General features: G+C 70.8%; 39 protein-coding genes, 1 tRNA gene, 3 rRNA genes and 1 pseudogene (2 of these 44 cut by a window edge). 34 read left to right on the top strand and 10 right to left on the bottom strand.

Annotated features, from left to right (window positions below; all coding sequences use genetic code 11):
* The 3 genes in view from ELQ39_RS08020 to ELQ39_RS08010 are tightly spaced (at most 34 nt apart) and all read left to right on the top strand, a layout consistent with a single transcriptional unit that may run on beyond the window.
* Window positions 1-259: the 3' portion of a beta-galactosidase gene (locus ELQ39_RS08020; protein ID WP_242591501.1), read on the top strand. 1,712 nt of this gene lie to the left of the window's left edge; 259 of the gene's 1,971 nt are visible here — the last part of the coding sequence; its start codon lies off the left edge, out of view; it ends in the stop codon at window positions 257-259.
* Window positions 256-2,475, top strand: coding sequence for a glycosyl hydrolase family 95 catalytic domain-containing protein (locus ELQ39_RS08015; protein WP_242591500.1), 2,220 nt, complete (start codon window positions 256-258; stop codon window positions 2,473-2,475). The genes ELQ39_RS08020 and ELQ39_RS08015 overlap by 4 nt, the downstream gene beginning before the upstream one ends.
* Before the next feature lie 34 nt (window positions 2,476-2,509).
* The gene (locus tag ELQ39_RS08010; RefSeq protein WP_242591499.1) at window positions 2,510-3,223 is read left to right on the top strand and encodes a glycoside hydrolase family 12 protein; all 714 of its coding nucleotides are present in this window, start codon (window positions 2,510-2,512) and stop codon (window positions 3,221-3,223) included.
* A 48-nt stretch (window positions 3,224-3,271) separates the two neighbouring features.
* Here ELQ39_RS08010 and ELQ39_RS08005 read toward each other — a convergent pair whose 3' ends face one another.
* Window positions 3,272-4,282 (bottom strand): LacI family DNA-binding transcriptional regulator, encoded by a 1,011-nt coding sequence (locus ELQ39_RS08005; RefSeq protein WP_225627608.1) that lies wholly within the window; start codon window positions 4,280-4,282, stop codon window positions 3,272-3,274.
* Window positions 4,283-4,553: 271 nt separating this feature from the next.
* Here ELQ39_RS08005 and ELQ39_RS08000 point away from each other — a divergent pair, with 271 nt between their 5' ends.
* From ELQ39_RS08000 to ELQ39_RS07970, 7 genes are all read left to right on the top strand, one after another.
* Window positions 4,554-6,503, top strand: a complete 1,950-nt coding sequence (locus ELQ39_RS08000; protein WP_242591498.1) for an acyl-CoA dehydrogenase family protein — start codon at window positions 4,554-4,556, stop codon at window positions 6,501-6,503.
* 124 nt (window positions 6,504-6,627) lie between these two features.
* Complete coding sequence (gene dxr / locus ELQ39_RS07995; RefSeq protein WP_190005409.1) at window positions 6,628-7,890, top strand: 1-deoxy-D-xylulose-5-phosphate reductoisomerase; 1,263 nt, start codon at window positions 6,628-6,630, stop codon at window positions 7,888-7,890.
* Window positions 7,891-7,898: 8 nt separating this feature from the next.
* On the top strand, window positions 7,899-9,191 hold the full coding sequence (locus tag ELQ39_RS07990; RefSeq protein WP_242595566.1) for a M50 family metallopeptidase: 1,293 nt from the start codon (window positions 7,899-7,901) through the stop codon (window positions 9,189-9,191).
* A gap of 185 nt (window positions 9,192-9,376) precedes the next feature.
* Window positions 9,377-10,534: a flavodoxin-dependent (E)-4-hydroxy-3-methylbut-2-enyl-diphosphate synthase gene (gene ispG / locus ELQ39_RS07985; RefSeq protein ID WP_228918371.1), complete on the top strand. Its 1,158-nt coding sequence runs from the start codon at window positions 9,377-9,379 to the stop codon at window positions 10,532-10,534.
* Between the two features lie 102 nt (window positions 10,535-10,636).
* Window positions 10,637-11,485 (top strand): GNAT family N-acetyltransferase, encoded by an 849-nt coding sequence (locus tag ELQ39_RS07980; RefSeq protein ID WP_242591497.1) that lies wholly within the window; start codon window positions 10,637-10,639, stop codon window positions 11,483-11,485.
* A 27-nt stretch (window positions 11,486-11,512) separates the two neighbouring features.
* A complete protein-coding gene (locus ELQ39_RS07975) occupies window positions 11,513-12,079 on the top strand; it encodes a GNAT family N-acetyltransferase (RefSeq protein WP_242591496.1) in 567 nt (188 codons plus the stop codon).
* 72 nt (window positions 12,080-12,151) lie between these two features.
* Window positions 12,152-13,855, top strand: a complete 1,704-nt coding sequence (locus ELQ39_RS07970) for a proline--tRNA ligase (protein ID WP_190005854.1) — start codon at window positions 12,152-12,154, stop codon at window positions 13,853-13,855.
* Window positions 13,856-14,083: 228 nt separating this feature from the next.
* Here ELQ39_RS07970 and ELQ39_RS32395 read toward each other — a convergent pair whose 3' ends face one another.
* The 4 genes from ELQ39_RS32395 to ELQ39_RS07955 all read right to left on the bottom strand — a co-directional run bounded on the left by ELQ39_RS32395 (window position 14,084) and on the right by ELQ39_RS07955 (window position 16,504).
* Window positions 14,084-14,215 carry a hypothetical protein gene (locus tag ELQ39_RS32395; protein ID WP_277994651.1) on the bottom strand — a complete coding sequence of 44 codons (132 nt, stop codon included), beginning with the start codon at window positions 14,213-14,215 and terminating at the stop codon, window positions 14,084-14,086.
* A gap of 271 nt (window positions 14,216-14,486) precedes the next feature.
* Complete coding sequence (locus ELQ39_RS07965) at window positions 14,487-15,392, bottom strand: aminoglycoside phosphotransferase family protein (RefSeq protein WP_242591495.1); 906 nt, start codon at window positions 15,390-15,392, stop codon at window positions 14,487-14,489.
* Window positions 15,393-15,443: 51 nt separating this feature from the next.
* On the bottom strand, window positions 15,444-15,908 hold the full coding sequence (locus ELQ39_RS07960) for a ferritin-like domain-containing protein (protein WP_242591494.1): 465 nt from the start codon (window positions 15,906-15,908) through the stop codon (window positions 15,444-15,446).
* Window positions 15,905-16,504: a hypothetical protein gene (locus ELQ39_RS07955; protein WP_242591493.1), complete on the bottom strand. Its 600-nt coding sequence runs from the start codon at window positions 16,502-16,504 to the stop codon at window positions 15,905-15,907. Before ELQ39_RS07955 ends, ELQ39_RS07960 begins: the two co-directional genes overlap by 4 nt.
* Window positions 16,505-16,726: 222 nt before the next feature.
* On the opposite strand from ELQ39_RS07955, the gene rimP reads away from it, so the two are divergent.
* The 9 genes from rimP (at window position 16,727) to ELQ39_RS07910 (ending at window position 28,616) form a co-directional block, all read left to right on the top strand.
* Window positions 16,727-17,245: a ribosome maturation factor RimP gene (rimP, locus tag ELQ39_RS07950; RefSeq protein ID WP_190005862.1), complete on the top strand. Its 519-nt coding sequence runs from the start codon at window positions 16,727-16,729 to the stop codon at window positions 17,243-17,245.
* 2 nt (window positions 17,246-17,247) lie between these two features.
* Window positions 17,248-18,234 (top strand): transcription termination factor NusA, encoded by a 987-nt coding sequence (nusA, locus tag ELQ39_RS07945; RefSeq protein WP_225629521.1) that lies wholly within the window; start codon window positions 17,248-17,250, stop codon window positions 18,232-18,234.
* Window positions 18,235-18,335: 101 nt separating this feature from the next.
* Window positions 18,336-18,656, top strand: a complete 321-nt coding sequence (locus tag ELQ39_RS07940) for a YlxR family protein (protein ID WP_242591492.1) — start codon at window positions 18,336-18,338, stop codon at window positions 18,654-18,656.
* Between the two features lie 148 nt (window positions 18,657-18,804).
* Entirely contained in the window at window positions 18,805-21,861 is a 3,057-nt protein-coding gene (gene infB / locus ELQ39_RS32520; RefSeq protein ID WP_190005865.1) for a translation initiation factor IF-2, read from the top strand.
* A gap of 177 nt (window positions 21,862-22,038) precedes the next feature.
* The gene (locus ELQ39_RS07930; RefSeq protein ID WP_048460752.1) at window positions 22,039-22,332 is read left to right on the top strand and encodes a DUF503 domain-containing protein; all 294 of its coding nucleotides are present in this window, start codon (window positions 22,039-22,041) and stop codon (window positions 22,330-22,332) included.
* A 33-nt stretch (window positions 22,333-22,365) separates the two neighbouring features.
* Window positions 22,366-22,815, top strand: coding sequence for a 30S ribosome-binding factor RbfA (rbfA, locus tag ELQ39_RS07925; protein ID WP_019527009.1), 450 nt, complete (start codon window positions 22,366-22,368; stop codon window positions 22,813-22,815).
* Window positions 22,812-23,720 carry a tRNA pseudouridine(55) synthase TruB gene (truB, locus tag ELQ39_RS07920; protein ID WP_242591491.1) on the top strand — a complete coding sequence of 303 codons (909 nt, stop codon included), beginning with the start codon at window positions 22,812-22,814 and terminating at the stop codon, window positions 23,718-23,720. Before rbfA ends, truB begins: the two co-directional genes overlap by 4 nt.
* A gap of 366 nt (window positions 23,721-24,086) precedes the next feature.
* A complete protein-coding gene (locus ELQ39_RS07915) occupies window positions 24,087-27,488 on the top strand; it encodes a serine protease (protein ID WP_242591490.1) in 3,402 nt (1,133 codons plus the stop codon).
* A gap of 141 nt (window positions 27,489-27,629) precedes the next feature.
* Complete coding sequence (locus ELQ39_RS07910; protein ID WP_242591489.1) at window positions 27,630-28,616, top strand: bifunctional riboflavin kinase/FAD synthetase; 987 nt, start codon at window positions 27,630-27,632, stop codon at window positions 28,614-28,616.
* Between the two features lie 113 nt (window positions 28,617-28,729).
* On the opposite strand, the gene ELQ39_RS07905 is transcribed toward ELQ39_RS07910, so the two are convergent.
* Window positions 28,730-32,086: an SCO5717 family growth-regulating ATPase gene (locus ELQ39_RS07905; protein WP_337662996.1), complete on the bottom strand. Its 3,357-nt coding sequence runs from the start codon at window positions 32,084-32,086 to the stop codon at window positions 28,730-28,732.
* A 258-nt stretch (window positions 32,087-32,344) separates the two neighbouring features.
* Window positions 32,345-32,942, bottom strand: a pseudogene (locus ELQ39_RS07895) (hypothetical protein).
* A gap of 129 nt (window positions 32,943-33,071) precedes the next feature.
* On the opposite strand from ELQ39_RS07895, the gene ELQ39_RS07890 reads away from it, so the two are divergent.
* A complete protein-coding gene (locus ELQ39_RS07890) occupies window positions 33,072-33,380 on the top strand; it encodes a hypothetical protein (RefSeq protein ID WP_443334332.1) in 309 nt (102 codons plus the stop codon).
* Window positions 33,381-33,434: 54 nt separating this feature from the next.
* Here the strand turns inward: ELQ39_RS07890 and ELQ39_RS07885 are convergent, their stop codons facing one another.
* A complete protein-coding gene (locus tag ELQ39_RS07885) occupies window positions 33,435-33,713 on the bottom strand; it encodes a DUF397 domain-containing protein (RefSeq protein WP_190005870.1) in 279 nt (92 codons plus the stop codon).
* 267 nt (window positions 33,714-33,980) lie between these two features.
* Here ELQ39_RS07885 and rpsO point away from each other — a divergent pair, with 267 nt between their 5' ends.
* The 5 genes from rpsO (at window position 33,981) to ELQ39_RS07860 (ending at window position 39,518) form a co-directional block, all read left to right on the top strand.
* Window positions 33,981-34,268, top strand: a complete 288-nt coding sequence (rpsO, locus tag ELQ39_RS07880; protein WP_033277436.1) for a 30S ribosomal protein S15 — start codon at window positions 33,981-33,983, stop codon at window positions 34,266-34,268.
* 412 nt (window positions 34,269-34,680) lie between these two features.
* Window positions 34,681-36,894, top strand: coding sequence for a polyribonucleotide nucleotidyltransferase (locus ELQ39_RS07875; RefSeq protein WP_190005871.1), 2,214 nt, complete (start codon window positions 34,681-34,683; stop codon window positions 36,892-36,894).
* Complete coding sequence (locus ELQ39_RS07870; RefSeq protein WP_242591487.1) at window positions 36,891-38,270, top strand: M16 family metallopeptidase; 1,380 nt, start codon at window positions 36,891-36,893, stop codon at window positions 38,268-38,270. The genes ELQ39_RS07875 and ELQ39_RS07870 overlap by 4 nt, the downstream gene beginning before the upstream one ends.
* Before the next feature lie 38 nt (window positions 38,271-38,308).
* Window positions 38,309-39,061 carry a 4-hydroxy-tetrahydrodipicolinate reductase gene (gene dapB / locus ELQ39_RS07865; RefSeq protein ID WP_048460743.1) on the top strand — a complete coding sequence of 251 codons (753 nt, stop codon included), beginning with the start codon at window positions 38,309-38,311 and terminating at the stop codon, window positions 39,059-39,061.
* A gap of 13 nt (window positions 39,062-39,074) precedes the next feature.
* Window positions 39,075-39,518 (top strand): hypothetical protein, encoded by a 444-nt coding sequence (locus ELQ39_RS07860; RefSeq protein ID WP_190005873.1) that lies wholly within the window; start codon window positions 39,075-39,077, stop codon window positions 39,516-39,518.
* Between the two features lie 15 nt (window positions 39,519-39,533).
* Here the strand turns inward: ELQ39_RS07860 and ELQ39_RS07855 are convergent, their stop codons facing one another.
* Window positions 39,534-40,091, bottom strand: coding sequence for a hypothetical protein (locus tag ELQ39_RS07855; RefSeq protein ID WP_190005878.1), 558 nt, complete (start codon window positions 40,089-40,091; stop codon window positions 39,534-39,536).
* 148 nt (window positions 40,092-40,239) lie between these two features.
* On the opposite strand from ELQ39_RS07855, the gene thyX reads away from it, so the two are divergent.
* The 8 genes from thyX (at window position 40,240) to ELQ39_RS07815 (ending at window position 50,531) form a co-directional block, all read left to right on the top strand.
* Window positions 40,240-40,980, top strand: coding sequence for an FAD-dependent thymidylate synthase (thyX, locus tag ELQ39_RS07850; RefSeq protein WP_242591486.1), 741 nt, complete (start codon window positions 40,240-40,242; stop codon window positions 40,978-40,980).
* 223 nt (window positions 40,981-41,203) lie between these two features.
* Window positions 41,204-42,106, top strand: coding sequence for a 4-hydroxy-tetrahydrodipicolinate synthase (gene dapA / locus ELQ39_RS07845; protein ID WP_190005875.1), 903 nt, complete (start codon window positions 41,204-41,206; stop codon window positions 42,104-42,106).
* 154 nt (window positions 42,107-42,260) lie between these two features.
* A complete protein-coding gene (locus tag ELQ39_RS07840; protein WP_190005876.1) occupies window positions 42,261-43,946 on the top strand; it encodes a ribonuclease J in 1,686 nt (561 codons plus the stop codon).
* A gap of 503 nt (window positions 43,947-44,449) precedes the next feature.
* Window positions 44,450-45,977: ribosomal RNA gene (locus ELQ39_RS07835) — 16S ribosomal RNA — on the top strand.
* A gap of 305 nt (window positions 45,978-46,282) precedes the next feature.
* Window positions 46,283-49,406: ribosomal RNA gene (locus tag ELQ39_RS07830) — 23S ribosomal RNA — on the top strand.
* 84 nt (window positions 49,407-49,490) lie between these two features.
* Window positions 49,491-49,607: ribosomal RNA gene (rrf, locus tag ELQ39_RS07825) — 5S ribosomal RNA — on the top strand.
* The 16S, 23S and 5S rRNA genes sit together here, the layout of an rRNA operon.
* Window positions 49,608-49,706: 99 nt before the next feature.
* Entirely contained in the window at window positions 49,707-50,384 is a 678-nt protein-coding gene (locus ELQ39_RS07820; RefSeq protein ID WP_391686252.1) for a DegT/DnrJ/EryC1/StrS family aminotransferase, read from the top strand.
* 74 nt (window positions 50,385-50,458) lie between these two features.
* Window positions 50,459-50,531: transfer RNA gene (locus tag ELQ39_RS07815), tRNA-Thr, on the top strand.
* Window positions 50,532-50,592: 61 nt separating this feature from the next.
* Here ELQ39_RS07815 and ELQ39_RS07810 read toward each other — a convergent pair.
* A complete protein-coding gene (locus ELQ39_RS07810; protein WP_242591485.1) occupies window positions 50,593-53,346 on the bottom strand; it encodes a SpoIIE family protein phosphatase in 2,754 nt (917 codons plus the stop codon).
* A gap of 417 nt (window positions 53,347-53,763) precedes the next feature.
* Here ELQ39_RS07810 and ELQ39_RS07805 point away from each other — a divergent pair, with 417 nt between their 5' ends.
* On the top strand, window positions 53,764-57,671 hold the 5' portion of the coding sequence (locus ELQ39_RS07805) for a HAMP domain-containing protein (RefSeq protein WP_242591484.1). 1,570 nt of this gene lie beyond the right edge of the window; only the first 3,908 of its 5,478 coding nucleotides appear in the window; its start codon is at window positions 53,764-53,766; its stop codon lies off the right edge, out of view.

Below are 57,671 nucleotides of genomic sequence, written 5' to 3'. Positions count from 1 at the left end.
CTCCACCCTGCCCGAGCCGGACGCGCTGCGGGACCTGCTCACCCGTGTCGCCGCCGGGGCGGGAGTGCGGCCGGTGCTGGACGGGCTCCCGGACACGGTGGAGGCGGTGCGCCGGGGCGGGCTGCTGTTCCTGCTGCACCACGGCCGGGGTGAGGTCGCCGTGGACGTCCCCGGCACCCACCGCGACCTGCTCACCGGAGCCACCGTCACCGGCCGGATCACCCTCGGCCGCTACGGAGCGGCGGTGCTGGAGCCATGAACGGCGGACCCGTGCACGGCACCTGGGAGCCCCGGCCCGCCGCCCGCTGGGAGGACGCCTTCCTGTGCGGCAACGGCCGGCACGGCGCGCTCGTGCTCGGCGACCCGGCCGACGACCGGACCGTCGTCACCCACCACACCCTCGTCCGCCCGGACGACGACGCGGGCGGCCGGCACCGGCTGCCGCCCCTGCTGGCCGACGCGCTCACCGATGTCCAGGACCGGCTGCTGTCCGGCGACCTCACCGCCGCCGAGGACTTCACCGACGGACGCCCGCTCCAGTGGGTGCGGCCCTTCCACCCGGCCTTCCAGGTCCGTCTGCGCCACCACGAGGGCGCCGCCGACCTGACCGGCCACCGCCGCGAGGTGGACTTCGCCACCGGCGAGGCCACCGCCCGCCACGACGGCCGCACCAGCCGTGTGTTCGTCTCCCGCGCCGACGACGTGATCGTCCAGCACGTCACCGGCGGCGACCTCACCCTCCGCCTCACCCTGGACCACCGGCTGCCGAACGCGCCCGGCACCCTGCGCGTCGGACACGGCGCCGTCCTCACCCCCGAGGGCGCCCTGCTCAGCCTGCGCGCCCGCTACCCCGGCAGCGACCTCGCGTACACCGGTGTGACCGTCGCCGCGGTCACCGGCGGACGCACCGACCTCGCCCCGCCCGGCCTGCTGGTCACCGGCGCCCGCTCGATCCTGTTGCTCACCCGGGTGCTGCGGCACACCGGCGAGGCGGACGTGGTCGCCGAGGGCCGCGCCCTGCGCGATCTGCTCACCACGGACGGGCCGGCGTACGACACGCTCCTCGACCGGCATGTCGCCCTGCACCGCACCGCGTACGAACGGGTCACCCTCGACCTGGACGCCGATCCCGCCGAACGGGCGCTGCCCGGCTCGGCGTTGCTCGCCCGGCCCCGGAGCACCGCCCTGCTGGAGCGGCTGTTCGCGGCCGGACGCTACCACCTGCTGTCCGCCAGCGGGGTGTTCCCGCCCCGGCTCACCGGACTGTGGACCGGTGACTGGGACACCGCCTGGTCGGGCGCCTTCACCCTGGACGCCAACCTCAACCTCCAGACCGCGTCCGCCGCCGCGGCCGCCCTCCCGGAGGTCACCGAGGCCCTGGCGGCGCTGGTCCGGCGGCAGTTGCCGCACTGGCGGGACAACGCCCGCGCGGTCTTCGGCACCCGGGGCGTGGTCACGCCCGCGCACACCGACGGCGAATCCGGGCACAGTTACCACTTCAGCCGCGAGTACCCCCTGCACCTGTGGACGGCCGGAGCCGACTGGCTGCTCAAGCCGCTCGTCGACCACGACGAGACCTACGGCACCCGGGACCCGCGCACCGCCGCCGCGCTCGCCGAGGTCGCCGACTTCTACGAGGACTTCCTCACCCGCACCGGCCCCGACGGCCGGCTGGTCGTCGTCCCCTCCTACTCGCCCGAGAACCGTCCGGCGAACGGCAGCTGGGGCGTGCTGAACGCGGCCATGGACCTTTCCGCCGCCCGCCATGCCCTGCACACCGCCGCCGCGTACCACCCGGACCGCGCCGACCGGCTGCGCGCCCTCGCCGACCGGCTGCCCCCGCACCGCGTCAACGCCGACGGGGCGCTCGCCGAATGGGCCTGGCCCGGCCTGGACGACACCTACGACCACCGCCACCTCAGCCACCTCTACGGCGTCTGGCCCCTGGACGAGATCACTCCCTACGACACCCCGGAGCTCGCGGCGGCCGCCCACCGCGCCCTGGAAAGGCGCGGCCCGGAGAACGACTCCGCGCACGGTCATCTGCACCACGCTCTGGTCGCCGCCCGGCTCCGGGACGGCAGACGGGTCGCAGGCGCGCTCGGTCGGGTGCTCGACGGCGACTTCTTCCACGACTCCCTGATGAGCGCCCACTATCCGCACCGGAACGTCTACAACGCCGACGCCGCGCACACCCTGCCCGCCGTGCTGATCGAGGCGCTCGTGCAGTCCACCCCCGACCGGCTGGTGCTGCTGCCCGCCCCCCTTCCGGCGCTCCCGAGCGGCCGGCTGACCGGGATCCGCACCCGCTTCGGCGCCGCACTCGACCTCACCTGGACGCCGGACGGCGGCACCGCCGTGCTCCGGCCCGACCGCACCGCCCGCATCACCCTGTGGACCTCCGCGGGCGCCGAGCCGCTCGACCTGGCCGCCGGCGAGGAACGCGTCGTCCCTCTGCCGGCGGCGACGCGATGACCAGGCACGTCCCCCCACCCATGGAAGGAACACCATGGCACCGAAAACCCTCCGCGGGATCGCCCGGGCGCTGATCGCCCCCGCCCTCGCGCTCGGCGCTACGGTCGGACTGGCCTCCGCGCCCGCGCACGCCGCCGTCTGGAACTCCTGCGACCAGTGGGGCAACACCACCCTGGACGGCTACATCCTCTACAACAACATCTGGGGCTCCGGCGCCGGTTCGCAGTGCGTCTGGGCGAACTCCGGCACCAACTGGGGCGTCTGGGCCGACCACCCGAACACCGGCGGCATCAAGTCCTACCCGAACAGCAAGAAGGTGATCAACAAGCCGGTCTCCTCGCTGAGTTCGCTCACCAGCACCTACCGGGTCACCGTCCCGTCCGCGGGGGCGTACAACACCTCGTACGACATCTGGGACACGGACTACGACTACGAGATCATGCTCTGGGTCAACTACAACGGCGCTGTCGGTCCGCTCGGCACCGCGCAGGGCACGGTGAGTCTCGGCGGCCACACCTGGAACGTGTACAAGGGGAACAACGGCGCCAACGAGGTCTTCTCGTTCCTGCGGACCTCGGACTCGACGTCCGGCACCGTGAACATCCTCCCCGTCCTGAAGTGGATCAAGGACACCAAGGGCTGGATGGGCAACGAGACCATCGGCGACGTGCAGTTCGGCTACGAGATCACCTCGTCCGCCGGCGGCCTCGACTTCCGCACCGACAGCCTGACCGTCTCGGGCGGCTGACGCGCGCACCCTGTGCCGTCCGCACCGGTGCGGACGGCACAGGGCCGGTCAGCGGACCGGCGCGGGACCCGAACTCGCCCGGACCGTCAGCTCGGGCGGCAGCAGCACGACCTCGTCGCCGCCGCGACCGTCGAGCTTGGCGACCAGCTGCTCCACGGCGTGCCGGCCCATCTCCTGCGCGGGCAGGGACACCGACGTCAGCCGCACCGACGCCTGCACGGCGACCTGCTCGGGGCAGACCGCGATCACCGAGACGTCCTCCGGCACGGCGCGCCCCTGCTGCCGCAGCAGGGCGAGGAGCGGTTCGACCGCCGCCTCGTTCTGCACCACGAACCCCGTGGTGTCCGGGCGTTCGTCGAGGATGCGGGCGACCGTGACGGCCGTCGCGTCGTACCCGCCCTCGCAGGGGCGGTGCAGCAGCCGCAGCCCGGTCTCGCGGGCGCGGGAGCGCAGCCCGTCCAGGGTGCGCTCGGCGAAGCCGGTGTGCCGCTCGTAGACCGCGGGGGCCTCTCCGATGACGGCGACGTCGCGGTGGCCCAGCCCGGCCAGGTGCTCCACGCACAGCGCGCCGGTCGCCTTGAAGTCGAGGTCCACGCAGGTCAGCCCGGTGGTGTCGGCGGGCAGTCCGATCAGCACGGCCGGCTGGGCGGACTCCCGCAGCAGCGGCAGGCGCTCGTCGTCCAGCTCGACGTCCATGAGGATCATGCCGTCGGCGAGACCGCTGCCGGCGACCCGGCGGACCGCGTCCGGGCCCTCCTCGCCGGTCAGCAGCAGTACGTCGTACCCGTGGGTGCGGGCGGTGGTGGCGACCGCTATGGCGATCTCCATCATCACCGGCACGTACATGTCGGTCCGCAGCGGCACCATCAGAGCGATGATGTTGGACCTGCTGCTGGCGAGGGCGCGGGCGCCCGCGTTGGGGTGGTAGCCGAGCTCGCGGATGGAGCGCTCGACCCGCTGCCGGGTGGTCGCGGAGATCGACCGCTTGCCGCTGAGGACATAGCTCACCGTGCTCGCCGAGACTCCGGCGTGCTGGGCGACCTCGGCGAGGGTGACCATCCGGTATCTCCAGGGATGTGAAGCGCTTCGACAGTGCGCGAGAACGATAAAAGAGCTTATGAAAGTCGGTTTGACCCTAGCGGCAGCAGGGTCAGGATGTCCAGCCAGTCGAAGCGCTTCGACAGAGAATTCCCCGTCGTCGCCGCCCCGCGGGGATCGGCCGGACGGCGGCACGCAGGGTGGTGGGGTCGCTACGAATCGGGTACATACGATCGAGTAGCACCGGTCCGTACCGCAATGACTCCATCCTATTCGCGGCGAGGTGAGCCTCATGTCCGCAGTACCCGAGACCCCCGCGGCCCCGTCCCGGCCGACCGTCACCGAACGGGAGGCCCGGCAGGTCGCCGAGGCGGCGAGGGAGCAGGACTGGCGCAAGCCCAGCTTCGCCAAGGAACTGTTCCTCGGACGCTTCCAGCTCGACCTCATCCACCCCCACCCGCTGCCCGCCGACGAGGACGTCCGGCGCGGCGAGGAGTTCCTCGCCAGGCTGCGCGACTTCTGCGGGACGAAGGTCGACGGCGCCCTGATCGAGCGCGAGGCGCGCATCCCCGACGAGGTGATCAACGGGCTCAAGGAGCTCGGCGCCCTCGGCATGAAGATCGACACCAAGTACGGCGGCCTCGGCCTCACCCAGGTGTACTACAACAAGGCCCTCGCCCTGGTCGGCTCCGCCAGCCCCGCCATCGGCGCGCTGCTCTCCGCGCACCAGTCGATCGGCGTCCCCCAGCCGCTGAAGATCTTCGGCACGCGCGAGCAGAAGGAGACCTTCCTGCCGCGCTGCGCCCGCACCGACATCTCCGCCTTCCTCCTCACCGAGCCCGACGTCGGCTCCGACCCGGCCCGCCTCGCCACCACCGCCGTGCCGGACGGTGACGACTACGTCCTCGACGGCGTGAAGCTGTGGACCACCAACGGCGTGGTCGCCGACCTGCTCGTCGTCATGGCCCGCGTCCCGAGGTCCGAGGGACACCGGGGCGGCATCACCGCCTTCGTCGTGGAGGCGGACTCCGAGGGCGTCACCGTGGAGAACCGCAACGCCTTCATGGGCCTGCGCGGCCTGGAGAACGGCGTCACCCGCTTCCACCAGGTCCGCGTCCCCGCCTCCCACCGCATCGGCGAGGAGGGCCAGGGTCTGAAGATCGCCCTCACCACGCTCAACACCGGACGGCTCTCCCTGCCCGCGATGTGCGTCGGCGCCGGAAAGTGGTGCCTGAAGATCGCCCGCGAGTGGTCCGCCGAGCGAGAGCAGTGGGGCAAGCCGGTGGCCCTGCACGAGGCCGTCGGCTCGAAGATCGCGTTCATCGCGGCGACCACCTTCGCCCTGGAGGCCGTGGTCGACCTCTCCTCGCAGATGGCCGACGAGGACCGCAACGACATCCGCATCGAAGCCGCCCTCGCCAAGCTCTACGGCTCCGAGATGGCCTGGCTGATGGCCGACGAACTGGTCCAGATCCGCGGCGGCCGCGGCTTCGAGACCGCCGACTCGCTGCGCGCCCGCGGCGAACGCGCCGTTCCCGCCGAGCAGATGCTGCGCGACCTGCGCATCAACCGCATCTTCGAGGGCTCCACCGAGATCATGCACCTGCTGATCGCGCGCGAGGCCGTCGACGCCCACCTGTCCGTCGCCGGCGACCTCATCGACCCCGACAAGACCCTCGGCGACAAGGCGAGGGCGGGAGCGAGCGCGGGCGCCTTCTACGCCAGGTGGCTGCCGAAGCTGGTCGCCGGACCCGGACAGCTCCCGGGCACCTACGGCGAGTTCAAGCACGGCATCGACCTGTCCCCGCACCTGCGCTACGTGGAGCGCGCCTCCCGCAAGCTGGCCCGCTCCACCTTCTACGCCATGTCCCGCTGGCAGGGACGGATGGAGACCAAGCAGGGCTTCCTCGGCCGGATCGTCGACATCGGCGCCGAACTGTTCGCCATGAGCGCCGCCTGCGTCCGCGCGGAGCTGCTGCGCAGCCGCGGCGACCACGGCCGCGAGGCCTACCAGCTCGCCGACGCCTTCTGCCGTCAGGCCCGGCTGCGCGTCGAGGAACTGTTCGGCCGGCTCTGGAGCAACACCGACGACCTCGACCGCAAGGTCGTGAAGAACGTCCTCGGCGGCTCCTACACCTGGCTGGAGGACGGCGTGATCGACCCCTCCGGCGACGGCCCCTGGATCGCCGACGCCACCCCGGGCGAGAGCACCCGGGAGAACGTCCGCCGTCCGATCCGCTGAGCGGCCCGGGGAGGGGCCGGCCACGGCGCGCGTCCCCTCCCTCCGCTCCCCGCGCACCGCGGACACGCCCCCGGGGTACCGGGGCGGGGGCCCGACGGTCGCCCCGACCGGACACAATGGGCCCATGACCGACGCTCCAGCCCCCCTCGCCGACCCGCACCTGGTGTACGACCCCGTCGCGGGAGACGGCCCCAAGGACGTGGTGATCCTCGGCTCCACCGGGTCGATCGGCACCCAGGCCATCGACCTCGTGCTGCGCAACCCCGACCGCTTCCGGGTCACCGCCCTGTCCGCCAACGGCGGCCGGGTCGCCCTCCTCGCCGAGCAGGCGCACCGCCTGCGGGTGCGCACGGTCGCCGTCGCCCGCGAGGACGTCGTGCCGGAGCTGCGCGAGGCGCTGTCCGCGCGGTACGGCGCGGGGGAGCCGCTGCCGGAAATCCTCGCCGGACCCGACGCGGCCACCCAGGCCGCCGCCTCCGACTGCCACACCGTCCTGAACGGCATCACCGGCTCCATCGGGCTCGCCCCGACCCTCGCCGCCCTGGAGGCCGGCCGCACCCTCGCCCTCGCCAACAAGGAGTCGCTCATCGTCGGCGGCCCCCTGGTGAAGGCGCTGGCCAAGCCCGGTCAGATCATCCCGGTGGACTCCGAGCACGCGGCGCTGTTCCAGGCGCTGGCCGCCGGCACCCGCGCCGACGTCCGCAAGCTGGTCGTCACCGCCTCCGGCGGGCCCTTCCGTGGCCGCACCCGGCGGGAACTGGCGGCGGTCACCGTCCAGGACGCCCTCGCCCACCCCACCTGGGCCATGGGCCCGGTCATCACGATCAACTCCGCGACCCTCGTCAACAAGGGCCTGGAGGTCATCGAGGCGCACCTCCTCTACGACATTCCCTTCGACCGCATTGAGGTGGTCGTGCATCCCCAGTCGTATGTCCACTCGATGGTTGAGTTCACGGACGGATCGACACTGGCCCAGGCGACGCCCCCCGACATGCGGGGCCCCATCGCCATCGGCCTCGGCTGGCCCGAACGGGTCCCCGACGCGGCCCCGGTCTTCGACTGGAGCAAGGCGTCCACCTGGGAGTTCTTCCCCCTCGACAACGAGGCCTTCCCCTCGGTGAACCTCGCCCGGCACGTCGGCGAACTCGCGGGGACCGCCCCCGCGGTGTTCAATGCCGCGAACGAGGAGTGCGTCGAGGCCTTCCGCACCGGCGCGCTGCCGTTCCTCGGCATCATCGACACGGTCACCCGGGTGGTCGAGGAACACGGAACGCCCGCCACGGGAACCTCACTGACCGTGCCGGACGTCCTCGAAGCGGAGACCTGGGCCCGCGCGCGGGCCCGCGAACTGACAGCCCGGACGGCGAGCGCGGAGGCGCGTGCATGACGACCCTGATGTTCATCCTCGGCATAGTCGTCTTCGCGGCCGGCCTGCTGTTCTCCATCGCCTGGCACGAACTGGGGCACCTGTCCACGGCCAAGATGTTCGGCATCCGCGTGCCGCAGTACATGGTCGGCTTCGGCCCGACCATCTGGTCGCGGCAGAAGGGCGAGACCGAGTACGGCGTCAAGGCGATCCCGTTCGGCGGTTACATCCGCATGATCGGCATGTTCCCGCCGGGCCCGGACGGGAAGCTGGAGGCCCGCTCCACCTCACCGTGGCGCGGCATGATCGAGGACGCCCGCTCCGCCGCCTTCGAGGAACTGCGGCCCGGCGACGAGAAGCGCCTGTTCTACACGCGCAAGCCGTGGAAGCGGGTCGTCGTCATGTTCGCCGGCCCGTTCATGAACCTGGTCCTCGCGGTCGTACTGTTCCTCATCGTGCTGATGGGCTTCGGCATCCAGCAGCAGACCACCACCGTCAGCTCGGTCTCCCAGTGCGTGATCTCGCAGAGCGAGAAGCGCGACGACTGCCGGACGTCCGACCCGCGGTCGCCGGCCGCCGCGGCCGGCATGAAGGCCAAGGACAAGATCGTCGCCTTCGACGGGGTCCGCACCGACGACTGGGGCAAGCTGTCCGACCTCATCCGCGACAGCGCCGGCAAGAGCGTGCCGATCGTCGTGGAGCGCGACGGCAAGGAGGTGACGCTGCAGGCCACCATCGCCACCAACATGGTCGCGAAGAAGGACGGCGACGGCGCCTACGTCGAAGGCGAGTACGTGAAGGCCGGCTTCCTCGGCTTCAGCGCCGCCACCGGCGTCGTCAAGCAGGACTTCGGCGAGTCCGTGACCTGGATGACCGACCGGGTCGGCGACGCCGTCGACTCCCTGGCCGCCCTGCCGTCGAAGGTCCCCGCCCTGTGGGACGCGGCCTTCGGCGACGGACCGCGCGAACCCGACTCCCCGATGGGCGTCGTCGGCGCCGCCCGCGTCGGAGGGGAGATCGCCACCCTCGACATCCCGGCCTCGCAGCAGCTCGCGATGTTCGTGATGCTCCTCGCGGGCTTCAACCTGTCTCTGTTCCTGTTCAACATGCTCCCCCTGCTGCCGCTGGACGGCGGACACATCGCGGGCGCCCTGTGGGAGTCGCTGCGCCGCAACCTCGCGAGGCTGCTGCGCCGCCCCGACCCGGGCCCCTTCGACGTGGCGAAGCTGATGCCCGTCGCCTACGTCGTGGCGGGGATCTTCGTCTGCTTCACGATCCTCGTCCTGATCGCGGACGTGGTGAACCCGGTGCGCATCTCCTGACCCGCCCGCACCACGACACCCGTCCTCCACGACGGCCCGAACCCCGGCGTTCCAGGCCGTCGCCCTTTGGGTGGGTTTAAGGGAGCGATGTGCTCGAGCCTTGGCCATTGCCGTAATCTCGGAGCCCGGAGCCCGCTGCTCACGGGGAGCCGGACCTTGATCCACGACTTGGGGTTGCACAGCAGATGACTGCGATTTCTCTCGGCATGCCGTCCGTCCCGACCACGCTCGCCGTGCGCCGGAAGAGCCGGCAGATCCAGGTCGGCTCCGTGGCGGTGGGCGGGAACGCCCCGGTGTCGGTGCAGTCGATGACGACCACGCGCACGTCGGACATCGGCGCGACGCTGCAGCAGATCGCGGAGCTGACCGCGTCGGGCTGCCAGATCGTGCGGGTGGCGTGCCCGACGCAGGACGACGCGGACGCGCTGGCGGTGATCGCGAGGAAGTCGCAGATCCCGGTGATCGCGGACATCCACTTCCAGCCGAAGTACGTGTTCGCCGCGATCGAGGCGGGCTGCGCGGCGGTGCGGGTGAACCCGGGCAACATCAAGAAGTTCGACGACCAGGTCAAGGAGATCGCCAGGGCGGCGAAGGACCACGGCACCCCGATCCGTATCGGCGTGAACGCGGGCTCGCTGGACAGGCGGCTGCTGCAGAAGTACGGCAGGGCCACCCCGGAGGCGCTGGTGGAGTCCGCGCTGTGGGAGGCGTCGCTGTTCGAGGAGCACGACTTCCGTGACATCAAGATCTCGGTGAAGCACAACGACCCGGTCGTCATGGTCGAGGCCTACCGCCAGCTCGCCGAGCAGTGCGACTACCCGCTGCACCTGGGTGTGACCGAGGCGGGTCCGGCGTTCCAGGGCACGATCAAGTCGGCCGTCGCGTTCGGGGCGCTGCTGTCGCAGGGCATCGGCGACACCATCCGTGTCTCCCTCTCCGCCCCGCCGGTGGAGGAGATCAAGGTCGGCATCCAGATCCTCGAGTCCCTCAACCTGCGCCAGCGGGGGCTGGAGATCGTGTCCTGCCCGTCGTGCGGGCGGGCGCAGGTGGACGTGTACAAGCTGGCGGAGGAGGTCACCGCGGGTCTGACCGGCATGGAGGTGCCGCTGCGCGTGGCGGTCATGGGCTGTGTGGTGAACGGTCCGGGTGAGGCGCGCGAGGCGGACCTGGGTGTGGCGTCCGGCAACGGCAAGGGGCAGATCTTCGTGAAGGGCGAGGTCATCAAGACCGTGCCGGAGTCGAAGATCGTGGAGACGCTGATCGAGGAGGCGATGAAGATCGCCGAGCAGATGGAGAAGGACGGTGTGGCCTCCGGCGAGCCGCAGGTCGCGGTGGCCGGCTGACCGGGCCCTCCCGGCGCCCGCGGGGTCCGGGGGCAGCGGCCCCCGGCATCCGCGGGTACAGTGCGGAAATCAGGCAGAACCCTTTTGTGTGAGGCCCCGCACGTGTTGACGCAGACCACCTCCCGGGTCCTCGAACCGAGCGACCTGGACGCCGCACTCGCCGTACTCGACCGCGACCCGGTGGCCAACGCCTTCGTGGCCGCGCGCGTCCAGATCGCCGGCCTCGACCCGTGGCGGCTCGGCGGCGAGATGTGGGGCTGGTACGAGGACGGCATCCTCACGTCGATGTGCTACGCGGGCGCCAACCTCGTCCCCATCTGCGCCACCCCCCGCGCGGTCCGCGCCTTCGCGGACCGCGCCCGCCGGGCCGGCCGCCGCTGCTCCTCCATCGTCGGCCCGGCCGAACCCACCGCCACCCTCTGGCAACTGCTCGAACCGCAGTGGGGTCCCGCCCGCGAGGTCCGCGCCCACCAGCCGCTGCTGGTCACCGAGCGCATGCCCGACACGGTGACGCCCGACCCGTACGTCCGCCGCGTCCGCAAGCACGAACTCGACACGATCATGCCGGCGTGCGTGGCCATGTTCACCGAGGAGGTCGGCGTCTCCCCGCTGGCCGGCGACGGCGGACTCCTCTACCAGGCGCGGGTCGCCGAACTGGTCGGCTCCGGCCGCTCCTTCGCCCGCTTCGACGCCGACGGCAAGGTGATGTTCAAGGCGGAGATCGGCGCCGCCACCGACCGCGCCTGCCAGATCCAGGGCGTCTGGGTCGCCCCCGAACACCGCGGGAAGGGCGTCGCCGCCCCCGGCATGGCCGCCGTCCTGCGCTACGCCCTCGCCGACGTCGCCCCCGTGGTGAGCCTCTACGTCAACGATTTCAACACCCCGGCCCGCCGCACGTACGCCACGGTGGGCTTCCGCGAGGTCGGCGCCTTCATGAGCGTGCTGTTCTGACGGGCGCGTCCCTGTAGTCTCCCCGGCATGCTGCGCTTTCCCGGTCACGGCCGCCCCGAGCCCGACGACATCGTGATCGGCCCCCTCGACCTCCCCGGCCACGTCGACGAGGCGCTGGCCGTCCAGGCCGTGGCGTTCGGACTCGGCCCCGACGAGGTGGCCGTACGCCGGCAGATCGTGCTGCGCCACATGACCTTCCCCGGTGCGCGGGCCTTCGGCGCCACCGTCGGGGGACGCCTCGTCGGCTTCGTCTACGGCATGCCCAACGACCGCTCCCACTGGTGGTCCACCGTCGTCGAGCCCTACCTGCGCGCCCGCGGCCACGACGACTGGCTCGACGACTCCTTCGTCATCACCGAGCTGCACGTCCACCCCCGGCACCAGAAGCACGGCATCGGCCGCGCCCTGATCACCACGATCACCGACGGCGCCGAACAGCCCCGGTCGATCCTCTCCGCGCTCGACATCGACAGCCCCGCCCGCCATCTGTACCGCTCGCTGGGCTACCGGGACCTCGCCCGGCAGGTCCGCTTCCCGAGCGCGCCCACCCCGTACGCCGTCATGGGCGCCCCGCTGCCGCTTCCGCGCGCATAACCGATTTCCGCCGTCCCGTCCCGCCCGGCTAACCTCGCCTCATCACCTAGACGCAGCAGGAGTACGAGAACCATGGCGAACGCACCGGTCCAGCGCATGTCCCAGTTGATGGCGAAGACGCTGCGCGACGACCCGGCCGACGCCGAGGTCCTCAGCCACAAGCTGCTGGTCCGCGCGGGCTACGTACGCCGCACCGCCGCCGGCATCTGGACGTGGCTGCCCCTCGGCAAGAAGGTGCTCGCCAACGTCGAACGGATCGTGCGCGAGGAGATGGACGCCATCGGCGCCCAGGAAGTGCTGCTCCCCGCCCTCCTGCCGCGCGAGCCCTACGACGCCACCGGCCGCTGGGACGAGTACGGCGCCGAGCTGTTCCGCCTCCAGGACCGCAAGGGCGGCGACTACCTCCTCGGACCCACCCACGAGGAGATCTTCACGCTGATGGTGAAGGACCAGGCGTCCTCCTACAAGGACCTGCCGGTCATCCTCTACCAGATCCAGTCGAAGTTCCGCGACGAGGCCCGCCCCCGCGCCGGCATCCTGCGCGGCCGCGAGTTCCTGATGAAGGACTCGTACTCCTTCGACCTCGACGACGACGGCCTTGCGCAGTCCTACGCCCTGCACCGCGAGGCGTACCAGCGGATCTTCGAGCGCCTCGGCCTCGACTACCGCATCTGCGCGGCGACCGCCGGCGCCATGGGCGGCTCCAAGTCGGAGGAGTTCCTCGCGCCCGCCGAGGCCGGCGAGGACACCTTCGCCGACTGCCCCAACTGCGACTTCGCCGCCAACACCGAGGCCGTCTCGTACGCACTGAAGCCGGTGGACGCCGCCGGGGTGCCGGCCGCCGAGGACATCCCCACGCCCGACACCCCCACCATCGAGACCCTCGCCGCGCAGCTCGGTGTCCCCGCCTCGGCCACGCTGAAGAACCTGCTGGTCAAGGTGGACGGCGAGATCGTCGCCGTGGGCGTGCCCGGTGACCGCGAGGTCGACATGGGCAAGGTCGAGGCGCACTTCGCCCCGGCCGAGGTCGAGATGGTCACCGAGGCCGACTTCATCGCCCGCCCCGACCTGGTGCGCGGCTACGTCGGCCCGCAGGGCCTGGGCAAGGTGAAGTACATCGCCGACCCGCGCGTCGCGCCCGGCACCGCCTGGATCACGGGCGCCAACAAGGCCGACACCCACGCGAAGAACGTCGTCGCCGGCCGTGACTTCGAGGTCGACGAGTACGTGGACGTCGTGGTCGTCGAGGAGGGCGACCCCTGCCCCAAGTGCGGTACCGGTCTCAAGCTGGACCGCGCCATCGAGATCGGCCACATCTTCCAGCTGGGCCGCAAGTACGCTGATGCCCTCAAGCTCGACGTCCTCGGCCAGAACGGCAAGCCGGTCCGCGTGACCATGGGCTCCTACGGCGTCGGCGTCTCCCGAGCGGTGGCCGCCCTCGCCGAGCAGACCGCCGACGACAAGGGCCTGTGCTGGCCCGCCGAGGTCGCCCCCGCCGACGTCCACGTGGTCGCCGCCGGCAAGGCGCTCCAGACGGAGCTGGCCCTCGAGGTCTCCGAGAAGCTCGCCGCCGCGGGCGTCCGCGTCCTGGTCGACGACCGTGCGGGCGTCTCCCCGGGCGTGAAGTTCACCGACTCCGAGCTGATCGGCGTCCCGCAGATCCTGGTGGCGGGCCGCCGCTCCGCCGACCGCGTCCTGGAACTGAAGGACCGCCGCACGGGCGAACGCGAGGAACTGACCGTCGACGAGGCCATCGCCCGCCTGACCGCGCGCTGACCCTCACGGGTTCCGTCCCGGCCACGGACGCCACCACCGTCCGCGGCCGGGACGACGCACGTCCGGACGGTGTCCCCACGGCGCGGACGCACTTCGTCCGGCAGCGGCCGGCGGCGTGCGTTCGTACCAGCCGGGCCGGGACGTTCCGCGGCGGGCGGCGCTGTCGACCGCGCGGGGTGCCGTCCGCAGGGTCGGGCGCCGTTGCCGTTCGCGGGCCGGGTGGCCGGGTCAGGCCGCGCCGACGCCGGGTGCGACCGGAGCGTCCCGGTGCAGACGGCTGTCGACCGCGCGGGGTGCCGTCCCCAGCACCCGGCGCCGTCCGCTGCTGCGGGCAGGGGTGGCCTGGGGCAGGGCGTGCATGGGGGCGCCGTCCCCGGACCCGGGCGTTCCGTAGCGACGGCCGGGGCGGCGTCCGCAGGCAGTGAGGGCTGGGCGCGCAGTTCCCCGCGCCCCTGACGCGGCGTTACCACCCGCTGCGGGCAGTCGTGCCGCGTGGGGCGGCACGGGTGGGCGCAGCGGCACCCTCGTGGCGCGGCAGTTTCGTCATGGTGCTCAGCCCGGTCGGCCGCGGGCAGTGGAGCGCTGAGCGCGCAGTTGCCCACGCCCCTGGAGGGGCGCGGCCGCCTCGCGTCTACAGCCAGCTCGCGAACTCCAGCAGAAGTTCCGCGTCCCGCTCGCGCCCCACTCGACGCGCGCGGACGCCCGATTCGACCGCTCGGAACAGCGTCCAGCCGCGCAGCCGCTCGCGGTCGACCTCCAGCGACTCCGCGAGGCGCCGCACGCGGCGGCGGGTCGTCGTCGCGCCCGAGGGCTGGGCGATCAGGTCCTCCACACGGTCGCGGACCAGCCGCGCCAGATCGAAGGCGTGCTCGCCGACCACCGGGTCGGGACCCACCGCCAGCCACGGCATCCGGTCCCCGGAGAGCACCTTGCTCTGCCGGAACGTGCCGTGGAGCAGACGGTGTTCGGGCGGCGAGTCCAGCAGTTCCTCGCGGGCCGCCAGCGCCGCGTCCACCAGCGGGGCCAGCTCGGGAGCCGCGCCCGCCCCGGCGCGCATCGCCTTGGCCTGCCGCCCGGTGCGCTCGGCCACGGTCTCGAAGACGTGGCCCTCGGGCGGGTCCACCCACAGCCTGCGCAGGGTGCCCGCCGCCTCCAGCAGCGCCTTCGCCTCCGGGAGCGTCCGCACGGAGACGTCCGGGTGCAGCCGTTCGAGCAGCAGCACCCCCTCGGTGCCCTCGGACACCGGCTCCAGCAACTGCACCGCCCCCCGGCCGCCCCAGTGGGCCAGCGCCACGCGCTCGCTCTCCGGACGCGCACGGGGCGGAGCCAGCTTCAGCACGGCGGGCGTGCCGCCGGCCGTGCGGACGAGCACCACCAGGCTGCTGCGTCCGCCCGGCAGCTGCACCCGCTCCACCGTCAACTCGCGCCGGTCCACGGCCTCACGCGCCAGCTCGGGCAGCCTCTCCAGCCAGTCGTCACCCTCGGGCGCCGTCTCACCGAGCGCCCTCACCAGACGCCGCGGCGGTTCGAATGCCATGCGCGAGTCGTTCCTTCCTGCTGTCACACGGTGCCGGAGCCCCCCGTCATGTCACGGCGCCGGCGCCGGGCCGCCCGCAGCCGTTCCGCTCCGCTCGGCGAGCCCAGGGAAGGCTACGCTCTCCCCGCTCCAGCGCACCGACCGCACCGCCGCCTCACGCATCGCCTCGGCCGCCGACCTGCGCCGTTCGCCGCCGCTCGACCGCACCAGGTCGGCGTAGACACCCGCCACACGCATCTCCAGCTCCGCCGCCAGCCGCACCGCCGCGGCCGCGTCCGGCACCGGGAACGGCAGCACGTACCCGGCCGCCGCGGCCACCGGCGTACCCCCTACGTCCTTCACGTCCCGCATCAGCGCGTCCCTGCGCGCCCGATGGGCGTCGTACGCCGTGCGCGCCTCCGTGCGCCGCTGCTCACCGATCCGTCCGCCGACGACGCCGTAGCCGTACACCGCCGCGTGCTCAGCGGCGAGCGCCGCCTGCAGCGCCCGCAGCTCCTCGTCCTGCGCGTCACTCACCGTCGGGCCTCCGTCAGCAGATACACGTGCGCGGCGCCGGACGCGGACACCGACGCCAGCAGCCGGGCCAGCTCGGCCGGCGCGGTCAGCAGTTCCTCGGCCCGCCGGTCGGCGATCTCCCGCTCGGCGGCGGCCAGTTGGGCGAGCGCGTCCTTCTGGTTCGCGGGCACCGCGGACGAGGCGGAGGCCGACGGGACCGACGAGGGCGCGGCCGCCGCGGTCGCCCCGGCCGAAGGAGCCGAAGAAGCCGAAGAGGCGGACGAGGCGGAGACCGACGGTGTCGGCGACGCCGAGCCGTCCGCGCCCGCCTCGAACGCCTCCGCGTGCCGCACCACGTCCGCCCGCAGCGGACGCAGACGGTCCGCCAGCTTCGGATGCGCGGCGGCGACCGCGTCGTACCGCTCGGCCAGCGCCCGGCTGTCCCGGGCCGCGCGCGCCCGGGTCCGCTCGGCGGCCGAGGGCCGAGCGGCCGTGGGGCCGCCCGGGTCGTCGGACCCGGCGGAACAGCCCGCCACCAGCAGGGCCGCCGGGGCGGCGGCGAGCAGACTCCTTCTGCGCGGCCCCGAACGGGCGCGCGGAGACAGGGGGAACGACACGGCAGACGTCCTCGGGGGGCTCGTGACGAACGGGGCTGGAACAGGGATTCGGGCGGGGCCCGCGATCACGGTACCCGCAGGTCCGCCCGGCGCCCCTCAGCGGCACCCTCGCCGACCGGGTGGACGGCAAGGGTGGACGGCAACACCCCTTGCGACCGGATACCCTTTGTGCAGACACGCGCACCGTCCCACAACAGCACACGCGGCCGAGGAGTCACCCGGATGAGCACCACCCAGAGCGAGAGGCTTCGAGAACTTCTGGAGCCGCTCGTCAGCTCCCAGGGCCTGGATCTCGAGGAGATCGCCGTGGACACGGTCGGCCGCAAGCGTGTGCTGCGCGTCGTCGTCGACTCCGACACCGGGGCCGACCTCGACCGGATCGCCGATGTGAGCCGCGCGCTCTCGGCGAAGCTCGACGAGACCGACGCGATGGGGGACGCGGAGTACACCCTCGAGGTCGGCACCCCCGGCGCGGAGCGCCCGCTGACCGAGCAGCGTCACTACGTGCGCGCCACCGGCCGCCTGGCGCGGTTCCAGCTCGCCGAGGGCGGCGAGCTGGTCGCCCGCATCCTCGCGGCCGACGACGAGGGCGTCGACCTCGAGGTGCCCGGCGTCAAGGGCCGCAAGGCCACCGCGCGACGACTCGCCTTCGACGACATCGCCAGGGCGCGCGTCCAGGTCGAGTTCAACCGCAAGGACGACGCGTCCGACAAGAACAACAAGAAGGAAGAGGAGGCGTAGCCGTGGACATCGACATGAGCGCCCTGCGGGGCTTGGTACGGGAGAAGGAGATCTCCTTCGACCTGCTGGTCGAGGCGATCGAGTCGGCCCTCCTCATCGCCTATCACCGCACCGAGGGAAGCCGCCGGCACGCGCGCGTGGAGCTCAACCGGGAGACCGGACATGTGACCGTGTGGGCGAAGGAGGACCCCGAGGACCTCGAGGAGGGCCAGGAGCCCCGCGAGTTCGACGACACCCCGTCCGGTTTCGGCCGTATCGCCGCCACCACGGCCAAGCAGGTCATCCTGCAGCGCCTGCGCGACGCCGAGGACGACGCGACGCTCGGCGAGTACGCCGGCCGCGAGGGCGACATCGTCACCGGCGTGGTCCAGCAGGGCCGCGACCCGAAGAACGTGCTGGTGGACATCGGCAAGCTGGAGGCGATCCTGCCGGTGCAGGAGCAGGTCCCCGGCGAGACCTACCCGCACGGCACGCGCCTGCGGTCGTACGTCGTCCGGGTCGCCAAGGGAGTGCGCGGTCCGTCCGTCACTCTTTCGCGTACGCATCCCCATCTGGTGAAGAAGCTGTTCGCCCTCGAGGTGCCGGAGATCGCCGACGGCTCCGTGGAGATCGCGGCGATCGCCCGTGAGGCGGGTCACCGCACCAAGATCGCCGTGCGCTCCACCCGCTCCGGGCTCAACGCCAAGGGCGCCTGCATCGGCCCCATGGGCGGCCGTGTGCGCAACGTCATGGCGGAGCTGAACGGCGAGAAGATCGACATCGTCGACTGGTCCGACGACCCGGCCGACATGGTGGCGAACGCCCTGTCTCCGGCCCGCGTCTCCAAGGTGGAGATCGTCGACCTGGCGGCCCGGTCCGCCCGGGTCACCGTGCCGGACTACCAGCTGTCGCTCGCCATCGGCAAGGAGGGGCAGAACGCCCGTCTGGCCGCCCGGCTCACGGGCTGGAGGATCGACATCCGGCCGGACACGGAGCAGGCCGGGGAATAGATCCAAGCCGCGATTGGCTGAGATCACGACAGCTTTGCTCGTGGCGGTGTTCGATTCTTGCCCCGGAGGGGTGAGGTCGGTCCGGGGAGGTAGACTGAGGAGTGTCTGGCCGGACACAGGCTGGCGTGTGCCCCGAACGCACGTGCGTGGGGTGCCGCGAGCGAGCGGTCAAGGGCGAGCTGCTGCGGATCGTGGCGATCGAGGACGCATGCGTCCCGGATCCACGCGGTACGCTGCCCGGCCGGGGTGCGTATGTGCATCCCGTACCGGCTTGTCTCGACCAAGCGGTGCGCCGCAGGGCGTTCCCGCGGGCGTTCCGCGTCCCGGGACCGCTCGACGTAAAGGCGTTGCGCCACTACGTCGAGCAGGCACAAGGTTGCCGACAAGCGGCTGACACGTCAGCCGAACAGGCGACACGGTAAGAACTCGCCGCACGGAAACCCCCGTGCGGCCTGGTACCTCGCGAGTCGAAAGCAGGTCGAGATTGCGATGAGCACTCGATGAGTACGCGATGAGTACGCCCATGAACTAGCGACGGTCCGGACGCAACCCGGACCTCAAAGGAGCGAAGTGGCTAAGGTCCGGGTCTACGAACTCGCCAAGGAGTTCGGTGTGGAGAGCAAGGTCGTCATGGCCAAGCTCCAGGAACTCGGTGAATTCGTCCGTTCGGCGTCTTCGACCATCGAAGCGCCCGTAGTACGCAAGCTGACAGACGCCTTCCAGCAGGGCGGGGGCAACGGCAAGTCCGCCGCGAAGCCCGGCGCGCCCAAGAAGGCCGCCCCCAGGCCCGCAGCGCCCTCTCCGGCGCAGGCTGGGGGCCCCTCCCGCGCCGTTGGGGCAGCGGGGGACCGTCCGGCTGCCCCGAAGCCGCCGGCAGCCCCCAAGCCCGCCGCGGCCCAGCCGCCGGCGGCTCCGTCGGCGCCCTCCGCGCCGGCTTCCGGTCCGCGTCCGACCCCGGGCCCGCGCCCCGCGCCGCGTCCGGCGCCGGCCGCCCCGGAGTTCCAGGCCCCGCCCGCGGCGTCCCCCGCGCAGTCCGGTCCGAAGCCCGGCGGCGCGCGTCCCGGCGCTCCCAAGCCCGGCGGCCGTCCCGCCGGTCCCGGTCAGGGACAGGGCGGCCAGGGCCGTCCGGCAGGCCAGGGCCAGCGTCCCGGCGGCGGCGCGCCGCGTCCGGGCGCCCGTCCGGCCGGTCCGCGCCCGGGCAACAACCCGTTCACCTCGGGTGGCTCCACCGGTATGGCCCGTCCGCAGGCTCCGCGCCCGCAGGGCCAGCGTCCCGGTCCCGGCGCCCCCGGCGCGGGTCCCCGTCCCCAGGCCCCCGGCCAGGGCGGCGGTCCCCGCCCGCAGGCTCCCGGCGGTCCGCGTCCCACTCCGGGCGGCATGCCGCGTCCGCAGGGCGGTCCCCGTCCCGGCGGCGGCCCCGGCGGACCGCGTCCGAACCCCGGCATGATGCCGCAGCGCCCCGCTGCCGGTCCGCGTCCCGGCCCCGGCGGCCGTGGTCCGGGCGGTGCGGGTCGTCCCGGCGGCGGCGCCGGTCGTCCCGGTGGCGGCGGCTTCGCCGGCCGTCCCGGCGGCGGTGGCGGTGCCGGTCGTCCCGGTGGCGGCGGCGGTTTCGCCGGTCGTCCCGGCGGCGGCGGCTTCGGCGGCGGCGGTGGCCGTCCCGGCTTCGGCGGCCGTCCCGGCGGTCCCGGTGGCCGTGGTGGCACGCAGGGCGCCTTCGGCCGTCCCGGCGGTCCCGCGCGCCGTGGCCGCAAGTCGAAGCGGCAGAGGCGCCAGGAGTACGAGGCCATGCAGGCCCCGTCGGTCGGCGGCGTGATGCTGCCTCGCGGCAACGGCGAGACCATTCGCCTGTCGCGCGGTGCGTCGCTCACCGACTTCGCGGAGAAGATCAACGCCAACCCGGCGTCGCTCGTCGCGGTCATGATGAACCTCGGCGAGATGGTCACCGCGACCCAGTCCGTCTCCGACGAGACGCTCCAGCTCCTCGCGGACGAGATGAACTACACCGTTCAGATCGTCAGCCCGGAGGAGGAGGACCGCGAGCTGCTCGAGTCCTTCGACCTGGAGTTCGGCGAGGACGAGGGCTCCGAGGACGACCTGGTCGTCCGCCCGCCGGTCGTGACCGTCATGGGTCACGTCGACCACGGTAAGACCCGGCTCCTCGACGCCATCCGCAAGACGAACGTCATCGCGGGCGAGGCCGGCGGCATCACCCAGCACATCGGTGCCTACCAGGTCACGACCGAGGTCAACGAAGAGGATCGCAAGATCACCTTCATCGACACCCCGGGTCACGAGGCGTTCACCGCCATGCGTGCCCGTGGTGCGAAGTCGACCGACATCGCGATCCTGGTCGTCGCGGCCAACGACGGCGTCATGCCGCAGACGGTCGAGGCGCTCAACCACGCCAAGGCGGCCGACGTCCCGATCGTCGTCGCGGTCAACAAGATCGACGTCGAGGGCGCCGACCCGACCAAGGTGCGCGGTCAGCTGACCGAGTACGGCCTCGTGGCCGAGGAGTACGGCGGCGACACCATGTTCGTCGACATCTCCGCCAAGCAGGGTCTGCACATCGACAGCCTCCTCGAGGCCGTCATCCTCACGGCGGACGCCTCGCTCGACCTGCGGGCCAACCCGAAGCAGGACGCGCAGGGCATCTCGATCGAGTCCCGGCTCGACCGGGGCCGCGGCGCCGTGGCGACCGTCCTCGTCCAGCGAGGCACCCTGCGGGTCGGCGACACGATGGTGGTGGGCGACGCCTACGGCCGCGTGCGCGCCATGCTCGACGACAACGGCAACAACGTCGCCGAGGCCGGACCCTCGACGCCGGTCCAGGTCCTGGGCCTGACCAACGTCCCGGGTGCGGGCGACAACTTCATCGTGGTGGACGAGGACCGTACGGCCCGTCAGATCGCGGAGAAGCGCGCCGCCCGTGAGCGGAACGCCGCGTTCGCCAAGCGCACGCGCCGTGTCTCCCTCGAGGACCTGGACAAGGTGCTCAAGGCCGGCGAGGTCCAGCAGCTGAACCTGATCATCAAGGGTGACGCCTCCGGTTCGGTCGAGGCCCTCGAGTCCTCGCTGCTCCAGCTGGACGTCGGCGAAGAGGTCGACATCCGCGTCCTGCACCGCGGCGTCGGTGCGGTCACGGAGTCCGACATCGACCTGGCGATGGGCTCCGACGCCATCGTGATCGGCTTCAACGTCCGCGCGGCCGGCCGCGCGGCGCAGATGGCCGAGCGCGAGGGTGTGGACGTCCGGTACTACTCGGTCATCTACCAGGCGATCGAGGAGATCGAGGCGGCCCTCAAGGGCATGCTCAAGCCGGAGTACGAAGAGGTCGAGCTCGGTACGGCGGAGATCCGCGAGGTCTTCCGCTCGTCCAAGCTGGGCAACATCGCGGGTGTCCTCATCCGCTCCGGCGAGGTTCGGCGCAACACCAAGGCGCGCCTCATCCGCGACGGCAAGGTCATCGCGGAGAACCTCAACATCGAGGGTCTGCGTCGCTTCAAGGACGACGTCACCGAGATCCGCGAAGGCTTCGAGGGCGGTATCAACCTCGGAAACTTCAACGACATCAAGGTCGACGACGTCATCGCGACGTACGAGATGCGCGAGAAGCCGCGCGTCTGACCGCAGCAGCACGCGATCGGGGCCGGTCGGCGGAAGCGTATTTCCGTCGATCGGCCCCGGCCGTTGCGTGTACGGTTCCGGTACCGGCGCCGCTGCGGCGCCCTTCCCCGGGGTACCGGCTCCGTCCGGGCCGGGGAGGTCCCTGATCCCGAACCGGCGGGTCATCCGGATGCACACATGTATGTGGGGACTCTGTCCTTCGACCTGCTCCTCGGCGACGTCCACTCGCTCAAGGAGAAGCGCTCCGTCGTCCGTCCGATCGTCGCCGAACTGCAGCGGAAGTACGCGGTCAGCGTGGCGGAGACCGGGAACCAGAACCTGCACCGCAGGGCCGAGATCGGCCTCGCGGTGGTCGCCGGGGAATGGGACCGCATCACCGACGTCCTCGACCGCTGCGAGCGGCTGGTCGCCGGACGGCCCGAGGTGGAACTGCTCTCGGTTCGACGCAGGCTCCACAGCGACGAAGACTGAAGCAAGACGTTAAGCACTTAAGGAGACGGACCAGTGGCCGACAACGCGCGTGCCAAGAGGCTGGCGGACCTCATCCGAGAGGTGGTGGCCCAGAAGCTGCAGCGCGGGATCAAGGACCCGCGGCTCGGCTCGCACGTCACCATCACGGACACCAGGGTCACCGGTGACCTCCGGGAGGCGACCGTCTTCTACACGGTGTACGGGGACGACGAGGAGCGGAAGGCGGCCGCGGCCGGCCTGGAGTCCGCCAAGGGCGTGCTGCGCTCCGAGGTGGGCCGTGCGGCGGGCGTGAAGTTCACCCCCACCCTGACCTTCGTCATGGACGCCCTGCCGGACACCGCGCGCAACATCGAGGACCTCCTCGACAAGGCGCGCCAGTCCGACGCCAAGGTGCGCGAGGCGTCCGCGGGCGCCACGTACGCCGGCGGAGCCGACCCGTACCGCAAGCCGGAAGACGACGAGACGGACGACACCGCCGAATGACCCAGAAGCAGACCCCGCCCGACGGCCTTGTCATCGTCGACAAGCCGTCGGGCTTCACTTCGCACGACGTGGTCGCCAAGATGCGCGGCATCGCCCGCACCCGCCGGGTCGGCCACGCCGGCACCCTCGACCCGATGGCGACGGGCGTCCTCGTCCTCGGCGTCGAGCGCGCGACCAAGCTCCTCGGCCATCTGGCGCTGACCGAGAAGGAGTACCTCGGCACGGTCCGGCTCGGCCAGACCACCGTCACCGACGACGCCGAGGGGGAGATCACCGCCTCCGCGGACGCCTCACGGGTCACCCGCGAGGCCGTCGACGCGGGGATCGCCTCCCTGACCGGCGACATCATGCAGGTGCCGTCCAAGGTCAGCGCCATCAAGATCAACGGGGTGCGCTCGTACAAGCGCGCCCGGGAGGGCGAGGACTTCGACATCCCCGCCCGCCCGGTCACGGTGTCCTCGTTCTCCGTCTACGACATCCGCGAGGCCGTCGCCGAGGACGGCACACCGGTGCTGGACCTGGTCGTCTCGGTCGTCTGCTCCTCCGGCACCTACATCCGCGCCCTCGCCCGCGACCTGGGCGCCGGACTGGGCGTCGGCGGCCATCTGACCGCCCTGCGCCGGACCCGCGTCGGGCCGTACCGGCTGGACGCGGCGAAGACCCTGGACGAGCTCCAGGAGAAGCTGACGGTCATGCCGATCGCCGAGGCCGCGGCGGCCGCGTTCCCCCGCTGGGACGTCGACGAACGCCGCGCCAAGCTGCTGACGAACGGCGTCCGCCTGGAGATGCCGGAGGAGTACGCCGGCCGGGGGCCGGTGGCGGTCTTCGGGCCGGAGGGGCGGTTCCTGGCGCTCGTGGAGGAGCAGCGGGGGAAGGCGAAGAGCGTGGCGGTCTTCGCCGCGTGAGGTTTCCCGGGGCTCCGCACCGGACCCCGCTCCTCGGACGCCGGAGGGGCTGTCGCCGGGCCGTCCGGCGTCCGAGGACGAGGCCCGCCAAGGCCGACCAGGGGGGTCCGGGGGCGCGGCCCCGAGGGAGGGGCCGTCCGTGGAGCGGCGCGGCACGGGGTCGGCTCGCGCCGCTCCACGGCCCCCCTCGGTTCCCCCACCCCTAGGGTCTATCCATCACCCCTTCCCTGTTCACCCTCACGTGCGGGCGCTCGGAGTGAAGCGGGGGAGTGGAAGGGGGCGCGTTCCCGGGCCGCACTGCGCAGCTGATCTTCGGGGCCCTAAGGTCACGGACAAGGCACCAGGTACGGCACGGCAGGAGGCTCCATGATGCCGTCGCTCGACCCCCCGGGGTACGCCCTCGAGCGTTTCCGGTCCGCCGCGGACCCCGGGCTGGTCGCGCTCCACGACCTGGCCGGCCGCCCCCGCGGCACCGGCTTCGTGGCCGACCGTCACGGCACCGTGATCACCAGCCACGAGGCGGTCGACGGCCTGCCCCGCCTCGTCCTGCACGGCGCGGAGGGCCGCCACAGCATCGTGACCGCCGACGCCGTCACCCCGCTGCCCGCCCTCGGCCTTGCCCTGGTCCGCGGCGGCGACCTCGGCGTCGCCCCGCTCCCCGTCACCTCACGGGACACCGTGGCGACCGGCGCGTACGTGCGGATCCCCGCCGGTGGCTGGCGCGAGGCCCGGGTGCTCGGGACGACCACCGTGACCTACACCGCCACCGACCGCGCCCACCGCGTCCCCGGCGCCCTCGAGCTGGCCGTCGGCACGGCCGGACGGGACGCGCTGCGGCTCGGCGGCGGGGCGGCGGGCGGCCCCGTGCTCGACCCGGCGACCGGCACCGTCGTCGGCGTCCTCGGCACCGCGCTGCGCACCGCCGCCTCCGACGTCGGCTTCGCCGTGCCCCTGCGCCCCACGGTCCCCGCCCTCGCCGCGCTGCTCATGGAGAACGCGGCCACGGTCCCCGCGTACGGGACCGACCTCAACCTCGCCGGTGTCGCCGGGCTCACCGCCGCCACCGTGGCCCGCCACGGCCCGCGGCCGATCGGGGAGCCGGTCGGACGGACCGGTGTCCGCGCCGAGCTGTACGCCTTCGAGCGGGGCGAGGCGCCCGTCCTGGGCCTCGTCGGGCCGTCCGGCAGCGGCCGCAGCACCGAACTCGCCGCCCTCGCCGCCCGCCGCCACCGCGCGGGCCTGCCCACGCTGTGGCTGCGCGGGGCCGACCTGCGCGAGGACGACACCTCGGTCGCCGACGCCGCCCGCCGCGCCCTGGCGCGGGCCGCCGCCGACGTGACCGGCTCCCTGCCGTTCCCGTCGCAGGATTTCGGTGACCTCGCGCCCGAGCGTCTCGCCGCGCTCGCCCGCGCAGCCGGCCGCCCCCTGCTGCTGCTCCTCGACGACCCCGAGCAGATGCCGCCCGGCCTGTACCGGCGGCGCGCCGCGTGGACCGAGGAGACCGTGCGCCGGCTGCACGCGACGGGCACCCGCCTGGTGGTGTCCTGCGGCGCCGCGCACTGGGAGGAGGCCGGCTACCCGCCCGCCCTGCTGCACCACGGCGCCTCGGGCCCCGAGGGCCTCCCGCCGTGCGTGCTCCTCGGCGACCTCACCGCCGACGAGGCACGCGAGGCCCGCGCCCGCCACGGCATCCCCGAGGGCGCCGTCACCGTCACCGACGCGGCCCACCCGCTGACCCTGCGGCTGCTCGCCGAGGTCCGATCCAACGTCGCCGCGACGGCGCCCGACGGCCCCGTGGACCGCGACGACGTGTTCGCCGCCCACCTGGACCTGACGTGCCTGCGGATCGCCCAGCGCCTCGCCGGAGGGCTCGGCGCCCGCGGCAGCGCCGTACGCCGTCTGGCCGTCCGGGCCGCCGGGAAGGCACACGAGGCGGCCCGCCGCTGCCTCGGCACGGAGGACGGCGCGCTGGACCGCGCCTCGTTCGAGGAGCTGTTCCCCCCTTCCGGACCAGGGACCGCACCGGAGGGGCACGGCGGCACGGCGCCCGGATGGGCGGACGCCGTGCTCGCCGAAGGGCTGCTCGTCCCGGCCGGGGACGGCCACCGGTTCGGGCACGAGGAGCTCGCCGACTGGCTCCAGGGCGCCCACCTCGACCTCGACGGCGCCCTGCACACCCTGGTGCACACCCCCGCCGCCGACACCGACCCCCTGCCCCGCCACCGCATCGGTCCCGTCGTCGAGGCCCTGCTGTGCCTCGCCCGCCGGCACGGCCCCGCCCGGCTCGCCTCCCGTCTCGCGGACCTGACGCACGCCCTGGACGCCGACCCCGGCTCCTGGTGGGCCTCCCGCCTGCTGACCGGCGCCCTCACCCGCGTCCCCGACGCGGGCCCGTACACGGACGTGCTGCGGCTGCTCGCCGACCGTGTCGTGGCATGGCGGGAGCAGCGGCGGACCGTCCCGCCCGAGCTGGGTCCCGCCTTCTGGACGCGGCTGCGGCTCCCGGTGGAGGCGCGCTGCGCCCTGCTGCGCCGCCTGGTGCTGGCCGACGGACCCCCGTGCGAGAGCGGCCCCCGCTTCCTCGACACCGTCGCCGCACTGCTCACCGCCGACCCCTCGACCGTCCAGCCGTACCTGATCCGCTGGTTCGACGACGAGCGGCCCCTGCCGGCCACCCCGCACGCCACCGTGGCGACCGCCGCACAGGCCCTGCTGCACACCCACCGCCACGCCGCGCCCGACGCGCTGACCGAGGCGCTCGTCGACAGCCCGCACCGGCGCGCCGACGAACTCCTCGCCGTGCTCGCCGAGGAGGAGCCGGGCGTCCTGTGCCGGGCCGTCGACCGCTGGGCGGAGGACCCCCGCCCCGCCCGCCGGGCCGCGGCCGTCACCCACGGCCTGCGGGTCGCGCCGTACGCCCGCGACCTCGGCGACCGCACCCTGCTGCGGTACGCCGCCCTAGCGGTCCTGGTGCGCACCGCCGACCGCGCGCTGCACGGCGGCGCCCTCGCCCTCCTCGTCCGCGACCCGGACAGCAGGGGACGCCACCTCGCCCGCGCCCTGGAGCGGTTCGCGGCCGGCGACCCGCACTTCCCGCCGAGCGCGCTCACCGACGCCCTCACCACCCACACCGAGCCCGTCCTCGACGCCTTCCGCACCCGGCTCACGCAGGGCGCGGACCCGGACGACACCTTCCGCGCCCTCGCCGACGCCACCACGCCCGCCCTGGCCCGGCCGGTCGCCGCCCTCGTGCGGGAGGCGGCGGCCCGGCGGCCCGAGCTGACCGGCTGCGTCGCCGAGTACGCCGACCGCCGCCTCGACCTCGGCCCCGCCGCACGCGCCGTGCTGCGTCTGCTGCTCACCGAGCTGCTCGACGGCGGCCCCCGCCCCCTGCGGCAAGCCCTCGCGGGCGTCCTCGCCGCGCCCGGCACCTCCGCCTCCCGCCCCCTGCGCCGCGGCCTGCTCGACACGCTGCTCGACCGGGAGACCGACCACGGCGTGCTCGACGCGGTGCTGCGCGCCGCCGCCCGCAACACCGGGCCCGAGCTGCGGGTGCTCGTCCACCGCACGGCACTGCTGCTCGTCCGCACCGCGGAGGGCGCGATCCGCCTCGACCGCACCCTCGCCGACCTGGCCCGCCATGTGCCGGGCCTCGCGGCGGCCGTTGCCGGCTGGCTCACGGACGCCCCGCACGTCTGGGGACCGCTCGTCGGACCCGCCACCCGGGAGGTGATCGACGAGCTGACGGGCGCGGCCGTCCCCGTCTGACACCACCCGGCGCGTGCACGTGGCCACACAGCCCCCATGCCGATGCGAGCCGGGGCCACCCGGCATGGCACTCTTAGAGCTGCGCAGAGAAGTCCACGGACTCGGGTTCGTCCGACAAGGTTTCGACAAGGAGCAGTCACAGTGCAGCGCTGGCGTGGCTTGGAGGACATCCCCCACGACTGGGGGCGCAGCGTCGTCACCATCGGCTCCTACGACGGAGTGCACCGCGGGCACCAGCTGATCATCAGGCACGCCGTGGACCGCGCCCGCGCGCTCGGCGTCCCCGCGGTCGTCGTCACCTTCGACCCGCACCCCAGCGAGGTGGTCCGCCCCGGCAGCCACCCGCCGTTGCTCGCCCCGCACCACCGGCGCGCGGAGCTCATGGCGGAACTGGGCGTGGACGCGGTGCTGGTGCTGCCCTTCACCACCGAGTTCTCGAAGCTGTCGCCGGCCGAGTTCGTGGTCAAGGTGCTGGTCGACAAGCTGCACGCCAAGGCCGTCGTCGAGGGCCCCAACTTCCGCTTCGGCCACAAGGCCGCGGGCACGGTGCAGTTCCTCGCCGAGCAGGGCAAGGTGTACGACTTCGAGGTCGAGGTCGTCGACCTGTACGTGTCCGGCGAGGCGGGCGGCGGCGAGCCGTTCTCCTCCACCCTCACCCGCCGGCTGGTCGCCGAGGGCCAGGTCGAGGGCGCCGCCGAGATCCTGGGCCGCCCGCACCGCGTGGAGGGCGTCGTCGTCCGCGGCGCCCAGCGCGGCCGTGACCTCGGCTTCCCCACGGCCAACGTCGAGACGCTCCCGCACACCGCGATCCCCGCCGACGGGGTGTACGCGGGCTGGCTGCACGCGCAGGGCGAGGCGATGCCGGCAGCGATCTCCGTCGGCACCAACCCGCAGTTCGACGGCACCGAGCGGACCGTCGAGGCGTACGCCATCGACCGCGTCGGCCTCGACCTGTACGGGCTGCACGTCGCCGTGGACTTCCTGGCGTTCGTGCGCGGCCAGGCGAAGTTCGACACGCTGGACGATCTGCTGGCGCAGATGGGACGGGACGTCGCCCGGTGCAAGGAGCTCGTCGCGGTAGCCGAGCAGAACGCCGGGCAGGACGCCGGGCAGAACAAGGACGCCTGAGGTCCCTCCAAGGACCGGCGTGCCGCCTCAGCGGTCGGTACGTGAAAGCGGCCCCTCGTTCGGAGGGGCCGCTTTCATGTGCGGGGCCATGCGGGGCGGGGCCGGGCTGCGCCCTACTGCGGGGCGGGGCCGGGCTGGCCGGGCTGGCCGGGGTACGGCGGGTAGGGCTGCGGGCCCGGCTGCGCCGGGGGCTGGGCGGGGTGGCCGGGCTGGGCCGGGGGTTGACCCGGGTATCCCGGCTGTCCCGGCTGACCCGGCTGGGCGTAGGGCTGGCCCGGGTGGGGCTGCGGTGCGTGAGGCGCCTGCGGGGCCTGCTGGGGGTGCTGCGGCGGCTGAGGCTGCTGCTGCGGGTACCCACCCGGCTGGCCGGGGACGGCCTGACCCGGCACGTACGGTCCCGGCGCGGGCTGACCGGGAACCGGCTGACCGGGGTAGGGCTGGCCCGGGACCGGCTGGCCCGGCATGGGCGGGGCGGCGACCGGCGGCGGGTTGCCGTCGGACGTCCAGAGCCCGTGCGACTGCTGGTGCCGGACGAAGTCCTCGGCGACCATCGCCGCGAGGTTGAAGTACGCCTCGCGCACCTTGGGCCGCATCATGTCGAGGTCGACCTCGGCGCCGGCGGCCAGGTGCTCGTCGAACGGCACGACGATCACACCGCGGCAGCGCGTCTCGAAGTGCGACACGATGTCCTCGACCTTGATCATCTTGCCGGTCTCGCGCACACCGGAGATGACGGTCAGGGACCGGGACACGAGGTCCGCGTACCCGTGCGCGGAGAGCCAGTCCAGCGTCGTGCTGGCGCTGCTCGCACCGTCCACGGACGGCGTGGAGATGATGATGAGCTGGTCGGCGAGGTCCAGCACCCCGCGCATGGCGGAGTACAGCAGGCCGGTACCGGAGTCGGTGAGGATGATCGGGTACTGCTTGCCGAGCACGTCGATCGCGCGCCGGTAGTCCTCGTCGTTGAACGTCGTGGAGACGGCGGGGTCGACGTCGTTGGCGATGATCTCCAGACCGGAGGGCGCCTGCGACGTGAACCGCCGGATGTCCATGTAGGAGTTGAGGTACGGGATCGCCTGGACGAGGTCGCGGATGGTGGCCCCGGTCTCGCGCCGCACACGGCGGCCGAGCGTACCGGCGTCCGGGTTGGCGTCGATCGCCAGGATCTTGTCCTGCCGCTCGCTGGCGAGCGTGGCGCCGAGCGCGGTGGTGGTGGTCGTCTTGCCGACGCCGCCCTTGAGGCTGATGACGGCGATGCGGTAGCAGGACAGCACCGGTGTGCGGATCAGCTCCAGCTTCCGCTGCCGCTCGGCCTCCTCCTTCTTACCGCCCAGCTTGAACCGCGACCCGCCGGCCGCGGGACGGCTGCTCTTCGCCTTCTGCTTCTTGCTGTTGAGCAGGCGGTCCGACGACAGCTCGACGGCAGCCGTGTAACCGAGGGGCGCGGCACCGGGGTTGACCGGCTGCCGCTGATCGTGCTGCACGGGCTGCGGCCAGGCGGTGCCGGTCCGCGGGTCGACGGGCGGCTGCGGAGCCTGGGGGGCCTGCGGTCCCTGAGGCGCCTGCGGGGGCTGTGCCTGGGGCGGGACGCCGGGGTGGACCTGCTGGGGCTGTTCGGGCTGCGGCTGCGGCTGTGCGGGCGGGGTGGGCTGCTGGGGGAAGCCGTAACCGCTGGGCTGGGCCGGGGGAGTGGCCGCAGCCGGAGCGCCGGCGGCGGGACCGGGCTGGGGGAAGCCGTACCCGGCGGGCGGGTTCGGAGCACCCGGCTGCGGCTGGGCGGGAGGCTGCGGGAAGCCGTATCCGGGCTGGTGGGCGGGCGGTTGTGCGGGCCCGGCGGGTGGGAAGCCGTAGCCGGCCGGGGGTGTGGGCGGCGTCGGCGTCTGGGGCGGCTGCTGGGCGGCGGGCGCCGACGGCTCGGCCTGCTGCTGCCCTGGTACGGCGGGTTGCGGGAAGCCGTACCCGGGCTGCTGGGCGGGCGGTTGTGCGGGCCCGGCGGGCGGGAAGCCGTAGCCGGCCGGGGGTGTGGGCGGCGTCGGAGCCTGGGGCGGCTGCTGGGCCGCCGCTGCCGGCTGCGCCGGAGGAACCGGCGGGGGGTTCCAGGCAGCCGGCGCCGGCTGGGGCGCCTGCGGCTGGAACGGCGTCTGCGGAGCGGGCGCGCCACCTTCCGGCGCCTGCGGCTGAGGCGGCTGCACGGACCAGTCGCCTACCGCCGGCGGAGCGCTCGGGAACGCGGGCGGAGCCGAAGGCGCCTGTGGCGCGTCGACCGGCCCCGGAACGGCATCCTCGGGCTCGTCGTTCTGCTCGTCCGCGCCGGCGGGCACGGAGTCCTCGGGCTCGTCGTCGGACGGCACGGCGTCCTGGGGCTCGTCCTCGCCCTCGTCCTCCTCCGCGTCCTCGGAAGCTGCCGGAACGTCGTCCTCCACGTCAGTGGACGCGTCGTCCTCGCCGTTCTCACCGTCCGCAGTGGCGTTCTCGACGTCCTCGGGGCCGAAAGAGTCGACGTCGAGCCCCTCACGCCCGCCTGCGTCGTCGTCGGACTTGGACGAGTCGTCGGAAGCCTCGTCCTCCGCGACAACAGGCTCGACCGAAGCCTCGGAGCTGTCGGTGCCGGTGCCGGTGCGGCTGTCGGAGTCGGGAACGGACTCGGAGACGGACTCGGCCCCGTCGTCGGACCCGGAGGCGTCCTCCTCCTCGCTCTTCTCCGCCTCGGCGGCCGCATCGCGCTCAGCGATCTCACGCTTCAGGGCGGCGGCGGAGAAACGAATCGTGGCGCCGCTCTCGATGTCGCCCTTGTCGGTGCCGTCGGAGGGCTCGATGTGCTGTGACGGCTCATGCCCGACCGGCATGACGGGCACGGCGGCAGGAGACGGAGAAGCCTCCGAGGAAGCCGTCTCGGGTTCCTTCCCCTCCTGTGCGTCAGGCTCCGGCCGCTGAGGCTCGAAGCCGCTGCCGACCGGCAGCCGGGGCACGGCGACAGGTCCGCCGGAGGGCGGCGGGGGAGGCGTGAACGGCGCACCGGGCGCGGGCGGCGTGAACGGGGCGCCCGGAGCCGGCGCAGGCGCGGGCGGAGTGAAGGGCGCCCCGGGAGCCGGCGCGGGAGGCGTCGGAAGGGCGGACGGCCCGGAGGCACCCATGGCGTGGGGAGGCGGAGTCAGCCCCGGCAGCGGCGGAATCGCCCCGGCGGACAAGGAGGAAGAACCCGCCGAAGCGCCCGCATCACCGGAACCCGCAGGAGAACCGGACGAGTCACCGGAGCCGGACGCGGCCCCGGACCCCGAACCGGAGTCGGAGGCGGAGGAACCGGCGGCCGAGGCCGAGGAAGACGTCTCCGAGGCGTTCTGCGTGTACCAGGCCGGCGGCGCGTAGTCGATGGTGAACTCGCCCGTCGTCTCGACGGCGGACTCCGCGTCGGGCTGGTCATCGCCGGGGGTCGCCCAGCTCCCGTGCGTACCGTCCCGATCGCTGCTCACAGTTCCTCCTGGTTGGTCGAGCACCCTTGTGCCGTGCTGGGGGCGACCATCTGCCCTCCCCGTCAGGACGCCCGTACCCGTACGACAGGTTCTGGCGTCACACCGGTACCAGCCTAGTCACCACGACCGTCACCCCGGGAGGCCCGCCCTACCGGAACCGGGACGAAGTCGCGCCGACCACAAGGAACTCACCGGACGGCAGAAGGCGCTGATCACGCGTCACCCGCTGCGCCCCCGGGGTCGTACCGGTCCCGGACGTCAGTCCATCCGCCGGGGCGTACCGAGCAGCCCCACTTCCGCGTCGGTCGGCTGCGTCGTCACGTACTGCCGGTCGCGGTCGGAACGCCACAGGGTGACACCGTCGACGAGGGTCGGCAGGGCGTCGACGTCGGGACGGTGCAGCCCCATGGCACGCCCCAGTTCCGCGGCCTCATCCGGCGATACCCGCTGAACACCCACAGCCGGGCCTGCCGGACCAGCCGGGGCGCGACGGGGCCGCCGCCCCTGGCGTGGACCATCTGCGTCCAGGCCTGGGGCCTGCCGGTCTCCACGGCCACCCGGGCGCCGTTCGCCGCGGCCCGCAGCGCGAGCACCTGGGCCGTCCACAGACCACGGATGAGCACGACGTCGTACGGCGTGGGCCGGTTCAACCCGAGGACGGCGGGCTGCCCTTGCGCGTCCACCTGACGACGACACCGTCGTCCCCGACGGGCAGCGCGAGGCCGTCCAGGTCGTCCGCGGACAGGGTGTGCCGGCCGTGGCGAGGCCCGAACAGCCCGAAAACGGGACCGCAACGAGCCCTGCGCCCGCCGGCCGGCCGCGTCCGGGGCGGCCCGCCCGCCCCGCGCCGTCGCATCCGTACGTGTCGGCACGCCGTAGTTGCCGGGCCCCTGCGGGTCTGTGTCGTCAGCAGATCTGTGAACTCCCTGTTGGCCAGCAGGGGTTCGTCATCGTCTCCGCCCGAGGCCACTCGCAGCGGGGCCAGTTGCCGAGCCAGCGCCTCTGCGGACGCGCAGGACTGGGCCTCGGGCTCGACCCGCCGGACGCCCTGGTCCGGGACGCGCCGGCGGGGGACCGCGCCGGCCTCGACCTCCGCGCGGTCTGGCCGGTCGGCGCCATCGCCGCTGCGTCCGCGCTGATCACCCTCATCGGCCTGAAGGCGTCGCGCAGCGGCCCCACTCTCCTCTGGGGCCGGTTCCTGGAGAACGCGGAGGGCTTCGTGCCGCTCACGCTGGTGCCTCTGGCGCCGGCCGTCTTCGGCGTCTACGCCACGGTGCGGTCCCTGACCGGATGACGCGAGACGGCGCCCGACGGATCCCCGTCGGGCGCCGCGTCCTCAGGCAGACGACTACGCCTCGCGCTCCGTCGGCTCCAGGTCGAACTCCCCGTCGCGCGCGCCCAGCACGAACGCGCGCCACTCCGCCTCGGTGTACCGCAGGACCGTGTCCGGGTCGAGGGAGGACCGCATGGCCACGGCGCCGCCGGGCAGGTACGCGATCTCCACCCGCTCCTCGTGCTCCTCCGTGCCCGGCGCGCTGTGCCACTCGACACCGGAGATGTCGAGGGCGTAGAGCTCGTTCTTCTCCCGCTCCTTGCGTGCCTTGATCTCCTCAGCCGTCTCCGCCATGCCCCAGCGACCCCTTCCCGACGTACGATCGATCCGAGCGCTCACCCTAGTGGCCTGCCCCTTCCCTTCCGACGGGTTCCACCGACCGGGGGAAAGCGGCCCGTCACCACCTGGTACTCTGGGCGACGGCCGTATGTGTACGCACCCCCGGAGCCACCTGCTCTGGAGGCCGCGCCCAGCGGATCCCCGCCTTCCGAGTCATGGAAGACCCCCCGAGAAGCAGACCGGGGGCACTCGGTGGCCACTCACAGATCACGAGGAGTACGCGTGTCGCTCGACGCCGCAGTGAAGAAGCAGATCATCTCCGAGTTCGGCACCAAGGAGGGTGACACCGGCTCCCCCGAGGTCCAGGTCGCTCTGCTGTCCCGTCGGATCTCCGACCTGACGGAGCACCTGAAGACCCACAAGCACGACCACCACTCCCGCCGTGGCCTGCTGATCCTCGTCGGTCAGCGCCGCCGGCTGCTGCAGTACCTCGCCAAGAAGGACATCCAGCGCTTCCGTACGCTGGTCGAGCGCCTCGGCATCCGCCGCGGTGCGGCGGGCGCCAAGTAAGACGCCGTGGAGGGAGCGGTTCCCGGGACAAGGGGGCCGCTCCCTTTGCTGTACGTGCGGAGTGTCACCACGCCTTTGTAGTGTGGTAGCACAACGCAAGAACGCAAGAACCAGGACTCAGCGTGATGACCGGCGTCGCATCGGGTATGCGATCCACGGACCATCACAACGGACGTCACCCTGACGTCCACCCGGACGTCACTCCGGCGTCCACCCCGGACGTCACCCGACGTCCCCCGTACGAGGGGAAGCGCACCTCGCCGCCGCCGGTCCTCGGTAGTGGCCCCCGGGAGAGTCAACCCCGGGTGCTTCGATCGAAGACCGGCCCGCACCAGTGGAGCGCTTCTCCGCCCCGTCCCCCCGCCACACGGGCGAGCGGGACGAAAGACGACAAGTAACGGAGAATTTGCTGGTGGAGAACGAGACCCACTACGCCGAGGCCGTCATCGACAACGGCTCCTTCGGCACCCGCACCATCCGCTTCGAGACGGGCCGCCTGGCCCGTCAGGCCGCCGGCTCCGCCGTGGCCTACCTGGACGACGACACCATGGTGCTGTCGGCCACCACCGCTTCCAAGAACCCCAAGGATCAGCTCGACTTCTTCCCCCTCACGGTGGACGTCGAGGAGCGGATGTACGCGGCCGGGAAGATCCCCGGCTCGTTCTTCCGCCGTGAGGGCCGTCCCTCCGAGGACGCCATCCTCACCTGCCGTCTGATCGACCGCCCGCTGCGCCCGTCCTTCAAGAAGGGCCTGCGCAACGAGATCCAGGTCGTCGCCACGATCATGGCGCTCAACCCCGACCACCTGTACGACGTCGTGGCGATCAACGCCGCCTCCGCGTCCACGCAGCTGGCCGGCCTGCCCTTCTCCGGCCCGATCGGCGGCGTCCGCGTCGCGTTGATCCGCGGCCAGTGGGTCGCCTTCCCGACGCACACCGAGCTCGAGGACGCCGTCTTCGACATGGTCGTCGCGGGCCGCACCCTCGAGGACGGCGACGTCGCGATCATGATGGTCGAGGCCGAGGCCACCGAGAAGACGATCAAGCTCGTCGAGGGCGGCGCCGAGGCGCCGACCGAGGAGGTCGTCGCCGCCGGTCTGGACGCCGCGAAGCCCTTCATCAAGGTGCTCTGCAAGGCCCAGGCCGACCTCGCCGCGAAGGCCGCCAAGCCGACCGCCGAGTTCCCGATCTTCCTCGACTACCAGGACGACGTCCTGGAGGCGCTCACCGCCGCCGTCAAGCCCGAGCTCGCCCAGGCGCTCACCATCGCCGGCAAGCAGGAGCGCGAGGCCGAGCTGGACCGCGTCAAGCAGCTCGCCGCCGAGAAGCTCCTGCCGGAGTTCGAGGGCCGCGAGAAGGAGATCTCCGCCGCGTACCGCGCGCTGACCAAGTCCCTGGTGCGCGAGCGCGTCATCAAGGAGAAGAAGCGCATCGACGGCCGCGGTGTCACCGACATCCGCACCCTGGCCGCCGAGGTCGAGGCCATCCCGCGCGTGCACGGCTCGGCGCTGTTCGAGCGCGGTGAGACCCAGATCCTGGGCGTCACCACGCTGAACATGCTGCGCATGGAGCAGCAGCTGGACACCCTCTCCCCGGTGACCCGCAAGCGCTACATGCACAACTACAACTTCCCGCCGTACTCCACCGGCGAGACCGGCCGCGTCGGCTCCCCGAAGCGCCGCGAGATCGGTCACGGTGCCCTCGCCGAGCGCGCCCTGATCCCGGTCCTGCCGACCCGCGAGGAGTTCCCCTACGCGATCCGTCAGGTGTCCGAGGCCCTCGGCTCCAACGGCTCGACGTCCATGGGCTCCGTGTGCGCCTCCACCATGTCGCTGCTGAACGCCGGTGTGCCGCTGAAGGCCCCCGTCGCCGGTATCGCCATGGGCCTGATCTCCCAGGAGATCGAGGGCGAGACGCACTACGTCACCCTCACCGACATCCTCGGTGCGGAGGACGCCTTCGGCGACATGGACTTCAAGGTCGCCGGCACCAAGGAGTTCGTGACCGCCCTCCAGCTCGACACCAAGCTGGACGGCATCCCCGCCTCCGTCCTGGCCGCCGCCCTCAAGCAGGCCCGTGACGCCCGCCTCCACATCCTCGACGTGATGATGGAAGCGATCGACACGCCGGACGAGATGTCCCCCAACGCGCCGCGGATCATCACCGTGAAGATCCCGGTCGACAAGATCGGCGAGGTCATCGGCCCCAAGGGCAAGATGATCAACCAGATCCAGGAGGACACCGGCGCCGAGATCACGATCGAGGACGACGGCACGATCTACATCGGCGCCGCCGACGGCCCGGCCGCCGAGGCCGCCCGCGCCACGATCAACGGCATCGCCAACCCGACGATGCCCGAGGTCGGCGAGCGCTACCTGGGCACGGTCGTCAAGACCACGACCTTCGGTGCGTTCGTCTCCCTGCTCCCCGGCAAGGACGGTCTGCTGCACATCTCGCAGATCCGCAAGCTGGCCGGCGGCAAGCGTGTGGAGAACGTCGAGGACGTCCTCGGCGTGGGCCACAAGGTCCAGGTCGAGATCGCCGAGATCGACTCCCGCGGCAAGCTCTCCCTGATCCCCGTGATCGAGGGCGAGGACGACGACAAGAAGGACGACGCCGACAAGTGACGTCCCGTGGCTCCAAGGCGACGGCCCGCACCTCCTCGGAGGCGCGGGCCGTCGCCCGTACCCAAACCCTCATCAAGGGCGAGAACGGCATCGGCACGGTCCGCAGGACCACCCTCCCGGGCGGACTGCGCATCGTCACCGAGACCCTGCCCTCGGTCCGCTCGGCGACCTTCGGCATCTGGGCGCACGTCGGCTCCCGCGACGAGACCCCTGCCCTCAACGGCGCCACCCACTACCTGGAGCACCTGCTCTTCAAGGGCACGGCCACCCGCTCCGCGCTGGACATCTCCGCGGCCATCGACGCCGTCGGCGGCGAGATGAACGCGTTCACGGCCAAGGAGTACACGTGCTACTACGCGCGCGTGCTCGACACCGACCTGCCGCTCGCCATCGACGTGGTGTGCGACATGCTGACCGGATCGGTGATCCGTGAGGAGGACGTCGACGTCGAGCGCGGCGCCATCCTCGAAGAGATCGCGATGACCGAGGACGACCCGGGCGACTGCGTGCACGACCTCTTCGCGCACACGATGTTCGGCGACAACCCCCTCGGCCGCCCCGTCCTCGGCACGGTCGACACGGTCAACGCCCTGACGGCCGACCGCATCCGCCGCTTCTACAAGAAGCACTACGACCCCACCCACCTGGTGGTCGCCTGCGCCGGCAACGTCGACCACGACAAGGTCGTCCGCCAGGTCCGCGCCGCCTTCGAGAAGGCCGGCGCGTTCAAGGACCCCGGGGCGCAGCCGATCGCCCCGCGCGGCGGCCGGCGCGCCCTGCGCACCGCCGGGCGCGTGGAGCTGCTCGGCCGCAAGACGGAGCAGGCGCACATCGTGCTCGGCATGCCGGGTCTCGCCCGCACCGACGAGCGGCGCTGGGCCCTCGGCGTGCTGAACACCGCCCTCGGCGGCGGCATGTCCTCCCGCCTGTTCCAGGAGGTCCGCGAGAAGCGGGGCCTGGCCTACAGCGTGTACTCGTACACCTCGGGCTTCGCCGACTGCGGTCTGTTCGGGGTGTACGCGGGCTGCCGGCCCTCCCAGGTGCACGACGTGCTGAAGATCTGCCGCGACGAGCTGGACCGGGTCGCCGAGCACGGGCTGCCCGACGACGAGATCGAGCGGGCCATCGGCCAGCTCAGGGGCTCCACCGTCCTCGGCCTGGAGGACACCGGCGCGCTGATGAACCGTATCGGCAAGAGCGAGCTGTGCTGGGGCGAGCAGATGTCGGTCGACGACATGCTGTCCCGGATAGCCTCGGTCACTCCGGACGACGTGCGCTCGGTCGCCCGGGACATCCTGGGACGGCGGCCCTCCCTGTCGGTCATCGGCCCGCTGAAGGACAAGCAGGCGGCCCGGCTGCACGAGGCCGTCGCCTGACCCACCCCGGCACCACACCCGGTAAGGAAGCAACAGACATGAGCAAGCTGCGCGTGGCGGTCCTCGGCGCCAAGGGCCGGATCGGCTCCGAGGCGGTACGGGCGGTCGAGGCCGCCGAGGACATGGAACTGGTCGCCGCCCTCGGCCGGGGCGACAAGCTGGAGACCCTCGCCGAGACCGGCGCCCAGGTCGCCGTCGAGCTGACCACCCCCGCCTCGGTGATGGGCAACCTCGACTTCTGCGTACGCCACGGCATCCACGCGGTGGTCGGCACCACCGGCTGGACCGACGACCGCCTCGCGCAGCTGAAGGGCTGGCTCGACCAGTCCCCGGAGACGGGCGTGCTCATCGCCCCGAACTTCTCCATCGGCGCCGTGCTGACCATGAAGTTCGCCCAGATCGCCGCCCCGTACTTCGAGTCCGTCGAGGTCGTGGAGCTGCACCACCCCAACAAGGTGGACGCCCCCAGCGGCACCGCCACGCGCACCGCCCAGCTCATCGCCGAGGCCCGCCGCCAGGCCGGCAGCGCCCCCGCCCCGGACGCCACGGCCACCGCCCTGGACGGCGCCCGCGGCGCGGACGTCGACGGGGTCCCGGTGCACGCGGTCCGGCTGCGTGGCCTCCTCGCCCACCAGGAGGTCCTGCTCGGCGCGGAGGGCGAGACCCTCACCGTCCGCCACGACTCCCTGCACCACAGCAGCTTCATGCCGGGCATCCTGCTCGGCGTGCGCCGCGTGGTGACCACTCCCGGCCTCACCTTCGGCCTGGAACACTTCCTCGACCTGAACTGAGCCGGTCCCACCCATGCGCGCGAAGATCTCCTACGCCCTCACGGCCGCCGTCCTGGTCGTCTACTTCGTCCTGGTCGGCAGCCGCGGCGTGCTGCTCATCAAGGCCGGCACGCTTCTCACGGTCACCTTCGGGGTGGCCGTGCTGATCCTGCCGGTCATCGGTGTGTGGTTCCTCTGGAAGAACACCCAGTTCGTCCGGGACGCCAACCGGCTCGCCGCCGAGCTGGACGCCGAGGGCGGCCTGCCCGTGGACAATCTCAGGCGGCTGCCCAGCGGCCGCATCGACCGCGAGTCGGCCGACGAGGTCTTCGCGCTGCGCAAGGCCGAGACGGAGGACGCGCCCGACGACTGGCGCAGCTGGTTCCGGCTCGCCGTGGCCTACCACGACGCCCGGGACACCCCGCGCGCCCGCAAGGCGATGCAGCGGGCCATCGCCCTGCGCAAGACCGCCTCCTGAGCGCGCGGGCGGGCATCAGGCGCGCCCGTACTCGTCCGCCCACGCCTCGACGGTGTCGGCCGCGCGGTCGAAGGCCAGCGGGTCCCGCCCCAGGAAGTCCGCGTTGTGCGAGGTCAGCACCGGCGCCTGCCCGTCGGACGAGCGGCCCCGCCGGTTCATCACGAGCGCCTGCCCCTGCACGGTCCTCGGCAGCCCCAGCCAGCGCACCGGCTGCTGCACCGTGCGCACGGAGGCGACCTGGTCCCAGGCGGTCGTCCGCGTGGCGAGGAACGTCACGTGGCGCACCCCACGGGCGCTCACCCACACCCCCATGCGCAGCAGCCGCAGCGCGGCCACCACGATGACCAGCGCGAACCCGAACACGGTGGCCGCCGACGCGGGCGTGGCCGTCGCCGCGATGATCACGGACGAGAACAGCACGAACGAGGCGAGCAGCAGCAGGACCGCGGCCGCGCCCACGCGCCAGGGGCCGGGCCGGTAGGGACGCCGCCAGCGGTCCCGGTCGTCGTACGGCAGCGCGACGTCGTCCGTCGTGTCGAAGGTGCTGTCGGCCGTCAGGAAGGGCAGGGGCACGGTGGTCCTCACTCGATCCATGCAGGGGCTGTGCCCGGTGAGGCTATCGATCTGTGTCACCGGTCACCACCCTCGGGGGTCCGGACGGCCCCGCGTCCGCGCCGTAGAGTGGGCCGCGCCCCAGAAGTGATGGAAGGACCCTCTGCTCGTGACCGACACCCCTGCCGACGACCTCAAGCCGAGTTTCCGCAGCGATGTGACCGTCGAGCTGGTGAAGCACACCGCGTCCGACGCCGACGTGCTGTTCGCCGCCCGCGTCTCGACACTCGGCGAGCAGTCCCTGGACGAGCTGCAGAAGGACCCCGAGCGGTCCAAGGGCCTGATCAACTACCTGATGCGGGACCGGCACGGCAGCCCCTTCGAGCACAACTCGATGACCTTCTTCGTCAGCGCCCCGATCTTCGTCTTCCGCGAGTTCATGCGGCACCGGGTCGGCTGGTCGTACAACGAGGAGTCGGGCCGCTACCGGGAGCTCCAGCCGGTCTTCTACGTCCCGGACGCCGACCGCAAGCTGGTCCAGGAGGGCCGCCCCGGCAAGTACCGCTTCGTCGACGGCACCGCCGACCAGCAGGAACTCGTCGGACGAGCCATGGAGGACTCGTACCGGCAGTCCTACGAGGCGTACCAGGAGATGCTGGCCGCCGGCGTGGCCCGCGAGGTCGCCCGCTCGGTCCTCCCCGTCGGCCTCTACTCGTCGATGTACGCGACCTGCAACGCCCGCTCGCTGATGCACTTCCTCGGCCTGCGCACCCAGCACGAGCTGGCCAAGGTGCCGTCCTTCCCGCAGCGGGAGATCGAGATGGTCGGCGAGAAGATGGAGGCCGAGTGGGCCCGCCTGATGCCGCTCACCTACGCCGCCTTCAACGCCAACGGGCGCGTCGCCCCGTAACGGGCGCCGTCCCGCGTCCCGGCGCGGCAGGCGAGCACAGATGTACGCATCAGCCGCGCGAAGTGTCCGTATTGCGGCATTTCGTGAGTTTCATCTAGCCTGATCAAACGGGCCCGGCACTGCCTGAACCCCCGAGCAGGCAGTGCCGGGTCCCCCTTTCGCACCCCTCCGTCGCCTCCCCCGAGGGAAGACCCCGACCTGAGCAACGAGTAGCGTGTAACCCATGGCTCCGACCTCGACTCCGCAGACCCCCTTCGGGCGGGTCCTCACCGCCATGGTCACGCCCTTCACGGCGGACGGCGCACTCGACCTCGACGGCGCACAGCGGCTCGCCACCCACCTGGTGGACGCAGGCAACGACGGCCTGATCGTCAACGGCACCACCGGCGAGTCCCCCACCACCAGCGACGCGGAGAAAGCGGATCTCGTACGGGCGGTCGTGGAGGCGGTAGGCGACCGCGCCCACGTCGTGGCCGGTGTCGGCACCAACGACACCCACCACAGCATGGAGCTGGCCCGCGCCGCGGAGCGCGCCGGCGCCCACGGCCTGCTGGTCGTCACGCCCTACTACAACAAGCCCCCGCAGGAGGGCCTCTACCGGCACTTCACGGCCGTCGCCGACGCCGCCGAGCTGCCTGTGATGCTCTACGACATCCCCGGCCGCAGTGGCGTCCCCATCAGCACCGAGACGATCGTCCGCCTCGCCGAGCACCCGCGGATCGTCGCCAACAAGGACGCCAAGGGTGACCTCGGCCGCGCCGGCTGGGCCATCGCACGCTCCGGACTCGCCTGGTACTCCGGCGACGACATGCTCAACCTGCCGCTGCTCTCCATCGGCGCGGTCGGCTTCGTCTCCGTCGTCGGCCACGTCGTCACCCCCGAGCTGCGCGCCCTGGTCGAGGCGTACACCTCCGGCGACGTCCAGAAGGCCACCGAGATCCACCAGAAGCTGCTTCCCGTCTACACGGGCATGTTCCGCACCCAGGGCGTCATGACCACCAAGGCGGCGCTCGCGCTCAAGGGCCTCCCCGCAGGCCCCCTGCGCGCCCCCATGGTCGAGTGCACGCCCGAGGAGATCGAGCAGCTCAAGATCGATCTTGCCGCAGGCGGGGTACAACTCCAGTAATCAGACTTCGCGCGCCCCGGGCGCGCAGATCGACTCCACAACTGAATACGCGGGGCCACCGGTGCCCGCATCCCCAACCACAACTGCTTCTGCACGAACGTCATGCGCGCCACGTGCCCAACCGGTACGTGGCGCGTGTGGTGAGGAGAGTCTTTTGAGTCATCCGCATCCTGAACTCGGCCCGCCCCCGCCGCTCCCCGAAGGCGGCCTGCGGGTCACCCCGCTCGGTGGCCTGGGCGAGATCGGCCGCAACATGACGGTCTTCGAGTACGGAGGCCGCCTGCTGATCGTCGACTGCGGAGTGCTCTTCCCCGAGGAGGAGCAGCCCGGAATCGACCTGATCCTGCCCGACTTCTCGTCCATCCGGGACCGTCTCGACGACATCGAGGGCATCGTCCTCACCCATGGCCACGAGGACCACATCGGCGGCGTCCCGTATCTTCTGCGCGAGAAGCCGGACATCCCGCTGATCGGCTCCAAGCTCACCCTCGCCCTCATCGAGGCCAAGCTCCAGGAGCACCGCATCCGCCCTTACACCCTCCAGGTGGCGGAGGGGCAGCGCGAGCGCATCGGTCCCTTCGACTGCGAGTTCGTGGCGGTCAACCACTCCATCCCGGACGCGCTGGCCGTCGCCATCCGCACACCCGCCGGCATGGCGGTGCACACGGGCGACTTCAAGATGGACCAGCTTCCGCTGGACAGCCGCCTCACCGACCTGCACGCGTTCGCCCGGCTCAGCGAGGAGGGCATCGACCTCCTCCTCTCCGACTCCACGAACGCCGAGGTCCCGGGCTTCGTCCCGCCCGAGCGTGACATCTCGGGCGTGCTGCGCCAGGTCTTCGCCGGCGCCCGCAAGCGGATCATCGTGGCCAGCTTCGCCAGCCACGTCCACCGCATCCAGCAGATCCTGGACGCGGCCCACGAGTACGGCCGCCGGGTCGCCTTCGTCGGCCGCTCGATGGTGCGCAACATGGGCATCGCCCGCGACCTCGGCTATCTGAAGGTCCCGCCGGGGCTGGTCGTGGACGTCAAGACGCTCGACGACCTCCCCGACAGTGAGGTGGTCCTGGTCTGCACGGGCTCCCAGGGCGAACCGATGGCCGCGCTGTCCCGCATGGCCAACCGCGACCACCAGATCCGCATCGTCGAGGGCGACACGGTGATCCTGGCGTCGTCACTGATCCCCGGCAACGAGAACGCGGTCTACCGCGTGATCAACGGCCTGACCCGCTGGGGCGCCAACGTCGTCCACAAGGGCAACGCCAAGGTGCACGTCTCCGGACACGCCTCGGCCGGCGAGCTGCTGTACTTCTACAACATCTGCCGCCCGAAGAACCTGATGCCGGTTCACGGCGAGTGGCGCCATCTGCGCGCCAACGCCGAGCTCGGCGCCCTCACCGGCGTCCCGCACGACCGCATCGTCATCGCCGAGGACGGCGTGGTCGTCGACCTCGTGCAGGGCAAGGCCAAGATCTCCGGCAAGGTCCAGGCGGGCTACGTCTATGTCGACGGCCTCTCGGTCGGCGACGTCGGCGAACCGGCGCTCAAGGACCGCAAGATCCTCGGCGACGAGGGCATCATCTCGGTCTTCGTGGTCATGGACGCCTCCACCGGAAAGATCACCGGCGGACCGCACATCCAGGCCCGCGGCTCCGGTATCGAGGACTCCGCGTTCGGCGATGTCGTCCCGCGGATCACGGAGACGCTCGAGCGCTCGGCGCAGGACGGGGTCGTCGAACCCCACCAGCTGCAGCAGCTCATCCGCCGCACGCTGGGCAAGTGGGTGTCCGACACCTACCGGCGCCGACCGATGATCCTGCCCGTGGTGGTCGAGGTCTGACGGACCGTCGGACTCCACGCACGCGTCAACCGGCAGCGGGGCGCCTCGATTTGCATCGGGGCGCCCCGCTCCAGTACGTTTACAACTCCTCCCGAGGGGGCACCCGACCACTTCATGCGGTCGGACACCAGTGCCCGGCGAGGGTGGGAAAACCGGCTCAGAATCTCTGATAAAGTCGGATCCGCCGGAAAGGAAAGCGCGAAAGCGTTGACCTGGAAAGCACCGAGGAAATCGGATCGGAAAGATCTGATAGAGTCGGAAACGCAAGACCGAAGGGAAGCGCCCGGAGGAAAGCCCGAGAGGGTGAGTACAAAGGAAGCGTCCGTTCCTTGAGAACTCAACAGCGTGCCAAAAGTCAACGCCAGATATGTTGATACCCCGTCCATCCGGTTCGGATGGTCGAGGTTCCTTTGAAGAAAACACAGCGAGGACGCTGTGAACGTCGGGACTATTCCTCCCGATGTTCCGCTCTCGTGATGTGTGCACCCGATCACGGGTAAACATTCACGGAGAGTTTGATCCTGGCTCAGGACGAACGCTGGCGGCGTGCTTAACACATGCAAGTCGAACGATGAACCTCCTTCGGGAGGGGATTAGTGGCGAACGGGTGAGTAACACGTGGGCAATCTGCCCTGCACTCTGGGACAAGCCCTGGAAACGGGGTCTAATACCGGATACTGATCATCTTGGGCATCCTTGGTGATCGAAAGCTCCGGCGGTGCAGGATGAGCCCGCGGCCTATCAGCTTGTTGGTGAGGTAATGGCTCACCAAGGCGACGACGGGTAGCCGGCCTGAGAGGGCGACCGGCCACACTGGGACTGAGACACGGCCCAGACTCCTACGGGAGGCAGCAGTGGGGAATATTGCACAATGGGCGAAAGCCTGATGCAGCGACGCCGCGTGAGGGATGACGGCCTTCGGGTTGTAAACCTCTTTCAGCAGGGAAGAAGCGAAAGTGACGGTACCTGCAGAAGAAGCGCCGGCTAACTACGTGCCAGCAGCCGCGGTAATACGTAGGGCGCGAGCGTTGTCCGGAATTATTGGGCGTAAAGAGCTCGTAGGCGGCTTGTCGCGTCGGTTGTGAAAGCCCGGGGCTTAACCCCGGGTCTGCAGTCGATACGGGCAGGCTAGAGTTCGGTAGGGGAGATCGGAATTCCTGGTGTAGCGGTGAAATGCGCAGATATCAGGAGGAACACCGGTGGCGAAGGCGGATCTCTGGGCCGATACTGACGCTGAGGAGCGAAAGCGTGGGGAGCGAACAGGATTAGATACCCTGGTAGTCCACGCCGTAAACGGTGGGCACTAGGTGTGGGCGACATTCCACGTCGTCCGTGCCGCAGCTAACGCATTAAGTGCCCCGCCTGGGGAGTACGGCCGCAAGGCTAAAACTCAAAGGAATTGACGGGGGCCCGCACAAGCGGCGGAGCATGTGGCTTAATTCGACGCAACGCGAAGAACCTTACCAAGGCTTGACATACACCGGAAAACCCTGGAGACAGGGTCCCCCTTGTGGTCGGTGTACAGGTGGTGCATGGCTGTCGTCAGCTCGTGTCGTGAGATGTTGGGTTAAGTCCCGCAACGAGCGCAACCCTTGTCCCGTGTTGCCAGCAGGCCCTTGTGGTGCTGGGGACTCACGGGAGACCGCCGGGGTCAACTCGGAGGAAGGTGGGGACGACGTCAAGTCATCATGCCCCTTATGTCTTGGGCTGCACACGTGCTACAATGGCCGGTACAATGAGCTGCGATACCGCGAGGTGGAGCGAATCTCAAAAAGCCGGTCTCAGTTCGGATTGGGGTCTGCAACTCGACCCCATGAAGTCGGAGTCGCTAGTAATCGCAGATCAGCATTGCTGCGGTGAATACGTTCCCGGGCCTTGTACACACCGCCCGTCACGTCACGAAAGTCGGTAACACCCGAAGCCGGTGGCCCAACCCCTTGTGGGAGGGAGCTGTCGAAGGTGGGACTGGCGATTGGGACGAAGTCGTAACAAGGTAGCCGTACCGGAAGGTGCGGCTGGATCACCTCCTTTCTAAGGAGCACTTCTTACTCGGACTTGTCCGGGTCAGAGGCCAGCATGCGGGCGAACGTCTCGCACTGGTTGCTCATGGGTGGAACGTTGACTACTCGGCACGGTCCAGGATGGACCAGGCGCTAGTACTGCTCTTCGGGGCGTGGAACGCTGATCTGGTCAACTGACTGTGTCGGGCACGCTGTTGGGTGTCTGAGGGAATGAACTTCCTTCAGTGCCGGCCCCAGTGCACTCGAGCCGTTTGGCTTGGGGTGATGGGTGGTTGGTCGTTGTTTGAGAACTGCACAGTGGACGCGAGCATCTGTGGCCAAGTTTTTAAGGGCGCACGGTGGATGCCTTGGCACCAGGAACCGATGAAGGACGTGGGAGGCCACGATAGGCCCCGGGGAGTCGTCAACCAGGCTTTGATCCGGGGGTGTCCGAATGGGGAAACCCGGCAGTCGTCATGGGCTGTCACCCTTGCCTGAACACATAGGGCAAGTGGAGGGAACGCGGGGAAGTGAAACATCTCAGTACCCGCAGGAAGAGAAAACAACCGTGATTCCGGGAGTAGTGGCGAGCGAAACCGGATGAGGCCAAACCGTATGCGTGTGAGACCCGGCAGGGGTTGCGCATTCGGGGTTGTGGGATCTCTCTTGATCAGTCTGCCGGCTGGTCGACGAGTCAGAAACCGTTGATGTAGGCGAAGGACATGCGAAAGGTCCGGCGTAGAGGGTAAGACCCCCGTAGTCGAAACGTCAGCGGCTCGTTTGAGAGACACCCAAGTAGCACGGGGCCCGAGAAATCCCGTGTGAATCTGGCGGGACCACCCGCTAAGCCTAAATATTCCCTGGTGACCGATAGCGGATAGTACCGTGAGGGAATGGTGAAAAGTACCGCGGGAGCGGAGTGAAATAGTACCTGAAACCGTGTGCCTACAAGCCGTGGGAGCGTCGGAACAAGGCTTGCCTTGTTCTCGTGACTGCGTGCCTTTTGAAGAATGAGCCTGCGAGTTTGCGGTGTGTTGCGAGGTTAACCCGGGTGGGGAAGCCGTAGCGAAAGCGAGTCCGAACAGGGCGTTTCAGTAGCACGCTCAAGACCCGAAGCGGAGTGATCTAGCCATGGGCAGGTTGAAGCGGAGGTAAGACTTCGTGGAGGACCGAACCCACCAGGGTTGAAAACCTGGGGGATGACCTGTGGTTAGGGGTGAAAGGCCAATCAAACTCCGTGATAGCTGGTTCTCCCCGAAATGCATTTAGGTGCAGCGTCGTGTGTTTCTTGCCGGAGGTAGAGCACTGGATAGGCGATGGGCCCTACCGGGTTACTGACCTTAGCCAAACTCCGAATGCCGGTAAGTGAGAGCGCGGCAGTGAGACTGTGGGGGATAAGCTCCATGGTCGAGAGGGAAACAGCCCAGAGCATCGACTAAGGCCCCTAAGCGTACGCTAAGTGGGAAAGGATGTGGAGTCGCACAGACAACCAGGAGGTTGGCTTAGAAGCAGCCACCCTTGAAAGAGTGCGTAATAGCTCACTGGTCTAGTGATTCCGCGCCGACAATGTAGCGGGGCTCAAGCGTACCGCCGAAGTCGTGTCATTGCAGCAGATAGCCCCAACGGGTGCTGTGATGGGTAGGGGAGCGTCGTCTGCCGGGTGAAGCAGCCGCGGAAGCGAGTTGTGGACGGTTGACGAGTGAGAATGCAGGCATGAGTAGCGATTCACACGTGAGAAACGTGTGCGCCGATTGACTAAGGGTTCCTGGGTCAAGCTGATCTGCCCAGGGTAAGTCGGGACCTAAGGCGAGGCCGACAGGCGTAGTCGATGGATAACCGGTTGATATTCCGGTACCCGCTGTGAAGCGTCAAACATCGAATCCAGTGATGCTAAGCCCGTGAAGCCGCCGGCTGAGTCTTCGGACGAGGTCGGAGTGGTGGAGCCGGTGACCCGAGCTGGTAGTAGGTGAGTGATGGGGTGACGCAGGAAGGTAGTCCATCCCGGGCGGTGGTTGTCCCGGGGTAAGGGTGTAGGACGGTGTGTAGGCAAATCCGCACACCATTGAGTCTGAGACCTGATGCCGAGCCGATTGTGGTGAAGTGGATGATCCTATGCTGTCGAGAAAAGCCTCTAGCGAGTTTCATGGCGGCCCGTACCCTAAACCGACTCAGGTGGTCAGGTAGAGAATACCGAGGCGTTCGGGTGAACTATGGTTAAGGAACTCGGCAAAATGCCCCCGTAACTTCGGGAGAAGGGGGGCCACATCCGGTGATGAGCTTCGCGCTCTGAGCTGGGGGTGGCCGCAGAGACCAGCGAGAAGCGACTGTTTACTAAAAACACAGGTCCGTGCGAAGCCGTAAGGCGATGTATACGGACTGACGCCTGCCCGGTGCTGGAACGTTAAGGGGACCGGTTAGCTCACTTTCGGGTGGGCGAAGCTGAGAACTTAAGCGCCAGTAAACGGCGGTGGTAACTATAACCATCCTAAGGTAGCGAAATTCCTTGTCGGGTAAGTTCCGACCTGCACGAATGGCGTAACGACTTCTCGACTGTCTCAACCATAGGCCCGGTGAAATTGCACTACGAGTAAAGATGCTCGTTTCGCGCAGCAGGACGGAAAGACCCCGGGACCTTTACTACAGTTTGATATTGGTGTTCGGTTCGGCTTGTGTAGGATAGCTGGGAGACTGTGAAGCTCGGACGCCAGTTCGGGTGGAGTCGTCGTTGAAATACCAGTCTGGTCGTGCTGGATGTCTAACCTGGGTCCGTGATCCGGATCAGGGACAGTGTCTGATGGGTAGTTTAACTGGGGCGGTTGCCTCCTAAAGGGTAACGGAGGCGCCCAAAGGTTCCCTCAGCCTGGTTGGCAATCAGGTGTTGAGTGTAAGTGCACAAGGGAGCTTGACTGTGAGACCGACGGGTCGAGCAGGGACGAAAGTCGGGACTAGTGATCCGGCGGTGGCTTGTGGAAGCGCCGTCGCTCAACGGATAAAAGGTACCCCGGGGATAACAGGCTGATCTTCCCCAAGAGTCCATATCGACGGGATGGTTTGGCACCTCGATGTCGGCTCGTCGCATCCTGGGGCTGGAGTCGGTCCCAAGGGTTGGGCTGTTCGCCCATTAAAGCGGTACGCGAGCTGGGTTTAGAACGTCGTGAGACAGTTCGGTCCCTATCCGCTGTGCGCGTAGGAGTCTTGAGAAGGGCTGTCCCTAGTACGAGAGGACCGGGACGGACGAACCTCTGGTGTGCCAGTTGTTCTGCCAAGGGCATGGCTGGTTGGCTACGTTCGGGAGGGATAACCGCTGAAAGCATCTAAGCGGGAAGCCTGCTTCGAGATGAGGACTCCCACCTCCTAGAGAGGGTAAGGCTCCCAGTAGACGACTGGGTTGATAGGCCGGATATGGAAGCACGGTAACGTGTGGAGTTGACCGGTACTAATAGGCCGAGGGCTTGTCCTCAGTTGCTCGCGTCCACTGTGTTGGTTCTGAAACCACGAACAACCCCATGTGCCAAACATGGTGCGGTTGACAGTTTCATAGTGTTTCGGTGGTCATAGCGTAGGGGAAACGCCCGGTTACATTCCGAACCCGGAAGCTAAGCCTTACAGCGCCGATGGTACTGCAGGGGGGACCCTGTGGGAGAGTAGGACGCCGCCGAACAATACTTACAAGGGTTGGTCCCTGAACTTCGGTTCAGGGACCAACCCTTTTTTGTTGTCCGTCACGTGGCGTTCACGTTGCCTGCCGAGCATCCCCGGTATGGGAATTGCTGCACTGCTCAGGGCGGCCGGCGTAGGAGCCGGTGACGAGGTCGTCGTGCCGGCCTTCGGCAACGTGGAGGTCGCGCGCGCCGTGACACTCGCGGGCGCGCTGCCCGTGTTCGCCGACATAGACCCGGCGACGTACTGCCTGGACCCCACCGCGGTCGACACCGCGCTGACTCCCCGCACCGCTGCGATCGTTGCCGTCCACCGCTTCGGACATCCGGCCGACCTGGGGCAGCTGCGCGCGCTCGGGCAGCGGCGCGGTCTTCTGGTGCTGGAGCACGCGGAGTTGGACGCCTCCCGTGACGAGATGGCGCGGCGGCGGGAGCGGGCCGCGTACCTCGACGCCCGACTGCGCGGCGTGCGGACGCCCGAGCATCACGCCGGCCACACCTATCAGCAGTACGTCGTGCGGGTGCCGGGGAACGGGCGGCCCGACCGGGACGCCTTCGCACGTGCCGTACAGGCCAAGGGAGTTGCCTGCCGGATACCCGTGCCGACTCCCGTGCACCGGCTGCCCGAGTTCCGGCGTGACGTGTCCCTGCCGGAGACCCAGCGGGCCGCCGACGAGACGCTCGCTCTGCCTGTCGACGGCTGGCTGACGAAGCGGGACATGCAGCGGACCGCTTCCGTGTGCAATGCGCTGGGCGGACTTCTCGCGCCGGCCCTCTGAGCATGGTTGGGAGCACGGCTGCGTTCGGGGTATGATCTATTCCGTTGCCGCGAGGGAAACCGAAGCGACAACAGGCCCCTATAGCTCAGTCGGCAGAGCGTCTCCATGGTAAGGAGAAGGTCAACGGTTCGATTCCGTTTGGGGGCTCAGCCAGAAAGGCCCCGCCCAATCGGGCGGGGCCTTTTCCATGCCCTGGCGCGGTGGGGGATCAGTCCTGCTGGAGGCCCGGCACGCGCATCGCGAGAATCGCCATGTCGTCGGACGGCGCGTCCGAGGCGAAGCGTTCCACCGCGCGCATGATGCGGGCCGCGACCGCGCCGGCCGTCAGCCCCGTACACGTCGTCAGAACCTCGGCGAGGCCGTCGTCGCCCAGCATCCGGGAGCCCTCACGGCGCTCGGTGACGCCGTCCGTGACGCAGAGCAGGACGTCGCCCGGGTCGAGGGTCACCGTCTCCTCGTGCAGCTCCAGGTCCTCCAGGACACCGAGCAGCGGCTGCGGTTCGGCGGCCGGTTCGACCGTGCCGTCCTGGCGGAGGCGGAGCGGCAGAGGATGGCCCGCGCAGACCACCTTCAATTCGGCGCTGCCGTCCTCCTGCGGGCGCATCTCGCCGTACAGCAGGGTGAGGAAGCGGCTGCGCTCGCCCTCGTCGAGGATCGCGGAGTTCAGGCGCTCCAGGACCGACGGGCCGCTCAGGCCCTCCCTGGCGAGCAGCCGCAGCGCGTGCCGGGCGAGGCCGGTGACGGCCGCCGCGTTCGGACCCGTGCCGCAGACGTCGCCGATGGCGAAGCCGTAGGCGCCGTCACTGATCGGGAAGAGGTCGTAGAAGTCGCCGCCGACCTCGTTGCCCTCGCCGGCCGCGCGGTAGATGACCTCCACCTCGACGCCGTCGATCTGCGGCAGCTCCGGCGGCAGCAGGCTGCGCTGCAGGGACTGGCTGATCGCCGTGCGCTCCGAGTACAGACGGGCGTTGTCCAGGGCCAGGGCGGCCCGGCGGGACAGGTCCTCGGCCAGCTCCAGGATCTCCTGGCGGAAGTGCTCGTCGGTCGGCTTGCCGAGCGTCAGCATGCCGATGACGCGGTTGCGGGCCACCAGGGGCAGGACCACCGTCTCGCCGCCGACCGCGGAGGCCGTGGCAAGCGTGGGGCCGATGCCGGTGGTGACGTGACGGTTGGGGCCGCCGCTCAGGCCGAGGCTGCGCATGGACGTGCGCAGGGCCGCCTGGTGGGCGACCTCCGCGGGCGCCGACCAGACACGGGCGCCGGGCGTGGGCACCGGGTCCGGCGGAGGGATCTTGGACAGCAGGGACTTGATGCCGTCGATGAGCTCCTCGTCCTCGTGCAGCACGTAGGACAGGTCCGGATCGGAGGACTGGTCGGCGATCGTGTAGACCGCGCACCAGGTGGCGAGCGTCGGAACCGTCATCTGGGCCATGAGGGCCAGGGTCTGGTCCCGGTCGAGCGTGCCGGCCAGCAGGTCGGACGCCTCGACGAGGAAGCTGAGGGAGCCGCGGCGCAGCCGCTCCAGCTCGCCCAGCCGGGCGGACTCGACGGCGAGGGCGATGCGGTCCGCGGCGAACTGCAGGCGCAGCGCCTCCTCGTTGGAGTATCGGCCGGGCGCCTCGGCCGCGACGCCGAGGGAGCCGGTGAGACGGCCCTCGACCTTGAGGGGCACGGTGACGACCGAGCGCATCCCCGTGCCGTTGAGGAGCGGGACCGCGCCCGGGACGGCCGTGAGGTCCTCGTGGACGGCCGGCATGCGGGCGGAGCCGTAGCGGCCGGGGCCGCCCTCCACGGGGACGCGCGCGAAGCGCTGGCGGGCCGAGGGCAGACCGGTGGAGGCGCGGACCTCCAGCTCCGTCTCGTCGTCGGTGGCCAGCAGCAGGAAGGCGGAGTCGCCGTCGAGCATGTCGCGGGCGCGCTCCACCGTGCGCTGCAGCAGTCCGTCGAGGTCGTCGGGGGCGGGGGAGCCGATGAAGACCTCGAACGGGTCGGCGCTCGGCCCCTCGGAGCCGCCCGAGGAATCGGTGGAGGGCGCCCGGAGCGGAGTCTGCAGAACCGCCCGTTCGTGGTCCCGCACCAGGAGACACACGGTTGACGGTTCGCCGTCGGTGTCCCGGACGCGCAGGTGGGACGCGTACACCGGGATGACGCGGCCGTGGGCGCCGCGAATGCCGTAGGAGCCCTCCCAGCGGGAGAGCTGGAGGGCGTCGGCGATGCCGGTGCCCGTGCCGGGGGTGTGCGGCCAGGCGGCGAGGTCGGTGAGGGGCTTGCCGGTGACCTGCTCCGCGCTGTAGCCGAACAGTTCCTCCGCGTCCTCGTTCCAGGCGGTGATGGAGCCGGAGCGGTCGATCTGGACGACGGCGACGCGGACGCGGGTGTCTGCGAGCGGCAGCAGATGGGCGGGGAGGGCGGGGCCGGCGGTGCGGGTGCCGACCGGGCGCTCGGGGAGGTCGAGCTGGAACCAGACGGTCTTGTGGGTGGGCGTGTAGTCGACGCCCCAGTGGCCGGCCAGGGCGGCGCAGAGCTGGAGTCCGCGTCCGCCCTCGCGGTCGGGGCTGCCCATGTCGATCGGGGAGCCCTGGAGGGGGATCTCGCGCTCGGGATACCGGTCGGCCACCTCGATCCGGACGCCGTCGTCGCTGCGCAGGCAGAGCAGGTCGGCGGAGGTGCCCGCGTGCACGACGGCGTTGGTCACCAGCTCGCTGGTCAGCACCACGGCGTCGTCGACGATGTCGCCGAAGCCCCAGCCCTGGAGGGTGTCACGGACGAAGGAACGGGCGCTCGCGACGGATCGTCCGACGGGCTCGAAGCTGGCGGCCGCGCGCGCGGTGATCACAGAACTCCTCGACCGGTTCTCGACGGGCATGGCTCCCTGGCCGGCCGGCTCGTGCCGCTGGTGCGGCAGACCGTCCGTCGGCCGTGGGTCCGGGGGCTGCTCCCCCGGGATCAGTCCGGTGGTCATGTTGTGCGGCCGCCCCTCCGATGCCCGCTCGTTCTCGTGCCACCGCCCAGGCCGGACGCGCCGGCGTGGCTGGACAGCCGCATGCAAGGTTACTTACCTTCGCGGTCCGAGCGGATGCCGGTCTGCAGTGTTTCCGTCCGAGGTGTTCGCCGTCCGGCGGGTGTGCGGACGATGTGCGAAGCTGCCGAACTGTTATGGCCTGGTTCCGCGGGGGTGAAACACTGGGCAGGCTTGTAGGGAAGGTCCGGGCAGGCAGTGTGGCGCCGGGGCCGGGTGGGCAGCAGCCCCCTGGCGGCGCCTCGGAACGTCGGGCAGGGCATCTCGGTCCAACAGGAAAAGCAGTCAGGAACAACGGGAGCACCCTGGACGGTGTGACCGGGCACAGCGGTAACGGTCGACCCCTGCGGGAGGGACACAGTGGAGTCTGGCGCAGCGACGCGGAGCACGAAGACGACGCGCGCGAAAGGCGGACAGTCCCTGAGCAAGGCGGGGAAGGCCCGGGGCGGCACCGTGACGGTGGAGGCGGCCGCGATGAACCGCCTGCTGGGCGCGCTGGTGTCGATGCGGGACGGGAACTTCCGCAAACGCCTCACGGTGACCGGCGACGGCGTCATGGCGGAGATCGCCGCCGTCTTCAACGAGGTCGCCGACCGTAACCTGCACCTCACGGGTGAGCTGGCGCGCGTGCGCCGCATGGTGGGGCGTGAGGGAAAGCTCACGGAGCGCCTGGAGACGGGGCCCTCGGAGGGCTCCTGGGCGGCCGCGATCGACCACTCCAACGCGCTGGTGGACGACCTCGTACGGCCGGTCTCCGAGGTGAGCCGGGTGCTGTCGGCGGTGGCGGAGGGTGATCTGTCGCCGCGGATGGAGCTGCGGACGCAGGCGCCGGACGGGTCCGGGCATCCGCTGCGGGGCGAGTTCCTGAAGGTCGCGCGGACCGTGAACAACCTGGTCGACCAGCTGTCGACGTTCACCGACGAGGTCACGCGCGTGGCCAGCGAGGTGGGCACCGAGGGCAAGCTGGGCGGTCAGGCGCAGGTGCGGGGCATGTCCGGGTCCTGGAAGGACCTGACGGACTCCGTGAACACGATGGCGGAGCGGCTGACGGCGCAGGTGCGCGACATCGCGCTGGTGACGACAGCCGTGGCGCGCGGTGATCTGTCCCGCAAGGTCACCGTGCACGTCGAGGGGGAGATGCTGGAGCTGAAGAACACCGTCAACACGATGGTGGACCAGCTCTCCGCGTTCTCCTCCGAGGTGACACGCGTCGCGCGCGAGGTGGGCACCGAGGGCGCCCTGGGCGGTCAGGCGCAGGTGCCGGGTGTGGACGGTGTGTGGAAGGAGCTCACCGACTCCGTCAACACCATGGCCGGGAACCTCACCGCTCAGGTGCGCGGCATCGCCGAGGTGACGACGGCGGTCGCCAACGGTGACCTGTCGCGCAAGGTGACGGTGCCGGCGCGAGGCGAGGTGGCGCAGCTCGCCGAGACGATCAACCAGATGACCGAGACGCTGCGGATCTTCGCCGACGAGGTCACGCGGGTCGCCAACGAGGTCGGCGCCGAGGGGCGTCTGGGCGGTCAGGCGAACGTGCCGGGCGCGGCGGGCACCTGGAAGGACCTCACGGACTCCGTCAACACGGTGTTCCGGAACCTCACGACCCAGGTGAGGGACATCGCGGCGGTCACCACGGCGGTGGCCAACGGAGACCTGTCGCAGAAGGTCACCGTGGACGTGGCCGGCGAGATGCTGGAGCTGAAGAACACCGTCAACACGATGGTCGACCAGCTCTCCGCGTTCGGCGCCGAGGTGACGCGGGTGGCGCGGGAGATCGGCGTCGAGGGCGAGCTGGGCGGCCAGGCGCAGGTGCCGGGCGCGGCCGGTACGTGGAAGGACCTGACGGACTCCGTCAACACCGCGTTCCGCAACCTCACCGGACAGGTGCGCAACATCGCCCAGGTGACGACGGCGGTGGCCAACGGAGACCTGTCGCAGAAGGTCACCGTGGACGTCTCCGGCGAGATGCTCCAGCTGAAGAACACCGTGAACACGATGGTGGACCAGCTGTCGAGCTTCGCCGACCAGGTCACGCGGATGGCCCGGGACGTGGGCACGGAGGGCCGGCTGGGCGGTCAGGCGCAGGTGCCCGGGGTGTCCGGCACCTGGAAGGAGCTCACCGACTCCGTCAACTCGATGGCCGGCAACCTCACCTCCCAGGTGCGGAACATCGCGCAGGTCACCACGGCCGTGGCGCGCGGCGACCTGTCGCAGAAGATCGACGTGGACGCGCGCGGGGAGATCCTCGAGCTGAAGAACACCATCAACACGATGGTCGACCAGCTGTCGTCGTTCGCCGACCAGGTGACCCGGGTGGCCCGCGAGGTGGGCACGGAGGGCCGGCTGGGCGGTCAGGCGCAGGTGCCCGGTGTGGCCGGCGTGTGGCGTGATCTGACGGACTCCGTGAACGGCATGGCGTCCAACCTGACCGGCCAGGTGCGGAACATCGCGCAGGTGGCGACGGCGGTGGCGCGTGGTGACCTGTCGCAGAAGATCACCGTCGACGCGCGCGGGGAGATCCTCGAGCTGAAGAACACGCTGAACACGATGGTGGACCAGCTGTCGTCGTTCGCGGAGGAGGTCACCCGGGTGGCCCGCGAGGTGGGCACCGAGGGCATCCTGGGCGGCCAGGCGGAGGTGCAGGGCGTCTCGGGCACCTGGAAGGACCTCACGCAGTCCGTGAACGGCATGGCGAACAACCTGACCCTTCAGGTGCGCAACATCGCCGAGGTCACCACGGCGGTCGCCAAGGGAGACCTGTCGAAGAAGATCACCGTCGACGCCAAGGGCGAGATCCTGGAGCTGGTGACCACCGTCAACACGATGGTGGACCAGCTGTCGTCGTTCGCGGAGCAGGTGACCCGGGTGGCCCGCGAGGTGGGCACCGAGGGCATCCTGGGCGGCCAGGCGCACGTGCCGGGCGTCACGGGCATCTGGAAGGACCTGAGCGACAACGTCAACCTGATGGCGAAGAACCTCACCACCCAGGTGCGGAACATCTCCCAGGTGTCCGCCGCGGTCGCCAACGGCGACCTGACGCGGCAGGTCAGCATCGAGGCGCGCGGCGAGGTGGCGCAGCTCGCGGACACCATCAACACGATGGTGAAGACGCTGAGCGCGTTCGCCGAGCAGGTCACCAAGGTGGCCCGTGAGGTGGGCACGGACGGCATCCTGGGCGGTCAGGCGCACGTGCCGGGCGTGGCGGGCACGTGGAAGGACCTCACCGAGTCGGTGAACCAGATGGCGTCCAACCTGACCGGTCAGGTGCGGAACATCGCCATGGTGACCACGGCCATCGCCAAGGGTGACCTGACGAAGAAGATCGACATCGACGCGCGCGGGGAGATCCTCGAGCTGAAGACGACCATCAACACGATGGTCGACCAGCTGTCGTCGTTCGCCGAGGAGGTCACGCGTGTGGCCCGCGAGGTGGGCACCGAGGGCCAGCTGGGCGGTCAGGCGCGGGTGCGGGACGTGGACGGCACCTGGCGGGACCTGACCGAGTCCGTGAACGAGATGGCCGGGAACCTGACCCGGCAGGTGCGCGCCATCGCGCGCGTGGCGACCGCGGTGACCCGCGGCGACCTGAACCTGAAGATCGACGTGGACGCGTCCGGGGAGATCCAGGAGCTCCAGGACTACATCAACAAGATGATCGCCAACCTGCGCGACACCACGATCGCCAACAAGGAGCAGGACTGGCTGAAGGGCAACCTGGCCCGCATCTCCGCGCTGATGCAGGGGAGGCGCGACCTGGAGGACGTCGCCTCGCTGATCATGAGCGAGCTGACGCCGGTGGTGTCCGCGCAGCACGGCGCGTTCTTCCTCGCGATGCCGCTGGTGGACGGCGAGGATCTGAACGCGGCCGACGAGGAGCAGTTCGAGCTGCGGATGCTCGGCTCGTACGGCTACTCCATGGGGTCGATGCCGACGTCGTTCCAGCCCGGCGAGGGGCTGATCGGGACGGCCGCGATGGAGAAGCGCACGATCCTGGTGGACAAGGCGCCCAGCGGCTACCTGAAGATCTCCTCGGGGCTCGGGGAGGCGCCGCCGGCCCAGGTGATCGTGCTGCCGGTGGTGTTCGAGGGGAAGGTGCTCGGCGTCATCGAGCTGGCGTCGTTCACGCCGTTCACGGCGATCCAGAAGGACTTCCTCAACCAGATCGCCGAGATGATCGCGACCAGCGTGAACACCATCTCGGTCAACACCAAGACCGAGCGGCTGCTGGCGCAGTCGCAGGAGCTGACCGAGCAACTGCGCGAGCGGTC

This window comes from Streptomyces sp. GB4-14, from assembly GCF_022696125.1.
GTDB lineage: Bacteria > Actinomycetota > Actinomycetes > Streptomycetales > Streptomycetaceae > Streptomyces > Streptomyces werraensis.
The sequence above is the reverse complement of the archived record's forward strand: the minus strand, read 5'-3'. Positions and strand labels throughout refer to the sequence as shown.

Bases quoted from the DNA above. Each gene is read 5' to 3' on its own strand.
- ELQ39_RS07965 (WP_242591495.1), bottom strand. From the start codon at position 15,392: ATGGCATTCGAACCGCCGCGGCGTCTGGTGAGGGCGCTCGGTGAGACG.
- ELQ39_RS07975 (WP_242591496.1), top strand. From the start codon at position 11,513: ATGCTGCGCTTTCCCGGTCACGGCCGCCCCGAGCCCGACGACATCGTG.
- ELQ39_RS07990 (WP_242595566.1), top strand. From the start codon at position 7,899: ATGTTCATCCTCGGCATAGTCGTCTTCGCGGCCGGCCTGCTGTTCTCC.
- dapA (WP_190005875.1), top strand. From the start codon at position 41,204: ATGGCTCCGACCTCGACTCCGCAGACCCCCTTCGGGCGGGTCCTCACC.
- ELQ39_RS07930 (WP_048460752.1), top strand. From the start codon at position 22,039: ATGTATGTGGGGACTCTGTCCTTCGACCTGCTCCTCGGCGACGTCCAC.
- ELQ39_RS07860 (WP_190005873.1), top strand. From the start codon at position 39,075: ATGCGCGCGAAGATCTCCTACGCCCTCACGGCCGCCGTCCTGGTCGTC.
- ELQ39_RS07810 (WP_242591485.1), bottom strand. From the start codon at position 53,346: ATGACCACCGGACTGATCCCGGGGGAGCAGCCCCCGGACCCACGGCCG.
- dxr (WP_190005409.1), top strand. From the start codon at position 6,628: ATGACCGACGCTCCAGCCCCCCTCGCCGACCCGCACCTGGTGTACGAC.
- truB (WP_242591491.1), top strand. From the start codon at position 22,812: ATGACCCAGAAGCAGACCCCGCCCGACGGCCTTGTCATCGTCGACAAG.
- rimP (WP_190005862.1), top strand. From the start codon at position 16,727: ATGAGCACCACCCAGAGCGAGAGGCTTCGAGAACTTCTGGAGCCGCTC.
- ELQ39_RS07970 (WP_190005854.1), top strand. From the start codon at position 12,152: ATGGCGAACGCACCGGTCCAGCGCATGTCCCAGTTGATGGCGAAGACG.
- ELQ39_RS08005 (WP_225627608.1), bottom strand. From the start codon at position 4,282: ATGGTCACCCTCGCCGAGGTCGCCCAGCACGCCGGAGTCTCGGCGAGC.
- ELQ39_RS32395 (WP_277994651.1), bottom strand. From the start codon at position 14,215: ATGCACGCCCTGCCCCAGGCCACCCCTGCCCGCAGCAGCGGACGGCGC.
- ELQ39_RS07915 (WP_242591490.1), top strand. From the start codon at position 24,087: ATGATGCCGTCGCTCGACCCCCCGGGGTACGCCCTCGAGCGTTTCCGG.
- ispG (WP_228918371.1), top strand. From the start codon at position 9,377: ATGACTGCGATTTCTCTCGGCATGCCGTCCGTCCCGACCACGCTCGCC.
- ELQ39_RS08010 (WP_242591499.1), top strand. From the start codon at position 2,510: ATGGCACCGAAAACCCTCCGCGGGATCGCCCGGGCGCTGATCGCCCCC.
- ELQ39_RS07885 (WP_190005870.1), bottom strand. From the start codon at position 33,713: ATGGCGGAGACGGCTGAGGAGATCAAGGCACGCAAGGAGCGGGAGAAG.
- ELQ39_RS08000 (WP_242591498.1), top strand. From the start codon at position 4,554: ATGTCCGCAGTACCCGAGACCCCCGCGGCCCCGTCCCGGCCGACCGTC.
- ELQ39_RS08015 (WP_242591500.1), top strand. From the start codon at position 256: ATGAACGGCGGACCCGTGCACGGCACCTGGGAGCCCCGGCCCGCCGCC.
- dapB (WP_048460743.1), top strand. From the start codon at position 38,309: ATGAGCAAGCTGCGCGTGGCGGTCCTCGGCGCCAAGGGCCGGATCGGC.
- ELQ39_RS07820 (WP_391686252.1), top strand. From the start codon at position 49,707: ATGGGAATTGCTGCACTGCTCAGGGCGGCCGGCGTAGGAGCCGGTGAC.